Genomic DNA, 53026 nt, shown 5'->3' with positions numbered 1-53026 from the left:
GGAGTGCCTTGTTGGCGAGGCGCTCCCGGCGACACCTACGTCAATCGCCCGGCCGTGACGGGAAGGGGGAGCACCCACATCGATACAGCGTTCATGGGTCTCACCTCCTCGGGCGGTGTCACGATCAACTGCAAGCTACAAGCCCGAGCATCATCCCGTCCACTGCTTTCCCGGCCACGTGATCACGACTCCAAACGGGCCCGTGCGGTTGCAGGGCGAATCCGGCGTGGCGGCCCGGCTGGTCCCGGCCCTCCCCGCAGGTGCGCGGCGCCGCCTACCAGGCGCTGGCGACGCTGCCCGCGGTACGGGTCGAAGGCCGGACCACCGACCCGCAGGGGCGGCCCGGCGTCGCCGTGACCTTCCCGATCCAGGAGGGCCAACCCACCCAGGGCAGGCTGATCATCGACCCCGACACCTCCAAGGTGCTGACCTTCGAAGTCACCGGCATGCCGCAGAAGGGCGACCGGGTCAACGTGGTGCTGGAGTCCGGCTGGACCGATACCAAGCCATCCCCGCCCTCGACCGAGTGAAGGCCGCCGGGCCGGCCGACCCTGCTGGTAGGCACCCCGTCATGGGCGGCCAGCTGGTTCGGTGCCGTCTCGCCGTGACTTGGTCAGGTAGTAGAGGCCGATGCCCAGCCCGGTGGTCAGCAGAGCGAGCCCGAGAGCGATCATCGCGACAATCGTGGGCCATTGGAGATGCCCAGGCAGGTGCAGAGCCAGGAACCACGAGGGGGTGACCTCCCCGGTGGTCAGCATGAGTGCGGGCACGATGCCTTGGGCCACCAGGGGTACCCAGCACAGGGTCAGGCTCACGATGACGTAGGCGCGCCGGCCGGTCGGGGCCAGATCGAGGCCGAGCCTTTCCAGGCCGAGGTCGGGTTTCGGCAGGTGCGGTCTGCCCAGCTCCGGAGCCGGGAGCGGGCGCGTCCGTGTCCGTTTGGGCGGGAGACCGGTTCGCAGGTGGTGGAGCAGCTCGGGCGCGCTCGACTCGAGCCTGGCCGCGGCGAGGTGACCGAGCAGCCAGACGAACGCGGCGCCGCTGATCAGGCCCACGGCCGGTCCTGCCCAGGCCGGGGCCAGCCGTACCGCGAAGTAGGCGGGGGCGGCGGTCGCCGCGGTGAGGATCAGGACCAGGAGCACTTGGGCGAAGTCGGTGCCGTTTTCCAGGAGGTTGCCGCCTCTGCGGTGGGGGTCGGTCATGGGGACCGGGCGCAGGACCGACACCAGCACGGTCACGCCCGCGCCGCCGCCCAGCAGCGCGGGGACGAGCGCGGCGAGCCAGGGCCACAGGTCGTACTGGCCGGTGAGGGCGAGCATGGCGAGGGTGAGGGCGATGGTCGGCGGTGCGGTGATCAGGAGCCAGGCGAGTTGACGGCCGCGGATGTCGTGGCGGGCGGCGCCGGGGATCATCATCTTGCCCCAGAGCTCGGTGCCGTCCTCGCCGTACAGGTTGGCGGAGATGGCGGCGGTCCACAGGGCGAAGACCAGGCCGGTCCAGGGCAGGAAGACCGGTGCGCCGATGGCCAGCGGGAGCAGGCAGAACACCAGGGCGTAGCAGAGGGCGAAGCACAGGTAGTGGAAGCGCAGCAGGTCTCTGGACCAGGTGCGCAGCTCCCTGGCGGCGACCGCGGTCATCGGGCCTGTGGCCCACCCGCTGGAGGTGGTCCGGGCGGGGCGTCCGCTCGGACGCCGGGTGGTCAGGCGCCGCTTCAGCAGGACGGCCCAGCCGTACAGACACGCGAGGCTGAGTACGGCGAGCCCCGCCAGGGCGGCGGCCGTGGTGAGCCACTGGCCTTGTCCTGCCGCCCGCACGGCGACCAGGCCCCAGCCGGAGGGCAGTACCTGAACCCAGGTGGTGAAGGAGCTGGGGAAGCCGGTGCGCAGGGCGGCCTGCACGAGGGGTGAAAGCACCCAGAGCGAGTGCAGGGCGGCCAGGATGGCGGCGCTGACGAGGGCGGCCAGCGCGGCTCCCGCCTTGGACCGCATGACCTGGCCGAGCACCGCGGTGACCAGCCGCGAGGCCAGCACGCACACCACCAACTGCAGGGGTACGGCGAGCACGCCGACCGCTGTGGCCGCCACGCCGAGCCCGGCCTTGACGCTCACCACCACGAGAGCGGCGAAGGCCACGAGTGTGACGGCGGGGGCGACGCCGATGAAGGCGGCTCCCGCCAACCCGGCCGCGAGGCGGCGCGGCGTGAACGACAGCAGCGAGAAATGCTCGGGGCGCAGCGTCTCATCGCCGCCGCCGAAGAGCGCGGGGCCGAGCAGCCAGCCCGCGGTCCACAGGGCGAAGCCGGCGCCGAGCAGGTCGAACGGCAGCGACGCGACCGGATGGTCGCCTCCGGCGAGCATGATCAGACCCGCCGCGAGAGCCAGCCCTGCCAGAGCGCCGGTGAGCATCTGGCCGGCGCGCTGGCCGGTCATGGAGTGCCTGAGTACGGCCAGCTTCATTTTGATCAGGAGGACAACCATGCCAGCTCACCCACCTCGGGTGTCTGGCCGCCGACCAAGCTCACGAACCGCTCTTCCAAGCTCTGGCCGGATCGTACGGCCTGCAACGGCCCCGAGGCCACGACCCGGCCGGAGTCGATCACCGCCACGTGGTCGCACAACTGCTCGACCACGGCCATCACATGGCTGGAGAACACCACCGAGCCGCCGCCGCGTACGAACCGCCGCAGGATCACCTTGATGGTCGCCGCCGAGACGGGATCGACCGCCTCCAGTGGTTCATCCAGCACGAGCAGCCTCGGCGCGTGCAGCAGTGCCGTGGCCAGGCCGATCTTCTTACGCATGCCGGTGGAGTACTCCATCACCAAGGTGCGCTCGGCCGCGTCCAGCTCCAGAATCGCCAGCAGCTCATTGGTGCGGCGGTCGACGTCGGTGAGGTCCATGCCGCGCAGCAGGCCCGTGAAGCGCAGCAGCTCCCGGCCGGTCAATCGTTCGGGCATCGCCAGTCCGTCGGGCAGGACGCCGATCAGCGTCTTGGCGTGTGCCGCGTTGGCCCATATGTCGACGCCGAAGATTTCGGCGCGGCCCGCGTCGGGCCGCAGTAAGCCGGTCGCCATCGACAACGAGGTGGTCTTGCCCGCTCCGTTGGGACCGACCAGGCCGAAGAACGATCCGCTCGGCACCTCCAGGTCGACGTTGTCCACCGCGAGTTTGTGGCCGAACGTCTTGGACAGGGCGGTGAGCCGGAGCGCAGGATCGCGGGTTGGTGCTCTCAACATGTTCCTTCCCCGAATGCCGGCAGAATTGAAACGGCACGTGCCGTGCCATTTTCAGTTTGGTGGAGTGCCTCGGCGCGTGTCAACACGGCACGTGCCGTTCCATTACAGTGGCGGGATGACCGACCACCGCACCCCGCGAGCCGCCGAGCGGACCGAGGCCATCATGCGCACCACACTGGAACTGGCCCAGGAGGTCGGCTACACCAAACTGAGCATCGAGGCGGTCGCGGCCCGAGCCGGGGTCGGCAAGCACACCATTTATCGCCGCTGGCCCTCCAAGGGCGCCCTGTTCCTCGATTCGCTGCTGTCGTTGAACGAAACCGACTTCGACTATCCCGACACCGGTGATATCGCGGCCGACCTGCGTGAGCAGATCTACGCCGCCGTCGACCTGCTGGGGCAGCCGCCGGTGGGCCCGCTCTACCAGGCCCTGCTGGGCGAGGCCCAGCACAATCCCGCGGTCGCCGCCGACCTCAACGAGCGTTTCATCACCCCTCAGGCGGAAAAGACCGTCGCACGGCTGGAAAAAGCCCGCGACCAGGGGCAACTGTCACCCGACTTCGACCTGGGCATGGCCATGGACATCCTGTCGGGTCCGCTGTACTTCAGGGTCCTCATCACACATCAGCCTCTGACACACGACTACGTCGACCGCATGCTCGACGCCCTGTTCACCGGGATGGGACCAAGCCCTGAGACAGGCGCGGGGATGTAGCCGCCCGCCGCAGCCGACACCCGCTTCCCTGCAGATCTCTTGGAAGCCGGGCAGGGACGCGGTGAGCCGGTCGGGCACGGTAGGTGGTGGTCGATCCACTAGCCGGGCAGGGCCTCGGCGAAGAAGACCTTCTCGCGTGCGATCTCATCGCGGCTGACGTGGGTGCGGTGCGCCAGCGGATGGTCCGTGGGCACGGCAAGCATCGCCGGCTCGGACAGCAGCACCGGCCCGACGGCGAGGTCCGGTTCCTCGGCCGGCAAGGGCAGCACCGACAGGTCGACCTCTGCCCGGCGAAGGGGGCCGAAGAGGTCGGCGAGCGCGGTTTCGCGGATGGCCACCCGGCGGCCGGGCACGCGGTCCCGGAAGGTGTCGGCGAGCGGCAGGACGACTTGGGCCACCGCGGCCGACATGTAGCCCAGCTCCAGCGTGCCGGTGATGCCGTGCCCCGCCGCGGTCGCTCGTGCGATCGCGGCCTGGACTTGTGTGTGCGCGGGCTGCAAATCGTCCAGGAGCTGCCTGCCGAGCGAGGTCAACTCGACCCGGCGGGTGGTACGGCGGAACAGCGGCGCGCCGAACCGGCGCTCCAGTTTGGCGATGGTCTGGCTGATCGTTGCAGCCGAGACATGGAGGCGCTCGGCCGTGCGCGCGAAGTGCAGTTCCTCGGCGAGCACGAGGAACACCTCGATGTCCTGACGCTCCACCGCTCCCTCATTCTTCAGTATGTCTGAACAAGTGTTCCAAATCTTGTCATTGATGAGGCCCTAGGAGGCCCGCGATGGGTAAGCTGATCTACTCGATGATCACGTCACTCGACGGCTACGTGAGCGATTCGGACGGCAACTTCGGCTGGGGCCGCCCCGAGGAGGAGACGCACGAGTTCATCAACGAGCACGGGCGATTGATCGGCACGTACCTCTACGGCCGCCGGATGTACGACACGATGGTCTACTGGGAGACCGCGCACACGGTCCCGGACCAGCCGCCGTTCATCCTGGAATGGACGCGGATCTGGCAGGCCGCCGACAAGATCGTCTACTCCACAACGTTGAACGAGGTCCTCGGCGAACGAACCCGGATCGAGCGGACATTCGACCCGGGCGCGGTGCGGAAGCTGAAGGCCGAGGCCGACCTCGACATCGCCGTCGCCGGGCCGCACCTGGCGGCGCACGCGATCCGGGCCGGGCTGGTCGACGAGTACCACCGCTTCGTCGGACCGGCGATCGTCGGCGGCGGCAACCCGTTCTTCCCGGACGATGTGCGCGTCAACCTGGAACTGCTGGACGAGCGGCGCTTCAGTAACGGCGTGGTCTCTCTGCGTTACGGCGTCAAGGACATCGCGTAGGGGTAGAGCGCCTGTGCCAGGGCGCCACCCAGGCAATGCGGTTCCACGCCGCCAACCCGCCGGCCAAGTACATCCAGCGCTCAAAATCGAGGGAGCTGAGCCGCCCCTTCGGTTCGGGTAGCGCCTATGCCGGATGTGCCAGCGTGCCGGGTGAGAGCGCACCTGGTCGCGAGAGCCCTCTACCAGCTCACATAGCGTGGGGATGGTCATAGGCCGACACGGAAATCGATCAAGGAGAACGCCATGCGGTTGAGCGCGCGCAACAAGATTCCGGCCACGGTCACGGGCATCACGCACGGCGAGGCGACGGCCAACATCGAACTGGACGCCGACGGGGTGCGCCTGGTCGCCTCGATCACCCAAGAGGCCGCCAGTGAGCTGGGCCTGGCGCAGGGCAGCCACGTCATCGCCGTGATCAAGGCATCCGACCTGATCTTGGCCGTCGAGGACTGACCGTGGCGGGAGAAGTGAGCCGAAGCACAATCAGGTGCCACTTCAGCCCACCCCCAGCCACCTGCGTCAACGCGTGTCGGCGGCACCGTCCCCTGCGACCAGCACCCCGAGCACGATGCCGGCCACGGCGACCAGCACCGCCTCCACTGCCACCATCTGCAGGACCTGCTTGTGGGTCGACCCGATGAGCCGCTGGAGCATGAACTCCCGCCGTCGCTCGGCGGTGGAGAGGACCTGCGTGTTGACCAGGGCGATCGTCGCGTAGCCGACGACCATGCCAAGCAGCAGATACGACATCCAGGTCTGGGTCTCGTCCTGCTTCGCGTGTACGGCGGTGAGGGTTTCCAGGTCGGCCACCTGGAGTCCGGGCTGCTGCTGAGCCAGCGCGGACAGGGTGCGGGACAGTTCGGCGTCGTCCGTGCCGGGCTTGGCGCTCACCATGATCTGTGGCACGAGTCCTGACGTTGTGTGGTCCACGAGGAGCCAGGCCGGCAGCAGCGCGCTCTCGTAGCCGCGCTCCCCCTCCACTGTGGCGACCAGCTTCAGACTGACCCGGCTGCCGTCGCCCAGCCGCATCGGGACCATGTCGCCGAGCTTGTGCCCACCCTCGTCGGCGAACTCCGTCGGCAGTGCGACTGTGCTCCCGTTCAGCGCGTCGAGGCTGCCGGTGGATGCGTGGAAGGCGGTGGTCCGATCCGCGCCCTCGGCGGTGATGCCCTACAGCGGCACCTCCGTGGGCTCCGGCTCGTCGTTGTTCGAAGGCGCGGCCTTGGGCTCGATGTAGCCGAGGCTGGAGATCTGGGCGGATGCGGCCGCGACCCTGGGCTGCTCCCTGATGGTGTCCACCATCTCCAGCGGCAGACCGCCAGCGGTGGAGGTGACCACCAGATCGGCACGCAGGTTCTCCGTGAACGCCTGCTCCGAACCGCTGGACTGGGTGGTCTGCAGATAGATCAGCGAGGTGGCCAATCCGGTGGCGAGCATGACCGGCATCACCGCGGCGGCCAACCGGCCTGTCCGCGCCTTCGCGTTGAGGGTGGCGAGACGCCCGCCCAGCCCGGACACCGCGCGGATCGGTCCGCGCAGAACGGCCGTTATGACCTTGGCGAGGCCGGGGCCGAGTAGACCGAACCCGGCGGTCCACAGCATCGCCGCCGAAGTCGCCGTGCTAGCCGATTCGCCGTCGAGGCGAACCGGCGTCCGGTAATCTGACGGGGTCAGGTACCGCCGGGCGGGCGGGAACGGAGTCCTGCGGGATTCACAAGCCTGTGGAGACCCGATAAGACCACTTCGGTGGCGCAGGTCGGTGAAGCAGGAAGCTACAGAAGTGCCGTGAGAGCGGCACAGGCTGAATCTTCGGCGTTCACGCCGGAGAGCGCGTCAATGACGGACTTCGCCCTCGATCCGGGACAGAGTCGCGGCCAGCGGGGCGGCAGGCCCGGACAGGGCAGTCGCGTGCAGGAGCTCCACCCGGTGCACCACCCGCGGGGCCAGCAGCGGCACCCCGCGGCCGGCGCCCGCCGGCAGCAGGGTCAGCCCATGACCGGCGGCGACCAGATGCAGTACGGCCTGCACGTTATCGCCCTGGTAGGACAGCCCCGGCCGGAAACCGTCACCGGCCAGCTCGCGCAGCCGCTCCAGCGGGCACAGCGGCGTCCGCAGCCACACCGCGTCAGCCAGATCGGCCAGCCGCAGCCCCGTCCGCCCCATCAGCGGATGCCCCGGCGGCAGCACCACGACCAGCTCGCGCTCGGCCACCGCGCGGGCGCTGAGCGGGCCCACGTCCGGCATCCTGAGCGGGTCGTTGGGGGCGGCGATGCCGTCGGCCAGGCCCAGCTCGGCCTCCCCAGAGGCCACCTGGACGGCGACCTGTTCGCGGGCGGCCGAGCGCAGGCTCAGCCGTAGCCGGGGCTGCTCGCTCCTGGCCGCCGCCAGCCGTAGCGCGACCTCGGGGGTGAGCGCGAGCGGGGACAGCGCGAGTGTCAGCCGGTGGGCGGGGGTCGCGGCGCTGCGCAGGACGTCGGCGCGGGCCGCGCTGTGGCGCAGCAGCAGCGGCTCGGCGTGTTCCAGCAGCCGCCGCCCGGCATCGGTCGGCTCCACCGGCCGGCGCGACAGCAGTGCCAGCCCGAGGTCGGCCTCCAGGGCGGCGATCTGCTGGGAGACCGCCGACTGGGTGTAGCCGAGTTCCTCGGCCGCGGCGGAGAACGAGCGGCGGCGCACCACGGTGACGAAGGTGCGCAGCAGGTGCGGATCCACGCATCATCAGTATCACTTATGTGCTGTCCATGAATCATCGTTGGCGCTTAACGGTGTGCGTCGGGGAGCATCGAGGGCATGAGAATCGCCCTGGTCGGAGACCGCTCCCCCGGCGTACGCGCGCACACCCGCATCCCGCACCTGCTGCGGGCGCTGCGCGAGCGCGACGGCCTCGCCCTCGACGCCTACTGGATCCCCACGACCGACGCCGACGACCTGGCGGGCTTCGACGGCATCTGGATCCTGCCCGGCAGCCCCTACCGCAGCGAGGCCGGCGCGCTCAACGCCGCCCGCACCGCCCGCGAGCACGCCATCCCCTTCCTCGGCACATGCGGCGGCTTCCAGCACGCGTTGCTGGAGTACGCGCGCGGCGTGTGCGGGCTGCGGGTGGCCCACGCCGAGAACGACCCCTGCGCGGCGGACTTCCTGCTGACGCCGCTGCACTGCTCGCTCGCGGGCCACGAGGGCGTGGTACGGCTCGCGCCCGGCTCCCTGGTGGAGCAGATCATGGGGGTGGAGCAGACCGTGGAGGCCTACAACTGCTCCTACGGCCTCAACGGCGCCTACCGGCGGCACCTGGAAGAAGGCGGGCTGGTCTTCACCGGCCACGCCGACGACGGCATGGTACGGGTGGCCGAGATCCCCGGCCACCCGTTCTACCTGGCCACCCTCTTCCAGCCCGAACTCGCCGGCGACACCGGCCGCCCCCACCCGATCATCTCCGCCTTCGCCACCGCCGTGGCCGCCAGATCCCGGGCGGTCACAGAGGCGGGGCGAGGGTGAAATAGCGGTCGAGCACCTGCTGGTCGCCGTTCACCTCGAGCCGGTCGGCGGGGATCCGCTGCCACAGGAACAGCATCAGGTCCGACGCCGTACCGGCCAGTTCGACGTCGCAGGGTCCGGTGCCGTCGGTGAGATGGACGTCGTCGCCGTCGAAGCGCACCGTCCACTCGCCCGGGCCGTCGCTCTGCCGGAAGCGGAACCGCTCGCCTGATCCCGGCGGGGCCTGCGTGCGGGCTCGCCGAGCCGGGGCCATGACGGTGAAGTTCTGGGTGACGGCGTCTTCGGCGAGTTCGGCCTCGACCGGCCGGGCCGCGCCGATCGCGTTCTCGGCGTCCCAGCGGTGCCCGGCCGCCTCGATGGCCTGCATCCGCGACCAGAACCCGGTGGTCTGCTCGTGCGACCACGTCCACACCTTCTCGCCCGGATCGCGCTCCCGGAACAGCGACTCCAGCTGGGCGGCCCCCTCGGCGAACCAGTCGATCAAGCCCGGTGGCATCGGCCCCCGATTGGGCGCGTGCTCCGGCGCGGGCCAGCCCTGGAGGTCCTCCGGCAGCTCGAGGAAGGAGAAGTCGGCGAGGTCCGGCGGCTCCGTGAGCCGTTCCCTGAGGATGCGGACGACCATGCGGTGCGCCCCGCCCAGGTGCATGACCAGGTCGGCGACCGACCAGCCCGGGCAGGAGGGGACCATGGGCGCCTCGCCGGCCTCGGCCGCGCGCCGGGCCGCGGCCTCGAACGCCACGACCTCACGATGGAAATGTGGGACGAAATCCATGACCTCACTCTGCCTCACGGCCCTGCCGGACGCCACGCACCCACACCGGCCGGCGGCCTGCAACGCCGGACACTAACTCGGCTAGGAGCCCCTGTGACACACCGAGATCGCTTCGAAGCGGTCTATGACGCGTACTACCCGGCGATACACCAGTTCGCCGCGTGCCGCACCAGCTCCCCCGTCATCTCCGAGACCTTCCTCTCCGCCTGGCTGGCGTATGGACGAAGTGCCCGAGGGCGAGCGGGCCCTGCTCTGGCTGTACGGCATGGCCCGCCGCCTGCTGGCAACCAGCAACGCGGCGCCTCGCGCCGGGCCGTACTCGCCGAGCGGCTCCGCGACGAGCTGGCCGCGCACCGGCCGGTTCAAACTGGTCGATCTGGAGCATGTCCGCGGGGCCTTCGACGCACTGCCCGGACGGGACCGCGAGGTTCTGGCGCTGGCCTGCTGGGAGGGCCTGACCAGCGAGCAGATCGCCAAAATGCGCCGACCGCGCCGTTGTGGCCGAAGGCGTCCGCGCCCAGGAAGGGGTAGCGGACGGTCTGGGCGTCGAAGCCGAGCAGGAAGTGGTCGCACTCGCCGGTGACCAGGTCGACGCCCCTCGTGTGTGTGGTGGTGAACTGGGCGAGGGGGCAGGTTTTACGGCGAGCCGCCATCCGGGAGGGGCCGATCACCCGGTGCGGCTTGGCGCGCGTGGCTGAGACAGCCAGCTATGGCGGCTCGGCGACGACCTCGCCGTCCGGTTGCCCTGGGCGACGCAGTCTGCGGACGAGCTGCTGCGCAAGGAGCACACCTGGCTGCCCGCCCTCGCCCCACGCCTTCCGCTGCCGGTTCCCGTCCCGCAACGCCTCGGCGAGCCCTCCGCGCGGTTTCCGCGCCCCTGGATCGTCACCACCTGGGTGCCGGGCGAGCCCGCCGACCGCACCCCCGTCACGCGCGGCGCGGAGGCGGCCACCGCCCTGGCCGCCTTCCTGACCGCTCTTCACCAACCTGCCCCCGAACAGGCGGCCGTCCGCGCTGTCTGGGAAGACGCCGCCGCGCCCGACTGGGCCGGCCCGGCACTGTGGCTCCACGGCGACCTGCATCCGGCCAACGTCCTCACCGCAGACGGCACCATCTGTGGCGTGATCGACTTCGGCGACCTCTTCGCGGGCGACCCGGCCTACGACCTCGCCGCCGCTTGGATTCTGCTGCCGGACGACACCGCCGACCGCTTGCACGCCGGAACGCCCGGAGGGATAGGCCTCCCCTCCAAGCCGGTACCTGCACCTCGTGGGCCACCCCATGGGCAGGCCCGGTCCGTCACCGGGCCTGCCGTACCGCGGCTCAGCTGTTCGCGCGGATGGTCTTGTTGATCCAGTCGCTGTAGGCGGGCACGTTGGTGTAGAGGCCGGGACCCTGCTCGCAGGAGGGGCTCTTGGCGCCGGGGCCGGAGGTGACGCCGATGAGCTCCCAGCGGCCACTGCGGCCGCGCTGGATCTGGGGGCCGCCGGAGTCGCCGTTGCAGGCCATGGCCTTGGGCTTCTGGCTGACCGTGCACAGGCGGGTGTCGTCGGCGAAGCCGGGGCCGCACTCCGAGACCGCGCCGCGGCGGGTGTCGAGCTGGCGCAGCTTCTCGGCCATCTTCCAGTCGGCCGGGTTGGTGCTGAACTTGGTGATGCCGAAGCCGATGATCCGGGTCGGCGTGCCGGGCTTGCCCGCCTGGTCGGCGATCTTGATGGGCTTGATGCTGACCGGCCGGTCCAGGCGGACCAGCGCGATGTCGTTCTTGTTCGGCGAGTTCTGGGCGTAGTCCGGGTGCAGGAACGCCTGCGCGATCTTGCGGACGGTTCCGCCGGACTTGCGCTTGTCGCTGCCGATGCGCACCGTCCCCTTCGGGATCGAGCCGATCTCCATGTCGAGGCAGTGCGCAGCGGTCACGACCCACTGCGGGTTGATCAGGGCCGCGCCGCAGTTGCCGTCCGTCAGACCCATGAGCGGGGCCGTGGTCGGGATGGTCGCCATGAAGGGGTAGGACTCGGTGGGCTTGGAGCCGTTGATGATCGCTCCTGCGCTCCCCGCGGTCGCGGCGAGGCAGGCCGCGCCGGCCAGCGCGACGACGGCGGAGCGGGAGACGATGCGGTGGAACGAGGTGGTGCCAGACACGGGCGAAGCCCCTTCATCGGTTATTTGTGACGTTATGAAGCTATATGTCCGGCTTTGCCGGGGTGATCATGCCAGCAGGCCAACATGTGGTAGGGATAACCCCACCTGATCAGGGCGGATGCGCCCAACGATGCGCGACCCGCAGGGAGTCGGCCCCGCTCTCGCACCCGGCCAGGCCGGGCGGGTCTGCGGCAAAGCGTCCCGGAGCGGGCGGACCCGCCGGACTGTCGAGGTGCGGGGGGTTTGATCGGCAATGGAACGGTCACTGGCGTTGGCAGGCCGATGCGGGCGAAGTTGCCGCCATCCACCGTTCCGATATCGGTGGGTTCGATGTCCGTGCTGGGTGTCGAAGAATCGTCTGCCCCTGCCGAGCAGCGTGTCCAACCCCAGCGGGCCGGGATCGGACTTCAGCTCGGCCAGCACGTGCGGCCGGTCCAGCAGATCCTCCAGCCGAGCGCACACCGTCTATCCCAGCCGTGCCATCACCTGCTCGGCGAAGGCCTCCTCGAAACAGCGGCATGCGGAATTGACCACCCGTTCCACCTGGCCACTGGTCGGCGGTTCGATGCTCGTGCTGCGGCATCGCTCTCGCACCGCCTCCGCCAGCCGATCACGGTTCGTCTCGATCGGGCAGACCTCAAGAGAACTTCAAGATCAGAGCGAAACCGAGCCTGCCGGCACCCACCTTGTTGCCGACCAGGTCCCAGTCGCTCTCGACAGCTACAGGAGTTCCGGGCCGCTTACATCTTCGCCAGGCCGCGGGCGTTGCCCACACTGCCGGCCGAGGCCGGGCCCAGCGCGCGGACCGCCCGAGTGTTGGCGAACTCGGTCAGGTCGGTGGACGGGGCGGCGTTGAGGGTGAACGCGATCCGGCTTGTCGATAAGGCAGCTACCACCGCCGTCATCTGTGAGGCTTCCGCAGGTAGGACGGCACGGGCAGATGGAGTGTGGGTACAGATCAGGGCGTCCAGCGCCTTGTGGTGCTGAGTAGCCGTATTTCGCCGGGGCATCGGCCTGGCCTTGCGTTGGTGGCGTCAGAGGCTGGTTTCGCGGTGGTGGGCGCGGACGATCAGCTCTGCGGTTTCGTGGGCGATTTCGTGGCGTTCGGTGTCGGTGAGCGGTTGCGTGCCGTGCAGTGAGCGCACCCGGCCCTCGGTAGCCAGCAACAAGACAAACTGGCGTGCTGCGCGGGCGGGATCGGGAACGTTGAGGCGGCCGACGCGGCTGGCTTCGGCGAGGTAGCCGGCGAGGGCGTCCAGGGCCTCCTCGGGGGCGGTCTCACCCCAGGAACGCTGCAGCTCGGGGTGGTGGGTGAGTTCGGCGACCGTCAGCCGGTGCAGGGCAGCGACCGAGGGTTCCAGGACAGCCCGCAGGATACGATCGCCCACGGCTGCCAGGTCGGCCTGGGGATCGCCGGTGTCGGGGATCAGCCCAGCCAGGCCGTCCGGTCCAGCGCCCGCGGTGGCGCGCGCCCGGTCGACGACCGCGAGGAACAGGCGTTCTTTGTTGCCGAAGTGGCTGTAGACGGTCTGCTTGCCCACGCCCGCGCGGGCCGCGATCGCATCGACGCTCACCCTGGCATAGCCCTCGTTCAGGAAGAGTTCGGTAGCCGCCTCCAAGATGGTGCGGCGCTTGGCCGGAGAGCGGCGGTCCCCTGCGGTGTCGGGCGCTTGATCCATGCTCCAAGACTACAACTTGCTTAGACGGAACTGTTCCGTCTAGCCTGCAGTCGAGACTAGACCGACTAGTCTCGACTTGCTTGAGGAGACGTGATGACCAAGCCCCTGCACTCCGGCGAAGAGCAGCCGTGGATATTTGCCGGGCACAGTGACTTCGTGGCCGGACTGGCCGGCTACGACATGAAGGCGCCGCTGACGGGCGCCCCCGCGGGCGCGGTCCCCGGCGCGTCACTGGCCGCCGAGAGCGGCCTGGTGGGTGGCCTGTTCGAGGTGTTGGTACCGCCCATCACCCGGCTGCAGGTGACCAAAACCGCCGAAGGCATGGAGATCGAGTATCCGCCCCGGCTCGACCGCCCCTACGCGCTGGACCAGAACCTCGCGGGAATCGACGCGCTGCTCCGACTGAGACGCGAGTCCAAAGGCGTGCGGCTCGTCCGGTCGGTGCCTGAGATCCTGCAGGCCAAAGACGAGGACGCCTTCGCCGCCGTACTGCATCTGGCCGATGCCGACGCGATCGACACCGACCTGGGCGCCTTGTATGTCCTCCATGAAGCCGGTCTGCGCTCACTGGCGATCACCTGGAGCCGGCAGAACGCCTTCGGCTACGGCGTCCCCTTCCGTTCCCCAGGGACCCCGGACATCGGACCGGGACTGACCGAGGCCGGTGTCCGGCTCGTACAAGCCTGCAACGAGCTGGGCGTCCTGGTCGACCTCGCCCATCTCAACGCCGCCGGCTTCTGGGACGTCGCGGCCCGTTCCCAGGCGCCGTTGGTGGTCACCCACGGCGCCGCGCACACGCTGTCGCCCACCACCCGGGCGCTCACCGACGACCAGATCACCGCCATCGCCGACAGCGGCGGCGTGATCGGCGTCAGTCTCGAAGGCGTTGCTCCCTCACCGGCCGGCATCGTCAGCGACATGGTCGACCAGATTCGCTACCTGGTCGAGCGGGCGGGGCCGCAGAGCGTGGCACTCGGCTCCGACCTGTACCGCTGCCCCGACGCCGCCCATCCCGCCGGAACCGTGCTGCTGCCCGAGCTCCTGACCGCACTGCGGGAAGCAGGCTACGACCGCGCCACCATCACCGCGATCGCGCACGCCAACTGGCTGCGCGTCCTGCGCGCCACCTGGTGACGACCCGAACCACCGGACCTGAATGACCTTCGCCATGCTGCGGGCCCCAGCCCGCCGCGTGGCGGCCCGAAGGAGCAAGCATGCACATCACACACATCCCGACCACGCCTGACGATGTCGCCGCAGTACTCGGCGAGATCGAGGCCCTGCATTTCCGCCCGCACCTCCTCGACCCCACCGCCGACCTCACCCCTGTACTGCCACACACAGGCGGTGTCCCCGGCAACTGGATCAACGCGTCCTCCCGCCGGCCGGCGGCCGAGACCGGCGTGACGCTCTACGCACACGGAGGCGGTTTCTCGCGCAGCAACCCCCGGCTGGAGCAACTCATGGCCTACCGGTTCTCCCAGGCCACTGGCCGCCCCGTCCTCGCGGTGGACTACAAGCTCGCCCCCGCCTACCCCTACCCCGCGGCACTCAACGATGTGGTGACCGCCTATCGAAGCCTGCTCGACCAGGGGATACCTTCCTCACGGATCATCCTGGCGGGAGAATCCTCCGGTGCCACGCTGCTGCTGTCGGCACTGCTGCTGCTCAAACAGGCCGCCGATCCCCTTCCCGGCGCGGCAGTAGCGGTGTCCCCGATCACCGATCTCACTCTGGCCAGCCCGTCGATCAGCACCAACGACGGCAAGGACATCCTCAACCACGCCGTGCTCGACCGGATCCGCACTGACTACCTGGCCGGCGCCGACCCGGGCCAGGCACCCCAATCCCCTCTGCACGGCGACCTGCACGGACTGCCGCCACTCCAACTCTCGGTCGGCGCACAGGAGGTCCTGTTCGACGATGCGCACCGATTCGCTCAAGCCGCATCAGCCGCCGGGGTGAGCATCCGCCTCGACATCTACGACGGCATGCCCCACGCCTTCCACGCCACCACCCTCTCCGTCGCCGCCACTCTGCTCCGCCACACCACCGAGTGGATCAGCCAACTGCCTTCCAGGCCTTGCACCAGGTGATCGTTTGGGGATCGGTCAGGCGGCGAGGTGGGCCGCGCTGATGGCGCGGGCGAACTTCACCACGCGTTCGGCCTGGATGCGGGCGGCGGCGCGGGTGGTGTCGTCGACCGGGGCGGTGCCGCCCGCGTCGTGGTGGGAGGTGCCGTAGGGGTTGCCGTCGGTGAACTTGTCGGGGTGGGTGTAGCCGGGGGCCACGACGATGCCGCCGAAGTGGTGGAAGGTGTGGGACAGCGCGAGCAGGGTGGATTCGTGGCCGCCGTGCAGCGTGCCGGTGGAGGTGAAGCCGCTGTAGACCTTGTCGGCCAGCAGGCCCTGGTGCCAGAGGCCGCCCAGGGTGTCCAGGTACTGCTTGAGCTGCGAGGAGATGTTGCCGAAGCGGGTGGGTGAGCCCATGATGACCGCGTCCGCCCAGATCAGGTCGTCGGCGGTCGCCTCGGGGGTGCCGGTGGTCGCGGCGGCGTTGGCGGCCCAGGCGGGGTTGGCGTCGATGGCGCTCTGCGGGGCGAGTTCGGCGACCTTGCGCAGCCGCACCTCGGCGCCCGCCTTTTCGGCGCTCTCGGCCATCTCCTGGGCGATCTGCGCGATGTTGCCGGTGGCGGAGTAGTAGATGATCGCGAGCTTGACGCGGAATTCCATGACGGGTGCTCCTTGAGTGAAAGGGAAGGGGGTTACAGGTACGGCCCGGCCGGCGCGCCTTCTTCCGTGCTGACCAGTTCGTCGATGGCGGCGAAGAAGGCGGCGATGCCCGGCAGGTTGGCACCCTTGGCACGCGAGAGCGCGAAGTCCTCGGCCGAGCGCCACTCCACGACGTCCAGCCACTCGCCGTGCGGCAAGGCGACCAGGCGGGCGTCCAGGAAGCCGTCCCGGTCGGCGCGGAAGTCCGCCAGCATCGCCGGACGGGCCGCCAAGAGCGCCTCGGTCTTGTCCGCTGCCACCTTGAAACGGGTCAGCTCAATCGTTGTCGCCACGACCGTCTCCTTCTTCGCGCTCGGGTGACACCGACGATATAGTCACCTCTAGATATAGTCAATATAGGTGACCATCATGTTCGGTGACTAGATGGGTGTGCAGGAGAGCGCGTGCGCTGACCGAACCGTCGTGAACACTTCCCGGTCGATCGGCGAAGGAGAGGCGTGAACTCAAGGACCGAGAGGTGACCGCATTGACACGGGCGCTGCCTGCGCAAGCCGGGGACGCCGTGATCATCGAACAGTCCCGGCGGGAGCCCGAACGCTTCGCCGCCATCTTCGACCGCTACTACCCCGAGATCCACGGCTACGCCGAACGCAGGCTGGGCGGCGGCCTGGCCGACGACGTCGCCGCCGAGACGTTCCTGATCGCCTTCGACAAGCGCACCGGCTACGACGTCTCCCGCGCCGACGCGCGGCCCTGGCTGTACGGCATAGCCTCCAACCTGATCGCCCGGCACCGTCGCGCCGAGGTACGCCTATACCGGGCGCTGGCCAGGACGGGCCCGGACAAACCCGTAGAGGATCACGCCGACCAAGTCGCGGGCGAGGTGGACGAGGGCGCGCGCAGACCACGGCTCGCCCAAGCCCTGGCCGAGATCGCCGACGGCGACAGGGACGTGCTGCTCCTGGTCGCCTGGGCCGAGCTCACTTCAGAGGAGGTGGGCACCGCACTCGGCATTCCGGCGGGTACGGCACGCTCACGGCTACACAGGGCTCGCAAGAGGATCCAGGCCGCACTGAGAGAGGACGGGTCATGAACGACATGGAGACGCTGCGCGAGGCCTTCGACACCCCGAAGCCTCCCTCTCCCGCCGTACAGTCGGCGGCCAGGGCCGCCCTCCTGGCGCGAGCCGCCAGGCACCGCCCCAAGCGCAGATGGGCGATGCGGGCGCTGATGGTGGCGGCCTCGGCAGTGGTGATCGCGACAGGGGCGACTGTGGTGCAGGTCGTAGGCGGTGGCGAGCCGACGCTCCCCGCCGCCAATGCGCAGGTGGTGCTCGCCAGGATCGCGACAGCCGTACAGAAGAAGGACTTCGCGCCGCCGCGCGAAGATCAATGGATCTACACCGAGACGCGCATGCAGAGCTACGGCAAGGGATACGTGGGCAAGCGGCTCACTCCGCAGACGCCGTTGACGAGCACGGTCGAGGAATTCTGGACCCGAGCCGACGGCAAGCGGGTCGGCTACAAGGTGGACGGCAAGCTGATGACCTCCAACCCCGGAGACCAATCGCCGGAGAACAACTACGCCATGCTGACCGCGCTGCCCACCGATCCCGACGAACTGCTGGCCAGATTCCGCGAGATCCACCAGGTGAACGCCGCAGACCAGGAGGACTGGATCTTCGAGCGGTTCGAGGTGACCCTGCACCAGAACATCGTCCCCCCGGCCCAGGAGGCTGCCATCTTCCAGGCGATGGCCAAACTCCCCGACGTGAAGGTGGACGAGTCGGCGGTGGACATCGAGGGCCGTCCGGCGCTGTCGGTCTCCCGCGTCATCGACGGATGGCGCAACTTCGAGATCCTGCTGGACCCGACAACCTACGCCTACCGGGGCAGGCGCGAAACCGCGGTCGCGGATCACGAGGAGCGATATCCGCAGCAGGGCGTCGAGATGTTCACCCTCAAGGACGGCACGCCCGTTCCGTCTCCCCCTCGCGTGGAGTGGAGCATCGAGAAGGGGACGGTCTGGCAGTTGTTCACCCGCACAGCCGTGGGCGTCGTAGACCAGGCCGGGCAGCAGCCGTAACACCCCAGCCCCTGGCCGCCGTGCCGTCGGCGCCGGGGAGGCATGATCAGCTATCACTCCCTAATTTCCTCAAACTTCCTTATTTGTGCCCATTCATAGGGGAAGTTAGAGTAGTTTCGTGAAAGATCGCCTCTACTCAGTGGAACAAGTCGCCGAACGCCTGGGGCTGCACGTACGCACCGTCCGTAACTACGTGCGGGACGGGCGGCTCGCCGCGGTCCGCATCGGCAAGCAGTACCGGATCGCGCACGAGGATCTGGAAGCGTTCACCGGCCGCCCGGTGCCCGCGCCCCTGCGCGACACGGTCAGGCGGCAGCGGCATACCGAGGTGTCGAGCATCGTGGAGATCGACGCGATCAGCCCCGGGACTGCCGACCGCCTGACCAGCCTCCTGATGACCTCGGCCACCCACCACCGCCCGGACGGCGAGCCACTGCGGATCGAGACGGCCTACCACGAGGAGAGAGCACGAATGAAGATCATTATCCTGGGCGGCCTGGGCGACACCGCCCGCCTGTTCGACTACATCGAGGCGGTGCTCGAGTCGTGAGCACGATCTACAAGTCCGAGGCCGGCGCGAACGAGATCCAGCGGCGCTACCGCGAGGTGCTGCGCACCTGGCCGGTCCCCGCCGAGCAGGTACGGGTGCCGACCCGCGAGGGCGACACCTTCGTCGTCGTCTCCGGCCCGGAGGACGCGCCGCCCCTGCTGCTGCTGCACGGCTCCGGGGCGAACACGGCCATGTGGCAGGGCGACATCACCTCCTGGGCGCGGCATTTCCGCACCTACGCCCTCGACCTCATCGGCGAGCCGGGCCTGAGCGCGCCGTCCCGCCCGCCCCTGGCCTCCGACGCCTACGAACGGTGGCTGGACGATGTGCTGGAGGGTCTCGGGATCACGAGCACCTCGATCGTCGGGGCCTCCCTCGGCGGCTGGCTGGCGCTGGACTACGCCACCCGCCGGCCGGAGCGGGTGACGCGCCTGGCCCTGCTCTGCCCCGGCGGCGTGGGCAGGCAGAAGATGGGCTGGATGCTCAAAGCCCTGCTCCTGCGCCCGTTCGGCCGCTGGGGGGGTACGCCGGTCGGCACGAGCTGTCGCGGGCCTGGACGCGCCACAGCTCCAGCCCGTCCTCGACGCCATCGTGTTGACCTTCACGCAGTTCAAGCCGCGCACCGAGCAGCTGCCCGTGTGGCGTTCCTCCGCGGCTGACGATTTGACAAGTAGCATTGCCGTAATGGCAAATTGGTGTGGTGAACGACGACACGACTGTCATGGACGGCGTCCTCCAGGCCGTGGGCCCGCGGCTGCGGGCCCTGCGCCAGCAGCGCGGGGCGACGCTGGCGCAGCTTTCCAAGACCACCGGGATCTCGGTCAGCACCCTGTCCCGCCTGGAGGCCGGCCAGCGCCGGCCCACCCTGGAGTTGCTCCTGCTGCTGGCCAGGGCCCACCAGGTCCCGCTGGACGAACTCGTCGGCGCGCCGACGACCGGCGACCCGCGCATCCACCCCCGCCCGTACGAGCGCAACGGGATGACCATCATTCCGCTGACGCGCCGGCCCGGCGGGCTCCAGGCGTACAAGATGGTCATCCCGGCGCGCTGGCCCGCGGGCGAACCGCAACGGCAGGTCCACGAGGGCTACGAGTGGCTCTATGTCCTGTCCGGACGGCTGCGCCTGTTGCTCGGCGAGCACGACGTCATCCTGACGCCGGGCGAGGTGGCGGAGTTCGACACCCACGTCCCGCACGCGTTCTGCAACCCCAGCCCGGAGCCCGTCGAAATGCTCAGCCTGTTCGGCCCCCAGGGCGAACGCCTCCACGTGCGCGCCCAGCCGACGACCCGCAAGACCCAAAGGTCAGACGCGTGATCGACAAAGCGAAACGGTGGCACGGCACCGCCGGCAGGGGCGACGACCTGTCCGGTGCGAGCGGCCGGCAAAGCCGCCAGTCAGCCCCTCGCCTAGGGACGGACCCTTGATCCCCGTCATGGTCAAGTCCCTCCCCGTGCGATCGTGCGTGTAGGTCAACGTGAAAGCCACGGTCACCCGGTCTCCGGCCGCGAAGAGATCGTCGATGCGTACGCGGCAGTTCGACAATCCGAGAAGTTGACCCTTACGTAACGTCACGATCTAGCGTGAAGGGCATGGAGTGGTCGGGCCAGGAGACTGCGACGAGCCGTGCGCCAGGACGCCATCGTCGGATCGCCCCGCTGTGGACCACTCTCGACCGGACCGAGAGGAGAGGAACTCATGGCGGAAGAAGTCTTCGACCACACGCAGTACGAGGAGGAGGTCACCGAACGCTGGGGCCGTGAGGCGTACGAGAAGGGCGACCGCTGGTGGCGATCGCTGAGTGCGCAGGAGAAACAGGCGTTTCAGGACCGGCAGTCGCAGATCGGCCGTGATTTCGGGCAGGCCGTAGCGGACGGCCTCGCGCCGGACAGCGACGAGGTCCAGGCGATCGCACAGCGGCAGTACGAGTGGTTGTCCGGGACGGGCACCCTGACCAGGTCGTACACAAACGGGCTGGGTGAGATGTACGTCGCCGACCCGCGCTTCACGGCGAACTACGACGGGCACGGGGAGGGGACGGCGGTTTTCGTGCGCGACGCGATGAAGGTGTTCGCGGAGCGCAACCTCAGCGACGACTGAGGCGGCGATCCCTGGTGACGGTCGTCGGGCCGTTCGACGTCTCTTCCGCCCGAAAACTGGGTCAGCCGGGCCCGCGCAGGGCAGCGCCGCCGGGCTGCCACAGCTGGACGGCGTTGCCCTCCGGATCGCGCAGCCCGGCGAACCTGCCGTTCGGGTACTCCTCAGGGTCCACCTCGACGTCGATGCCCGCCTCGCGCAACTGGCGGACCATGGCGTCGAGGTCGGCCACCCGGAAGTTGATCGACCAGGATCGCTCGGGGCCTCCGAAGTGTTCGGAGTCGGCCGGCATGGCGGCGAACACGGTCGGTCCGGCCTGCTGCCACCACGAGGGCACGTCATACGACTCCGGCACCGGGTCCACGCCGAGATGCGTGGCGTACCAGCGGCTGAGCCGGTCAGGATCCTGGGCGCGGAAGAACACGCCACCGATGCCTGTCACCCGTTCCACGGTGCCTCCTTCGGCAGGCCCCCATCCTGGTCCATCGGCACCCGCCTTGTCGCGCCGTCGGAAAGGCCCGACCGGTAGGCCGAATCGCTGGCCCGGCTCAGGTGGGAGAGGCTGCTGTTCAGCCGGGGCTGAGCCGGCCCATCGCGGTCCGGCCGTGTCTGAGTGCGCTCCTCGCCACCAATGCGGACATCCAGACGCTGACCAGCGCGCCGGCCGACACCGCCGCCACGAACGTCCACGACGCCTTCGGCAGGCCCAGCACCAGCAGGACCAGGACGGGCAGCCAGGCCAGCGCGTTGCAGATGGCCGCCACCGCGAGCGTGTTGCCGCTGCTGCGCACGCCGGGTGCCAGAGAGGGAGCGGCCATCGCGATCGTGGGCAGCGGCAGCACCAGCGCCAGGATGATCGGGACCAGGAAGCCGCCCGTCATCGCGTCCCCCAGCGGCCCGACGGGAAAGCCCTGGTGGGCGAAGGCCAGGCCGTAGAAGAAGCAGCCGAACAGCACGACGGGGACGGCCAGCAGCAGTCCCGTCGTGACCACCCGCCGCGCCGTCATCCGGGTGACCTGCCCCTGCGCGGAGTGCTTCATGGCGGCGTGCGAGGTGATCAGCAGTGGCACCACCGAGAGCACCCCCGAGGCGCCCGAGAGGACGAACAGCGACGTCGCCATCCCGCGCAGCCGACCGGCGAGCGGTCCGGCGCCCGCCGCCTCGGCCCACGCGCCGTAGAGGCTGGCCGCATCGCGTACGCCCGGATTCCACAGGAGGAGCAGGACCGTCCCCGCGATGGTCAGGACGGCCGCGAGCGGGATCCTGCCGGGTCCGGCGGCCGGGATGCGCCGGTGGTGGATCCACGCGTCGGCCGCCCCCGCGAGCAGGTCGAGCACCGTGCGCAGGTGAGCAGGCCGCGACGCGACCAGATCGGCGACCTCCTCGCCGTAGCGATCACGCCACGCCTTCGGATACAGGCGGAGCATCGCCGCCGCCACCGCGCGCATCATGACAGCCCCCAAGCGACTCCCGTGCGCCTGGTGCCCGCCTGCTCGACGCGGCGCAGCGTGGCGAGCTGCTCGCGCAGCGCGCCACGCCCGCCCTCGGTGATCCGGTACGGCTTGCGCCGCTCGGCCGTCTCGACCGGCTCGATCCACCCCCGCTCCTCCAGCCGCATCAGCGCCCCGTAGAGCGTGCCGGGCTCGAGCGAGGTCCCCGAGAACTCCTCGATGTCATGAATCATCCGATAGCCGTGCTTCTGGCCCTCGGCCAGGCTGATGAGCACCAGCAGCGCCACGTCCGTGAAGCGGCCGAGCTCCCGCGTCTTTCCTGCCATGTATTCAGTAAAACTTAGTAAGTCACACTGAGCAAGCCCTATCCCATACGCCGATCCCTGGGGTGCAGGACCTCTGCCGAATGTGGTCAGGGCTTTTGCCATACGCCCCTGGCCGCGGCTTCCTGCGCGTAGGTGCTGAAGTCTTTTCCGGGGCGTTGCAGGATCTCCTCCACGATCCCGGTGGGTTTGGCGTCACCCTGCGCCGCGACCGACGAGAAGTTTTCGATCAAGGTGTCGATCACCTCGTCCGGCACGCCCTCGGCGCGCAGGACCTCGCGGTACGCACCGGGGGTGCCGTCGAAGTGAACCGTGAGTCCAGTCGCGTCCTGGATGTGGTCGAGGGCTTCCGGAAACGACAACGCCCTCGGACCGGTCAGAGGCAGAACCCGCCCGATGTGCTCTCTTCGGAGCAGAGCCTGCGCCGCAACGGCGGCGATGTCGTCGGCGTCCACGAAGCCCTGCCGCGTCGAGCCGATGGGCACGCACAGGCGCCCATCGAGGACGGACTGGCGGAAGAAGGTCTCGAAGTCCTGGTTGAACCAGTCGGGGCGGACAATCGTCCACTCGCAGCCGGACTCGCGTACCTGCCGTTCCGCCTCTTGGAGGTGGGCGACGTTCATGACGTCGACGCCGCGGTCCGAATGAAGGACCACCCTCCGCACACCGGTTCGGTACGCCTCCCGCATGAACGACTCCGGCATGCTGGTCTGGTCCGGCAGGAGGACATACATGGTGTGCACGCCGTTGAGGGCCGGCCTCCAGGTCTCCGGAATCGACCAGTCGAAGCGGCACTCGGCGCGCCTGGTGGCGACCCGCACGCTGTGACCGGCCCCGCGTAGCTGGTTGGCGACCCGGCTCCCGACTGTGCCGGTGCCGCCCAGGACGAGGATGGGGATGCTCTTGGTCATGCTGACACGCTATAGACGGTTGCGGACAGTTCCTGTCCTCATTTCGGGGTGAGATGGAGCAGAGCTCATTCGACAGAACGCCTGTTCTCGCTGCTCTCCTGTCTGCAATCAGGTCGTTCGATGCCCGGCCGCGAACTGGCCGCCCGGCTGGACGTCGACCTCGTGGGTTCGCCCAGCACCACCTCACCCCCGGCAGAGAAACGGAGGAGATCGAGCGCCTCTTGCCCGACCGGCGGATCCAGGTACGCATCAGGTTCGAGGCTGACTCCGCCGCTGTCATCGACCGCTTCCGCAACGAAGAGCCTTAAGTCATCCAGGATGCGCTGCCACACCCTCGCCCAGCGCCTCACCAACGCCTGACCTGAAGGGGCCCCAGTCACTGTGCCGTCGCGCTGGCCAGCGCAGTGCGGTGGTCGCCGCTCATGGGCATGGTGGCCGTTGGCTGTGCCGCGTCGCTCTGCCGCTCTACCTGTCTGTCGTGCGGCGGACGTGGATCTGCCGCCGCCAGTGGTTGGCTGAGTGGACGATGTCGTGGTTGACGTGTCCGAGGAACTGGCTCACGTCCTGCAGGCGGGCGCCGCCGGGCGTGGTGGCGCCAAGGACCTTGGCTCCCTGCTCGGCTATGTCGGCCAGTTCGGCGTTCACGCGGGCGCTGTCCATCACCGCCTGATACCAGACTTCCTCGTCGATGAAGTAGCGGTCGCGCCGTCGTCGAGGGTCGCGTTCGCGCCGTATCAGTTCCTGTTTTTCGAGGTAGCCGATGGCCTTGGAGATCGAGGCTGGACTGACCCGCAGTTGCTGGACCAACTCGGCTGAGGTGAGGCTGCCGGTGTCGGTGGCGTACAGACAGGCCAGCACTCTGCCCACCATCGACGGGAGCCCTGCCCTGCCCAGCACGGCGGCGAGGCGCTCCCGGAAATCTTGCACGGCTTCGGCGGCCCGTCCATGCATGACGGCTGGTGGCGCCGGGGACGGTGTCGGCGGGGCTGATATACGCCGCCGGGCACGCCGCTTGGTGCTCTGATGGGCCTGGTCTGCCCGGTAGCCGGCGGGCCCTCCGTTGCGCATGATCTCGCGGGTGACGGTCGAGGCCGGGCGTTGCAGGCCCCTGGCGATCACGGAGTAGGTGAGTCCTGCGGCCAAGCCGGCGGCGATGTCCCGGCGATCCTGGTAGGTCAGCCTGTCTCCCGGCATACCTGTGGCTCCCTTCGCTGCCGCGGTGTCGCCGCACAGTATGCATTAACTCGCACCTCATTGCAAAGATGCCAAAGTTGTGCATTAACTGCAACTCCATTGCAAAGAATTATGTGCTTTCACCTGCCATTTCATTCAAAATGAGGAGTTTTCGCATTGAATGAATAACGAACGCGATATAACGTGTCCGTCATCCCGCAAGGCGAGAACTCGCGTGCTCGCCCATACAAGGAGTTGAGATGACCACCATTGGTCCCAAGACGTCCCGCTCACGCACGACCCGGGCGAGCGTCGGCCTGCTCGCCGCCGCCGCGGTTGCGGGCGCCGCCATGGCCGCCCCCGCAACCGCGGCCAGCTCAGGCTCCACCCCCGGCCGCCCCAGAGTGCAGCAGGTGCTCGATCGGGCCGTGACCGAAACCGGCCTTCCCGGAATCCTCGCGAAGGTCCGCGAGGGCGATGACCAGTGGTTCGGCACGGCGGGCGTGGCCGATACCCGAACCGGTCGCAAGCGCCAGCCACAGGAGCGCTTCCGCGTCGGCAGCATCACCAAGACCTTCACCGCCACCGTGGTGCTGCAACTGGTGGCCGAAGGCAAGCTCAGCCTGGACGACACGGTGGAAGAGTGGCTGCCCGGCCTGGTGCGCGGCAACGGCAACGACGGCCGCCGCATCACCATCAAGCAGCTGCTCAACATGACCAGCGGCCTGTTCAACTACCTCAACGACAAGGAGATGCTGGCCCGCCTCGCCGGCCCGGGCTTCCTCAAACACCGCTATGACCGTTACCAGCCCCGGCAACTGGTGAAGATCGGCATGGCCAACGCGCCCGACTTCAAGCCGGGCCAGGGCTGGACCTACACCAACACCGGCTACGTCCTCGCCGCCATGATCGTCGAAAAGGCGACCGGCAAGACCTACGCCGAACAGGTCTCACAACGGATCATCCGCCCACTCCGCCTGACCGGCACCCACGTACCCGGAGGCGAGGAAGTGCGGATCCGCGGCCCCCATGCCCGGCACTACTCCACCCTGTTCTCCCAGGAGCCGAAGCCCACGATCTACGACGTGACCGAGCTGAACCCCTCCGCCGGCTGGGCGGTCGGCAACATGGTCTCCACCGCGGCCGACCTCGACCGGTTCTTCACCGCGCTACTCAAGGGCCGGCTCCTGCCCCAAGCCCAGCAGCGCCAGATGTTCGCCACCAACCCGGTCCCCGAGGGAAAGTGGACGCCCAACACCACCTACGGCCTCGGCGTGTCGTCGGTGAAGCTGTCATGCGGCGCGACAGTCTGGGGCATGGGCGGCGCACTCCAGGGTTCGTGGTCATACGCGTACGGCACCCGCGACGCCACGCGCATGCTCGTCCAGAACGTCAACGGCGACTGGAACAACCCCATCGGCACCGTCTTCACCCCTGTCCTCGAAGCCGAATTCTGCGCCCCCGGATCCCGCTGACACCCTCCGAGCCAGAGGTGTAACCCTGCGCGAACGTCCCCTTCTGGCGTCGCAGATCATGCCTTGCGCCCCAACTGAGAGCCCAAGGGTTTGATTGAAGGCACCGCGGAACAGCCACATCCTGCTGCGATTCGCCGACAATATCAGCATTGACTTATATAAGCTGCACGTGCAATAGTGGGTCTCGTGCACGCGTTCGACGTTCTCGGTGACCCGGTCAGGCGCCGCATCCTGGAGTTGCTCGCCGACGGCGAGCAGACCTCGGGTGCGCTCACCGGGGTCATCCAGCAGGAGTTCGGGATCTCACAACCCGCCGTGTCGCAGCACCTGCGGGTGCTGCGCGAGAACGGCTTCGCCCTGGTCAGACCCGAGGGCACCCGCCGCCTCTACGCCGTGGACTCCGCAGGTCTGCAGGAGGTCGACATGTGGCTGGAACGCTTCCGCGGATTCTGGAACCGCCACCTGGACGCTCTGGCCACCGAGCTGGCCAGGGGCAGGCACGAGCGCCGCCAGGCCGAGGCCGAAGAAGAGAAGAGGGAAGACGAATGATCGACATCGTCAGCGAGATCAAGGCCGTCCACCGCGAGGTGGCCACCAGGCCCGCGACCGACCGGGGCGACCTCGTCGCGGTGGCACTGCGCCGGACGTACCGCGCCGCCGTGGAGGACGTCTGGGAGGCGCTGACCGATCCGGACAGGGTCAAGCGCTGGTTCGTGCCGCTCTCGGGCGACCTGCGCGAAGGCGGCGAGTACGCCCTGGAGAACACCGGTGGCGGCCAGATCCTCCGCTGCGACCGGCCCAAGCTGCTGCGGCTGACCTTCGGCGACGAGAGCAGCATCGTGGAGGTGCGCCTGACAGCCGAGGGCGAGTCCACCGTCCTGGAGTTCGACCACACCGTGCCGCTGGCGATGGCCGGCAACGTCGCGGGGGCGCTGCACGTCGGGCCGGGCTGGGACGGTGGGCTCCTCGCCCTGGGGATGTACCTGCGCGGCGAGGAGATCCCCGACCCGGTGGCGATGGCCAACACGGTCGAGGCGCAGGAGTTCTTCAAGGCGGCCGTCCTGGAGTGGGGCGCGCTGGTCGAGGCGGCCGGCGACCTGGCGCCCGAGGAGGTCGCCGAGGCGGTGAAGGCGACTGTGTCGCACTTCGCGCCCGACCTGTAGGCCGGGCTTGACCGCTTCGCCGTACCCGCCTAGCCTGCAACCAGTTGGTTGCAGTTTGGGAGGGGCGATGGATCGGATCGAACGGGAGATCGTGGTGGCCGCGCCGGTGGCGAAGGTGTGGCGGCTGGTCAGCACGTCCGACCAGCTCGCCCGCTGGTTCCCCGGCGCGGCCATCGTGGCGCGTGAGGGGGCGGCGGCGACGTTCGACTGCGGGGCCGAGGAGCTCTTTCACGGGGTCGTCGAGCGGGTCGAGCCGCCGCACGTGCTGGCCTGGCGCTGGTGCCTGGCACCCGGCGTGCCGGTCGAGCTGGGGCCGTCGACCACGGTCACGGTGACGCTGGCCGCCGATGGCGCGGGCACGCGGATCCGGCTGGTCGAGTCCGGCTTCGCCGCGCTGGAGGAGGAGATCAGGAAGCTCCACCAGCCGGGCAACGCGAGCGGCTGGGAGCTGATGCTCAAGGCCCTGGCCGAGCACGCGGGGCGATGAGCGGCATCGACGCCGTCTTCGCCGCGCTGGCCGACCCGACCAGGCGCACCATCATGGGCGTGGTGGCCCGGCAGGGCGGCGCCAGCGCCAGCGCGCTGGCCAGGCACCTGCCGATCTCCCGGCAGGGCGTCGCCAAGCACCTGCTCGTGCTGGAGGAGGCCGGGCTGCTGTCGCGGCTGCGGCACGGACGCGAGGTGCGCTACCGGACGCGTACCGAGCCGATCGACGAGGCGATGGCCTACCTCGCGGGGGTCGCCGCCGAATGGGACGACAGGCTGGCCGCGCTCGCGGCCCTGGCAGCGGAGGACGACGATGAGTGAGCACAAGCCCGTCGGCACGATCATGGGCCTGGACCTGACCGTTCCCGACGCGGAGAAGGTCCGCGACTTCTACACCTCCGTCGTCGGCTGGGAGGTGGAGATGCTGGGCGACGACTACGTGATGAAGTCGCCCTCCGGCGAGTGGGTCGGCGGCGTCTGCCACCGGCGCGGCGAGAACGCCGACCTGCCGCCGGTCTGGCTGGCCTACATCGCGGTCGCCGACCTCGACAGCAGCCTCGCGGCCTGTACGGCCGGCGGCGGCCGGGCGCTGACGCCGATCAAGGGCGGCGAGGGCGAGGCCCGCTACTGCGTGATCGAGGACCCGGCCGGCGCGATCATCGCCCTCTTGCAGCAGGGCCCTGCCTAGGCGCTGAATAGGGTAAGGGCTCATGAGCGACGTGATCGATGTGGTCCTGGAGCAGTGGCGGCGTGAGGGGCCCGACCTGGACCTGTCCCCGATGGAGGTCTTCGGGCGCCTGGCGCGGCTGACGCGCGTGGTGGAGTCGGCGGTCGATCAGGTGTTCGCCCGGCACGGGCTGCGACAGGGCGAGTTCGACGTGCTGAGCGCGCTGCGCCGCTCGGGCCCGCCGTACACGCTGATTCCCTCGGAGTTGTCGGCGGTGCTGATGATGTCGCGGGCCGGCATGACCAACCGGCTGGACCGGCTGGAGGCGGCGGGGCTGGTGGTCCGGAGCATGGATCCGGCCGACCGGCGCAGCTTCCGCATCTCGCTGACCGAGCGGGGGCTTGAGGTGATCGACGCGACGCTCACCGAGCACGCGGCGAATCTGCACCGCCTGGCTTCCGGCCTCAGCGCGGAGGACACGGCGACGTTGAGCCGGATCCTGCGCGGCATGCTGGAGGCCCACGCCTGAACTCGGCGCGGGCCTCGGCGAAGCGGAGTCTCAGCGGCGGACGCCGCGGCGCCAGATACCGGCGATGGCGCTGGTGGCGGTGATGTCGGTGGTCGGGTCGCCGTCCACCAGCAGCAGGTCCGCGCGCAGGCCGGGCGCGATCCGCCCGCGGTCGGCCAGCCCGAAGTGCCGGGCCGGCAGGCTGGTGGCCGCGGCCAGCGCCTCCTCGGCGCTCAGCCCGGCCTCGGTCAGCAGCCGCAGCTCGCGGTGCAGGCTCTCCCCGTGCGCCGGGGCGAACGGCGTCGCGTCGGTCCCGGCCAGCAGCGGCACCCCGGCCTGGTGCAGCGTCCGGGCGGCGTGCAGCGCGTTGATCACGCCTTGGGGGTGCACGGGGATGGCGCCCCGCTCCTCCTGGGAGATCACTTCGATGTAGGCGAGCGTGCTGACCACGTACGCGCCGTGCGCGGCGACCTTGGCGGCCAGGTCCTCGGCCAGGGAGTCGTCGGGGCCCGCGTCGGTGTAGAGGTGGGCCAGGCCGTCGATGCCCGCGTCCAGCGCGATCGCGGCGTCCTTCGCGCCGATCACGTGCGCGATGGCGCGCAGGCCGGCGGCGTGCGCGGCCTCGACGAGGGCGGCCACGACGTCGGGGCCGATGACCGGCAGCCGCATCCCGGCCGTCGAGCCGTCGTCGATGACGATCTTCAGGTAGTCGGCGCCCTCGGCCACCCGGGCCTCGACGAACGCCTTGGCCTGGTCGGCGCGGCTGATCGGGTCGAAGGGGCCTACGGCGTCGCCGAACTCGCCCAGATCCGCGCTCATGAGCTGGGTGGGGTGCCCGCCGGGGGCGGTGGCCAGGACACCGGAGCTGCGCAGGTCGGCGACGTCGTCGCGCTCGGCGGCCAGGCGGCGCTGGCGAGCGGCTGCGGCGCTGGGAGGAGGAGCACGCCAGGCTCCGGCGGCTGGCGCACACCCTGCGCCAGCGGGCCACCCACAACGACGCGCTGGCCACCTCCTACCAGGCCGCGCTCACCCGGCTGTCCAGGTTCGAGCAGGCGGGCCCGCCGCAGCGGGCGCCGAAGGAGCAGAACGTGCGCATGCGGCTGCGCGGCGGCCGTACCGGCAAGCGGGCGCTGACCTTCGAGGACCTGGAGCTGACCGGCCTGCTTGGCCCGCTGCGGACGGAGATCTGGTACGGCGAGCGCGTCGCGGTCCTCGGCGCCAACGGCACCGGCAAGTCCCACCTGCTGCGCATGCTGTCCGGCGAGCCGATCCCGCACACCGGCACCGCCAGGCTCGGCGCCCGCGTCGTACCCGGTCACTTCGCCCAGACCCACACCCGCCCCGACCTGTACGGCCGGACCCCCGCCGACATCGTGATGACCGGCCACGCCCTGATCCGCAACGACGCCATGGCCGCGCTGGCCCGCTACGAGCTGGCCCCGGCCGGCTCCCAGGTGTTCGAGACGCTCTCGGGCGGCCAGCAGGCCAGGCTGCAGATCCTGTTGCTGGAACTGTCCGGCGCCACCCTGCTCCTGCTGGACGAGCCGACCGACAACCTGGATCTGGCCAGCGCCGAGGCCCTGCAGCAGGGCCTGGCCGGCTTCGCGGGCACGGTGCTGGCCGTCACCCACGACCGCTGGTTCGCCGCCGACTTCGACCGCCACCTCATCTGCACCGCGGGCGGGCGGGTGCTGGAGAGCGCCGAGCCGCGCTGGGATCTCTAGGACTCCAGGAAGCGCATCACGGCCAGCACGCGGCGGCTGTAGCCGCTCACGTGGGACAGCCGCAGCTTGTCGAAGACCGCGTTGACGTGCTTTTCCACCGCGCTCTGCGAGACGTGCAGCGCCTGGGCGATCGAGGCGTTGGTGTAGCCCTGCGCCATGTGCTCCAGCACCTCCCGCTCGCGCGGGGTGAGCCTGGCCAGCGGGTCGGTCTGGCTGGTGCGGGCCAGGAGCTGGCGGACCACTTCGGGGTCGAAGGCCGCGCCGCCCGCGCCGACCCGCTCGAGCGCGTCGAGGAAGTCCGAGACCTGCGCCACGCGGTCCTTGAGCAGGTAGCCGACGCCGTCGACGTCGCCGCTCATCAGCTCGGTGGCGTACTTCTTCTCCACGTACTGCGACAGCACCAGCACCTTGACGGCGGGCCGGTCGCGCCTGATCTCCAGGACGGCGCGCAGCCCCTCGTCGGTGTGGGTGGGGGGCATGCGCACGTCGGCGACGACGATGTCGGGGTCGTGCCGTTCGACGGCGGCCAGCAGCGCGCTCGCGTCGCCGACCGCGGCGAGCACCTCGTGGCCCTCCTCGGCCAGCAGCCGTACCAGGCCCTCGCGCAGCAGCGTGGAGTCCTCGGCCAGGATCACCCGCATGGCAGCTCCGCCCGGATGACGGTGGGCCCGCCGGGCGGGCTGGTCACCGTGAAGCGGCCGTCCTGCGCCGCCACCCTGCGGGCCAGGCCGGACAGGCCGCCGCCGGCCGGGTCGGCGCCGCCGCCGCCGTCGTCCTCGATTCGCACGTCGATCATTGTGCCGTGTTCGGCGACGTCCACGGTGATCAGGGTGGCCGCGGTGTGCTTGGCGGCGTTGGTGACGGCCTCGCAGACCACGAAGTAGGCGGCCGTCTCCACCGCCATCGGCGGGCGGGCGGCCAGCTCGCAGCGCACCCGTACGGGCACGCCGGAGCGCTCGGCGACCCCGGCCAGCGCCTCGCCGAGCCCGAGGGAGTCCAGCCCGCTCGGGTACACCCGCCAGGCCACCTCGCGCAGCTCGGCGAGCGCCCGCTGGGCCTCCTCGTGCGCCTGGTCGAGCAGTTCGGGCGCGCGGCCGCGGCGCGCCCTGCCGATCAGCATGCCCATCGCGACCAGGCGCTGCTGCAGGCCGTCGTGCAGGTCGCGCTCGATCCTGCGGCGTTCGGAGTCGACGGCGGCGACGATGCCGGCCCTGGTCTCGGCCAGCTCGGCGATGCGGTGCCGCAGCGCCTCGGTCGGGTCGGGGCCGAGCGCGCGCGCGGCCAGGGACCGTTCCAGGGAGTGCACGCCGGCCACACCGGACAGGATCAGGAAGAGCAGCACGCCGCCCCCCACCACGGCGTAGAGCACGAGCGGGACGCTCGGCGTCATGCCGTCGAAGGGGCGTCCGCCTGCCCAGGCCCAGGCGAGTTGTGTGCCGGCGCCCATGCCGAGCGCCAGCAGCGCCACCACCAGCAGGCCGAGCAGACCGAACGGCACCCGCTGGGCCAGGTAGCGCTGGGCGGTGGCGCCGTCGTAGCCTCTCACCTCGACGCCGAGCCGCCTGGCCTCCAGCGTGGCCAGCCGGGCGGCGGCCGCGCGCACCCGGGGACGGGACCGCAGCGGCAGCGCCACCAGCAGGAAGACCAGGTCGGCGACGGCGGTGAGGGCGCCGAGGAGGACCGCGCTCAGCAGGTGCAGGCCGTTAGCGGCGAGCCGCATGCTTGGCCTTGCTTCGCTCGCCGAGACGGCGCCCGATGAAGATCAGGACGGCCAGCACGACCGTGCCGAGCACGACCTTCGAGCCGATGCCGACGTACCCCTCGACCAGTTCCCAGTTCTCCCCCAGCAGGTATCCGGCCATCACGAAGATGGTGTTCCACAGCAGGCTGCCAAGCGTGGTGAACAGCAGGAACGTGCCCACCGGCATGCGCTCCACCCCGGCCGGTACGGAGATCAGGCTGCGGAAGATGGGGATCATCCGCCCGAAGAACACCGTCTTGACGCCGTGCTTGGCGAACCAGGCTTCGGTCTTCTCGATATCGGAGACCTTCACCAGCGGGAGTCTCGAGGCCAGCGCGATGAGCCGCTCCCGGCCCAGCATCGCCCCGATCCAGTACAACGCCAGCGCACCGATCACCGAGCCCAGCGTGGTCCACACCAGTGCGTCTAACAGGCCCATCTGCCCCCTGCTGGCGGTGAAACCGGCCAGCGGGAGGATCACCTCACTCGGCAGCGGGGGGAAGAGGTTCTCCAGCGCGATGGCCAGCCCCGCCCCCGGTGCCCCCAGCGTGTCCATCAGGCCGGTGGCCCAACCGGCGATGCCGTCCTCAGTCGAAGTCATGTCCCAAAGCCTATGGAATAGCAAGGATGCCCGGAATGAGGATGACTACCGCCGGCACGGTGGGGTAAACCACAGTCCCACAGACCGTACACTGTACGGTCTGTGGTCAAGCGAAGGGTGAAGCATGCAGCAGCTCGTACGGCACGCGGTGATCTTCGAGCCGGACGACCCACCACGCCAGGGCAGGCTGACCTTCCTTGACCCCGGCGGCACCGAGACGGTCACCATCGCCGAGCCCGGCGGCACCCGCGAGGTGCCCGCCACCCGGGTGCCGGTCGCCGAGGCGGTGGCCGCCCTCAGCAGGGCACGCAACGACGAGACCGCCCACCCCTCCGCCCGGTTCTGGGGGGCGGCCGCCCTGGTCGCGCTGCAGTTCGTCGCCCGGGGGCGGATCCTGCCCGGGCTGAGCGCGGGAGACTTCGACGCCTGGCGGGCCGGGCCGTTCGACGCCGACGACGTGCGGCGGGTCAGGGAACTGGCCGACGCCATGCCCGCCTCCGCCCGTGCCGTACCGGCAGGCGGGTTGCTGCCTGACGCCGAGCGGCTGGTGCGGGACTTCCTCGACGCGGTCGCCGACGCGATGCCGCGCTCGCCCGGCGCGGTCAGGGCCACCGGCACCTCCGTCTTCGCCTCCGTCAAACCGGTCAAGGCGCCCCGCCTGCGCCTCTGGGCCGAGGAGGTCGCCGCCGGCCTGGACGCCGGTCTGCGGCTGTCGCTGCGCGTGGAGACCAGCGGCCCCGAGCACGCCGCCTTCCGCGCCGTCGCCCAGTTGCACAGCCTGGCCGACCCCACCCTCGTCGCCGACGCCGCCGACCTGTGGGCCGGGCGCGCCCCCGGGCTCGGCGCCCGCGGCCGCATCGACGCCGTCATCGCGGTGCGCAAGGCCGCGCGCGTGTGGGCGCCGCTGGAGGCACTGCTGGACAGCGCCGTACCGGACGAGATCGTCCTGTCCGACGGCGACGTGAACGACCTGCTGTCGGGCGCGGCCACCCGGCTCGCGGCGGCCGGCGTGGACGTGCACTGGCCCAGGTCGCTGATGCGCGGCCTGAGCGCGCGGGCCGTCATCGACGACGACGGCGGCCACGACACCCCGTCCTTCCTCGGCGGCGGACGACTGCTCGGCTTCAACTGGCGGCTCGCCCTCGGCGGCCGACCGCTCACCCAGGCCGAGATGGACCAGCTCGCCGAGGCGCACCGGCCCGTGGTCCGGCTGCGCGACCAGTGGGTGCTCATCGACCCCGACCTGGCCCGCAAGGCCCGCGAGCGCGAGCTGAAGCCGCTGACCGGCATCGACGCGCTCGGCGCCGCGCTGACCGGCAGCGTCGAGGTCGACGGCGAGGAGGTGGAGGTCGAGCCGGGCGCCTGGCTGGAGGAACTGCGCGCCAGGATCACCGACCCCGAGCCGGTGGCGCAGCCCGCGGCGCTCGCCGCCACCCTGCGCGACTACCAGCTTCGCGGCCTCGGCTGGCTGGACCGGATGACCTCGCTCGGCCTGGGCGGCTGCCTGGCCGACGACATGGGCCTCGGCAAGACGATCACGCTGATCGCCCTGCACCTGCACCGCGCCTCGGGCCCGACCCTGGTCGTCTGCCCCGCCTCACTACTGGGCAACTGGGAGCGGGAGATCACCAAGTTCGCCCCCGGCACCCCCGTACGCCGTTTCCACGGCCCCGCCCGCACCCTCGACGGCGCCGACGACGGGTTCGTCCTGACCACCTACGGCACCATGCGCCTGGACGCCGCCCGCCTGGCCGCCCACCCGTGGGGGCTGCTGGTCGCCGACGAGGCCCAGCACGTCAAGAACCACCGCTCGGGCACCGCGCAGGCGCTGCGCGAGATCCCCGCCGCCGCCCGCGTCGCCCTCACCGGCACCCCGGTGGAGAACAACCTGTCGGAGCTGTGGGCGATCCTCGACTGGACCACCCCCGGCCTGCTCGGCTCGCACACCAGGTTCCGCTCGCGCTGGGCCAGACCGGTCGAGTCCGGGCAGGGCGCCGACAAGTTCGCCCGCCTGGTCGGCCCGTTCCTGCTGCGCAGGCGCAAGTCCGACCCCGGCATCGCGCCGGAGCTGCCGCCGAAGACCGAGACCGACCGGCCCGTCTCCCTCACCCAGGAGCAGGCGGGACTGTACGAGGCGGTGGTCCGCGAGATCATGCAGCAGATCGCCCAGGCCGACGACATGGCCCGGCGCGGCCTGATCGTCAAGCTGCTCACCGGCCTCAAGCAGATCTGCAACCACCCCGCCCAGTACCTGCACGAGAGCCAGCCGCGGCTGAGCGGCAGGTCCGGCAAGCTGGAACTGCTCGACGAACTGCTGGACACCATCCTCGCCGAGGACGGCGCCGTCCTCGTCTTCACCCAGTACGTCGCCATGGCCCGCCTGCTGGAGCGGCACCTGACCGAGCGCGGCGTCGCCACCCAGCTCCTGCACGGCGGCACCCCCGTACCCCGGCGCGAGGAGATGGTCCGCCGCTTCCAGGACGGCCAGGCGCCTGTCTTCCTGCTCTCGCTCAAGGCCGCGGGCACCGGACTCAACCTCACCCGCGCCGACCACGTCATCCACTTCGACCGCTGGTGGAACCCCGCCGTGGAGGACCAGGCCACCGACCGCGCCTACCGCATCGGCCAGACCAAGCCCGTCCAGGTCCACCGGCTGATCGCCGAGGGCACCGTCGAGGACCGCATCGCCGAGATGCTCGCCGCCAAGCGCTCCCTGGCCGACTCCATCCTGGCCGCGGGACCCGCCGCGCTCACCGAACTGACCGACGCCGAACTCGCCAACCTGGTGGAGCTGAGATGAACGACCGCGTCAGGGGCTTCCCCGCCTTCCCGCCCCAGCGGGCCGGCGCCCGCTTCGCCTCCTCCTGGTGGGGCCGCGCCTGGATCAAGGCCATGGAGGACACCTCCCTGGACCACAACCTGCTGCGCAAGGGGCGCGCGCACGCCAGGACCGGCACGCTCGGCCCCATCACCGTCTCCCCCGGCCGGCTCGCCGCCACCGCCGGCGAGCTGTCCACCGTCGTGCACGTCGAACAGCTCAGCGACGCCGAATGGGACCGCTTCCTCGACCAGGTGGCGGCCAAGGCCGGTCACATCGCCGCGCTGCTCGACGGCGACATGCCGCACGAGCTCGTCGAGGCGGCCGAGGAGGCGGCCATCGCGCTGCTGCCCGCCGTGGGCGACCTGGAGCCCTCGTGCGACTGCCCCGACTGGGGGCACCCCTGCCAGCACGCCGCCGCCCTGTGCTACCAGGCCTCCTGGCTGCTCGACGACGACCCGTTCGTGCTGCTGCTGCTTCGCGGGCGCGACAGCCAGGACCTGCTCGGCGAACTGCAGGCCCGACACCCCGCGACGGCCGAGCCCGCCCCCGGCACCCCCGTCGACGAGGCCTACGCCCACGGCGTGCCGCCGCTGCCCGCCCCACCCTCCGGCCTGCCCGAACACACGCCCCTGCTGGTGGAGCCCGCCCCCGGCGTGCCCCCGGACGCCCTGCGGGTGCTGGCCGCCGACGCGGCCCTGCGCGCCCGCGACCTGCTGTCGGGCGCGCAGCCCGCCGCCCTCACCGAGTTCCAGGACCAAATCCGGCTGACCGCCACCCACCACCTGGCCGACGGCCCCGACGTGCGGGCCTGGCGGTACGGCGGCGCGCCCGGCCTGGACGTCCAGCAGCGCGCGTGGAACCCGCCCAAGCAGGACCTGGCCAGAGCACGCACCGCCTGGGCGGCCGAGAACCTGCCGGAGGTCACCGCCACGCGCAACCAGTGGACGGTCGGCGGTCTACAGCTTCGCTACGGCCGCGACGGGCTGTGGTATCCGTTCGTGGACCGCTCAGGCGAGTGGTGGCCCGCCGCGCCGCCAGAACGCGACCCGGTCACCGCCATGTCGGAAGCCCAGAACGCCGCACCGTCGGTCTAGCCTCGTTGGCGTGAACAGGATGCCGTGGCAGACCGTGGGGCTGGTCTCGGCCGGGGGCGCGCTGGGGGCGCTGGCCAGGTACGGGGTGAATGTGGCGGTGCCGTACCAGCCGGGAGGCTTCGCGTGGGCGACGTTCCTGGTGAACGTGTCCGGATGCCTGCTGATCGGCGTGCTCGCGGTGCTGAGCACGGAGACGTGGCAGGCGCCGGGCTGGGTGCGGCCGTTCCTCGGCGTGGGCGTGCTGGGCGGGTACACCACCTTCTCTACCTATGTCGTCGACTTCACCAGCTCGCTCACCGCGCCCATCACCGCGCTGGCCTACCTGTTCGGGACCCTGGCCGCGGCGATGGCCGCCGCCTGGGGCGGCGCCACTCTCGCCCGGGTCCTCACGCGGGAGAAGAGCAGGCGTTGACTCATCCGAAGATGGCCTGGCCGAACGCCAGGCCGAGGAACACCGCCCCCACGCAGGCGAGTATCGAGGCGACGACGTTGGCGGCGGCGAGAAAGGAGGCGCCGGTCTCGGCCAGTCGCAGCGTCTCGTAGGAGAACGTCGAGTACGTGGTCAGCGCCCCGCAGAAACCGGTTCCCACCAGCAGTTGCACGCCGGTGCCCGCCACTCCCGCCAGCGCCGCCCCGGCCAGCACGCCCAGGGTCAACGAGCCGATCACGTTGACGACTAAAGTGCCCCAGGGGAAGACGGTGTCGTGGCGGGCCTGGACGGCCCGGTCGGTCAGATAGCGCAACGGCGCGCCGACCGCGCCGCCTAGCATCACCAGCAGCCAGTTCACGGCGCCGCCTGCCGACCGCGGTGGTGCACGATCTCGACCTCGTCCAGGACCGCCAGGCCCTCGATGGACAGGTCGTCCAGGTCGGGCAGGAAGGCGCGGACCCGCTCTTCGGTGTCGACGATGACCACGGCCACCGGCAGGTCGTCGGCCATCGACAGCAGCCGGGTGGTGTGCACGACGGAGGTGGCCCCGAACCCCTCCACCCCACGGAAGACCGACGCCCCTGCCAGGCCGGCGGCATGGGCGCGGTGCACGATCTCGGTGTACATCGGACGGTGATGCCAGACATCGGTGTCGTCGACGAAAACCGTCAGCCGCAGAGCCCGACTCATCACGCTCTCCTTGCCATGCTCGCCCCCTCGCTCGCCGCCTTGCTCACCGGCGGCCTGCTGGCGGCCCCCACGCCGACCGCCGCCACTGTCGCTGCCTGGCAGCCCAGGGTCCCGATCCGGACGCATGCCCCTCCCCACACGTGGCGTGTCTCCGCGCCCCCCGTGAACGCGGGCACGAGGTGTCACGAGCAGGGACCGTTGGCGGCAGCGAAAGCACCACGGTTCGGGTACGGCGGGCCCCACCGCCGCGGACACCCACCTGGGCAGGCGCCCCTCACACCCCTTCAGCGTAACGTCACATCACCCGAAAGATCCTTAACGGGGGACGATGTCGGCACCTCGTTAACGAAGCTGTCACCAGGTGTTGGTCCTGGTCAACGCATGTAGTGTGCCCGGGTTGGTCTGCGAGTCGCGCTGATCTGTTCCGCCCGTCGCGCGCGGGCTCGGGCAGTTTGGGAACCGTCGCCCTGTGCGGTCGGTCAGCGTCGATGGTCAACCTGACCAGCGCTTATGCCTACTTCGCCCCTGGTGCGTCGATCCTTGACGACACCCCGTCGAGCGCGCTTTGAGGGTGCGGGCCGATGCTCAGCTCAGGCGGGCTCGTAGAGGGATTATCAGTTCGGAAATGCGACGAGCCATGATCGGCACCCTACCGGGCATCAACCGCACGCAGCCAATCCCTTAAACGGCCAGGGCCGCGACGCAGTGGGCACCCGGGAGCCGCGGGCCGGCCCGGTCCGCGGCGGGCTGGATGCCGGCGTCCTCGTACTTCCTGATCGTCTGGGTGGACAGGCCGTGCTCGTGCGCCAGGTCCCTCACGGATGCATCACCGATTGAAGGTTCATCGCGATGAAGGGGGGATTTCCACGGAAAAGTTTACACCGAAAGTTCAACGATACCGTTGAAGGTATGGATATCAAGGACACAGCCCGTCCGCTCGACGGCGCGGGCGTCTCGGCCTTCCTCCGGTCGCTTCCCGCCAAGCCCCTGCTGCTCGGCCTGGGCGAGCCCAGGCACTTCGTGGAGGAACTGGGCGAGTTGCGCAACGAGATCTTCCGGCATCTGGTCGAGGAGGAGGGCTACCGGTCGTTCGCCATCGAGAGCGACTGCCTCATGGGCCTCGTGGTGGACGACTACGTCAAGACGGGCGCGGGCACGCTCGACGACGTCATGGAACGCGGCTTCAGCCACAACTTCGGCACGTCCCCGGCCAACCGCGAGCTCGTGCGCTGGATGCGCGCGTACAACGAGGAGCATGACGAAAAGCTCCGGTTCTACGGCTTCGACGGGCCGCTGGAGTATTGGGCCGCGAGCCCGCGCCAGGCGCTCACCGGCCTCCACGGTCTCCTCGACGGCCCGCTCCCGTGCACGAAGGAAACCCTCGACACGCTGTTCGGCCCGGACGACCGGTGGACGAACGAAGCCACGGTCATGGACCCGTCCCAGTCGATCGGCCAGTCCGCCGAAGCCCAGCGGCTGCGACTGATCGCCGACGACCTGGTGGCGCTGCTCGACACGCAGGCGCCGCGGCTGAGCGCGGAGGACAGAGAGAGGGCGGCACTGTACGGGCGCACCGCCGTCGGCCTGCTCCGCTACCACCACTGGATGGCCGACACATCCCCGGCCCGGATAGCCAGGCTGTCGGGCCTGCGGGACGCGATGATGGCCGCCAACCTGCGTGCCGTCGCCGAGCACGGTCCGGCCCTGGTCTTCGCCCACAACATCCACCTGCAGCGGAACAAGAGCTTCATGTCGCTCGGCGACCAGCAGCTGGAGTGGTGGAGTGCGGGGGCGATCACCGAAGCGCACCTGGGCGACCGGTACGCCTTCCTGGCCTCAGCCCTCGGCACGGTGGGCGACAACACCCCGCCCCCGGACACCGTCGAGGGCCTCCTGTCCACGCTCCCGTGGGACCACTCCCTCATCGACGCCCGCCGCCTGGCCGAGGCCGTCACGGAGCCCGCCCCGCGCATCTCCCACGATTTCCGCTATTTCCCGCTGGACCCAGCCCAGCTCGACATGATCGATGGCGTCGTCTTCCTCAAGCAGGCTGTCAGGCTGGGTTGACAGGCGCGTGCGTGTCAGGCCGTGCTGACACGCACGCACATCGAGACCATGATCCTGATCGGCTCGGCCTACCCTCCACTCGCCTACCCCCACGACGGGCCGAGCGCCTCACCGGGATCACGCTGACGGTGACGAACCCTGGCCTCGAAGATCAGGTGAGTGGCCTGTCCCCCTGGATGCGGGCGTGTAGTGCATGTCGTGCCGGCCGTCGCCGTGGACGGCGGCGCTGCGCTTGGTGCCCTCCAGGAGGAAGCCGGCTTTAGCGGCCACCCGGCAGGAGGCATGGTTACGGGTCGAGTGGTCCAGCTCCAGGCGGTGAAATCCGATCTCCTCCAGGGCCCAAGCACTCACGGCGGTGAGCGCGCGGGAGGCCACACCGGTGCCGCGGGCGGCCGGGAGCACCCAGTACGCGCAGGCGGCGATGCCGTCGTCGAAGTCCATGTCCCAGGGCCGCAGCAGCAGGCCACCGGCGGCTGGGAGCACGGGCTGCGGAGCGGCGGCGAGGGCGCCGGCCGGACTGGCAGGCGGCGTGGAGAGGGCCTGGGTCACGGGCCCATCCTCCTCCGATGAGGATCACGTGCGTCAAGCTCTCTTCAGATGCCCGATCAACACGACGTCGCCGCGGGCACCGCTCCTTCGCCGGAGAACTTACGGCTCGGCCGCGTTTCATCAGCGGTCAGAATGTTGCCGTTTGTAGCAGATGGGTTCGTTCGTGAGGTATGGACCTTGCCCTTGGGTGAAGGCGCAACATCGTGGTGCCGGTCGTCCTGACCGGTGCGAGGAGGGGTGGGTGTGGGGCTGCTGACGATCGGGGTGTTCTCCCGGGCTGCGCGACTGTCGCCGAAGGCGTTACGGCTGTACGACGAGCTCGGGCTGCTCCGGCCGGCTGCGGTGGACGGGGAGTCGGGGTATCGCTTCTACGATCCGACGCAGCTGGAGCGCGCCCGGTTGATCGCGTGGTTGCGGCGGTTGGGCATGCCGCTGGCTCGTATCCGCCAGGTATGCGACCTGGAGCCGCAGGCTGCGGCCGAGCAGGTCGCCGACTACTGGGCGCAGGTCATGGCCGACACCGCCGTACGCGAACAACTAGCCACCTTCCTCGTCGATTACCTGTCAGGGAGGGGTAGCGCTGTGGAAGACGCAGAAACCATGATCGGGATTCGTTACGCGGCGCGGTCGGAGTCGGGGCTGGTTCGCACGAGCAACGAGGACACCGCCTATGCGGGTTCTCGGTTGCTGGCGGTGGCCGATGGGGTGCGCGGGCCGGGCGGGAATCTCGCGAGCATGGCGGCCATCGATGCGCTCAAGCCGTTGGAGACGCAGGCCGTACCTGCCGGCGACCTTCTCGGCGCGCTCGCCGACGCGGTCGGTCAAGCCGACCGGGCGATTCGGGGCATCGCCGAGTCGGCACAGTCCGGTGAGGCGGTCACGACTCTGACCGCGATGCTGTGGTCGGGCTCCCAGCTGGCGCTGGTGCACATCGGTGACACGCGGGCGTATCTGCTGCGCGACGGCGAGATCTTCCAGATCACCCACGACCACACCTACGTGCAGTCGCTGGTCGACGAAGGCCGGCTCAGCCCGGAGGAGGCCGCCTCGCATCCGCGACGCTCATTGCTGGTCCGTGCACTCATGGGCACGGGCGGGTCCCGGCCTGACCTGTCGCTGCATACGGCCGTGGCCGGCGACCGCTACCTGCTGTGCTCCGACGGACTGTCCACCGTCGTCGCGGCAGAGTCACTGCACGGCATACTGAGCGGCACGGGGGATCCTGAGCAGGTCCTCGACGAGCTGGTCAGGCTGGCATACGAGGCGGGCGCCCCGGACAACATCGCTTGCGTGGTGGCTGATGTGGTGACGCTGTGACCGACTGGGCCCGCCGCCGCAACGCAGGTGGTGGAAGGTGAGCGCGTCGACTGTACGCTCCTTGGGCTCGTACACGCTCGACCGGCGTCCCCTGACGATCCCCGCCTACCGGCGGTTGTGGGTCGCCTCGGCCACCTGCGCGGTCGGTGGCTCGTTCAGCGTGGTCACGGTGCCGACGCAACTGTTCACGTTGACCGGCTCGTCCGCGGCCGTCGGCGTCGCGGCCGCGGTGTCATTCGGCGCTTTGGTGATCGCGTCGCTGTGGGTCGGAGCCCTCGCCGACATCGTGGACCGGCGACGGCTGCTGCTGCTCGCTCACTGCGGCCTCGCGCTGACCTACGCGGCGCTTGTGGGCTCAGGCGGCCCTGGGAAACCGTTCTGTCGCCGTCCTGCTGGCGTTGGTGGCATGCCAAGGACTGACCTTCGGGGCGATCATGGTGACGATGGGCGCAGCGGTGCCCCGCCTCGTCCCCGTCGATCTGCTGCCCGCGGCGAACGGTCTCAGTTCGCTCGTCCGCTACACCGGGTCGATCATGGGCCCGTTACTGGCAGGCATGCTGATTCCGGTGGTCGGGCTCGGCACGCTCTACCTGTTCGACGCCGTCGCGCTGCTGGCCGTCGTGTGGGCGGTGGCCAAGTTGCCGCCGATGTTGCCCAGCCCTCACCCGGTGCCGCGCGAGGGGATATCAAAGGCATCAACGGACGACCGGCATCGGTCCACGCTCGGACAGGTGTTCGCCGGGTTCCGCTACCTGCTCGCCAGCCGGGTGCTCGTAGCCGTGCTGGCGGTGGACCTCGCTGCGATGGTCTTCGCGATGCCGACAGCGCTTCTTCCGGAACTGGCGCAGCGCACCTACGGCGGGCCTGCGGGAGGAGGCCTGGAACTGGGCTTGCTCTACGCCGCCTACCCGGCAGGTGTCTTCGCGGCCGGGTTGTTGTCGGGGACGTTCACGCGCGCGCGTCGCCACGGCGCCCTGATGGCATCGGCCGCAGCCGCCTGGGGAGTAACCGTCGTGGTCCTTGGCTTGGCTCCGCGACTCTGGCTCGCGCTGGCGGCACTCCTGTTCGGCGGTGCGGTGAACTTCGTGCTCAGCACCTTCCGCAGCGCCATCTCACAGGCGTATACCGACGACGCCATGCGTGGCCGGATCCAGGGAACACTCACCGTCGTCCTCATCGGGGGCCCGCAGATCGCCAACCTGCTGCACGGGACCGCCGCGGCGGCATACGGCCCCCAGGTGACGATCTACGTTGGCGGACTACTCACCGTGGCAACCGTCGCCGTGATCGTGTGGATGGCGCCTCAGCTATGGCACTACACAGCCCCAAGAACAGATCGCCAATGAGAACCGGCCCAGATGTTGTCAGTGGGTGAGCACCGGGCCGACCATCTCGGTCACCGATGCCCTCGCCCGGGTGGTCGACGCGGGTCAGCGATATCTGTTGGTACGCGAACTCACCCCGTCTGTTTGTTCTTCACGTCAGATCGGCGAGAGCGATCTCCGGAGAGGGCAGAGAGGCGCCGCCGCGGGCGCGGCGAAGGCGGTGGTGATCGGGCGCTGCCCGGTCATGCCGCTGAGCTCACCGAACGGCTGGGCCACCTTGAGCAGGACGGTGTCGTCGGTGTCGACCAGGTCGAGCAGCCCGCCGAGCTGGGCGGCGCGCATGACGAACTGGTCGGCGCTCAGTCCGCTCTGCCGCCCATGGGTGCACTCTTTACCGTTGGCGGTATTTCGCTCTTGATCGGGCCGGGTAGGCGATCTGTAGCGATGGAGCATCGCTTGAGGGGGCGGGCGCCGTCACGACGGACGGACATCCCGTTTCGGCGGTCCTTGTCGTCGCTGCCAAGGGCCGATGTCCGCCCAGCGCGCGTGCGGCGGCGGCACTCGCGGCGCTGGGCGGCCCCAAAAGTACGCAACCTTCTGTCAGTCGGAGCTACCGGGGCGCGGCCGACTGGATCAAGCTCTTTCGGAGATCAGCGGTCAGGTTGGCGCGCCGGGCGGCGAGATCGTCGCCCAGCTCTCGCAGCAGGTCACCGATCTGGGCCGCGCCGGTGAAGGCGGCCCCCACGTCAGCGGTCGCGGTGATCACCGTCATCGCGTCGGCATAGGCGCGGGCCAGCGCCTGCAACGCAGTGTCCAGTCCTTGGTTCTCCTGCGTGCCGGGCGTAGCCGCCATCACCATGCACCCTTCTCCCCGTCCCGACGATCGGAGGGCGACACCCACTCTTCTACCCCCTGCCGGTCTCTGCCATCCTGAAAGAGATCCCCCTGGTGAGGGGGTATGGCCATGGGCACGACGCCGGGTGAGATCCAGATCGGCGGCCAGCGCTACCGAGTCCAAGCCGCGCCCCGCACCCAGGAGTTCGCCGACGCGGTGGCGGCGGTTCGCGCGCCGAACACCAAAGACAGACACCGGATGGCGGCCTCCATGGTGGTCCTGGAAGGCATCCTCAGCGCCGAAGAGTTCATCGCGCTGCTCGATCGCCTGGACGACACGGAAGACCCGCTGGATACACAGACGTTGCTGACCGCCGCCATCGAACTCGCCCAGAGGGCACACACCTGACGCACCAGTCAGTGCGGGGGTTGGCCTGCGGCAAGCGCCTGCTGGACGATGGGCGGGTGCCCGGGGTCGTTGAAGCCGGTCCCGGGGGCACGCACTTCCGCTCCGCGTGATCGGAGTGCGGACGGTCATCGTGCGCGGCCGCCCTTCGGTATTTCTTTCACGGCTCCGAGCGTCTTCAAGATCATCTCGACCTCATCGAGGAACATCGGCCGTCTGCTCGCCAGCGCGGCGAAGAAGTCCGGGATCTGCGTGAAAGCCGCGTACGCCTCCCAGGTCACCTTCACGGCCAGGGACTCGCCGAACGATCCGTCGGACTCATCGGCGATCGTGAACTGCCAGGCGTGGCTGCCGTCCGGGCGTGTGGCCATGACATGCACCATGTTGGGGACGCGACGCCGGTAGGCCAGGTGCGTGCCTGCGGGAAGAGCGCTCATGTCAGGTTCTGTTCTTTCTCGCCCATGCGCGGCGGCCCCGCGGTCGCCGTAGTGGTAGCGCTCGGCCGGGTCGCCGAGTGCCCACATCGCGTTGAGCCGGGTCACGGTGCGCTGGTAGGCGTCCTGCTGCCCGGCGGTCAGGACGACGTCGTCGGCCGGGCCGGCGGCGGCCAGGCGCCCACACAGCAGCTTGCTGTCATCGGTGGCGGCCAAGCCGAGCAGTGCGGCGAGTTGGGCGGCCCGCAGGACGAGCCCGGCGCCGCTCATGTCCGCCCGCCCCTCCTCCAGGCCCTCACGCACGACGTCACCGGCATCCGGGTCGCCGAGCACCCGGGCGGCCGCGGCCAAGGTGTCGACGTCGGCCTGGGCCACGTCGACCAGGCGCAACGGCACGAGTTCGTAGCGGCCGTCAGCGGCGAGCAGGCGACCGCCCCGGCCGACGACCGGGGCGCGCCGCCCCTGAGTGACGGCAATCATCGAACTGACGCGCTGAAGCGCCTCCAGCGCGACACGGCCTTCCAGCGGCGCGGGCAGCTCGCCAACCTCGACGTCGCCCTCGCTCTCCCAGATCGCGTAGGTGAGCAGTAGCTTCTCCAGCTCGTTCAGCACGTGGACCAGGTCGTCGCCGAGATCGGGCAACAGGACGGTGGTCATCTCGTCTCCGTCTCGTTGTGGCGTCGGTGGAGGCGCTGTTCTTGCGGACTATTCGTCGGTCGCAGCGCGGCCCCTCCGCCGCCCCCTACCCCCACGACGAAGGTTGGACGCCGCACCAGTCTCCGCCGCAGCGCGCTCACCCACCTGGCCGCCGGCGCGGCCCGGATCGGTGACCTGCTGCGCGAACTGGAGCAGGCGGCGCAGGATGCTGGTTCGGGCTTCGGTAATAACGTGATCTGATCGGCGGTCGAGACCGGCGCGTAGTGGGACGCGCTCCTCACAGTAGTCGCCGGTGACCGGCATGAAGCGCCGCAGCAGGCGGATCGAGCGCATGGAGGAGATGTCGACCTCCTGCTGTTTGCCGCGCAGCGCGTCCTTGAGGATCTTCCATGCGGTGACGATCAAGATCGCGCCGAACAGCAGGAACGCCCACGTACCGCTCTGCAGCGCGGCCGCGCCCAGGGCGATGAAGACCGTGCGCAGCGCCATCAGCGCCGCTGCGCTCTGGGTTCCGCCGCCGCGATCCCACCACTGGCCGCCGCCACGCCGTCTCCCGCACACAACCCGCTGAGACCGGCCGGGAAAGCGCAGCTGACCAGAATGCCGAGCTGCCCGAGACACCCGCGCCTACGCTCAATACCGCCCTGGAGCGCTGGCCCGCGCCTTTGCAGGAAGCTGAAGTCCGCCGCGCCAAAGTTCCGTCGATGTGAGTCGTGGTGGCATCACAGACTTCGATAAGTCACGGCCGGCGATCCGTCGGGCGGCTGCCGCGACCCCGGCGCCGAGCGCGATCCCGCCCGCCAGAGCGGGCACCCAGTCGCCCAGCCGCACGTACGGCGTCTCCTCGACGGACAGCGGCACGTCCACCACGAACGCGCCGCGATACTCGGGCGGGAACCAGGCCAGCCGCCCGCCGCGCGCGTCGAACGCAGCCGAGGTGCCGTCCAGCTCGACCAGCACCGCCGGCCGGCCCGACTCGACCGCCCGCAGCGCCTCGAAGCTCGCCTGCTGCGCGTGCGCCCAGCTCCCGTGGAACGTCGTGAGCGACCCCTGCGTGATCGTCACGTCCACGCCCCTGCGGGCCAGGCCGCGCCGCAGATCCGGAAAGGTCGACTCGTACGAGATCAGCGGCCCCACCCGGCGTCCGGCAACCTCGAACACGGCCAGCCCGGCACCGGTGATCCGGTCCTTCTCGGCCGCCTCGGTATGCCCCGCGATCCAGCCGAACACCGGCCGCAGCGGGATGTACTCGCCGAACGGGGCCAGCCGCTGCTTGACGTACGTGTCCACGACCCCGTTCGGCGTGTATTGGTAGGTCGACTTGGCGATCCGGCCGGAGGAATCCGTGGCGTCCACGTTCACCAGCAGGTCGGCGCCCGCCTCGGCGGCTGCCCGCCGCAGCAGGCGGTCCACGTCCGGGCGCCGGGCGGGGTCGAGGGCGACGCTGCTCTGGCCCCAGACCACCACGTCGGGGTCACGGCCGGCGAGCTCGCCGGTCAGCCGGAGGTGCGCGGCCACACGCCGCTCCGGGCCGGGTACGGGGCCCGGCTGCACGCCCGCCACCCGCATGACACCCGTCACGACGGGCTCGGGCCGTACCAGCCCGGAGGACGCGGCGAGCGCGGCCAGCGCGACAGCGGCTCCCCCGCCGGCCAGCCGGGCCCGCCGTCCCGCGTCCGGCAGCACGGCGATCGCGAGCCCGGCGTTGACCGCGACCAGGATGAAACTGAGCAGCCACACCCCGCCGAGCGCGGCCAGCCCCAGCACCGGCCGCACCTGCCACTGGCTCGACCCGAGCAGCCCCCACGCCCCGCCGAGGTGCTGCCACGAACGCAGCGCCTCGACGGCCACCCACACCGAGGGCAGCACCAGCAGCGCCACCCCCGCCTTGGCCGGGGAGACGCGCCGCAAAAGCCCGTAGGCGACCAACCCGAACGGCACCCACACAAGCCCGATGACCAGCACCGCCAGCGGCCAGAACACGCCCAGGAACGGCAGCACCCAGTGGTGCAGCGTCCCGAAGAAACCCGCCGACGCCCACCAACTCCGCCACCCCGCCTCACGGAACGTCCCCGCACCGGCCACCAGGAGCAGGAACGGCACAAGGCCGAACCACGCCCACCACCAGGCGTTCACGGCGGGGAAGGCGAGGGCCAGGCACGCGCCGGTCACGGCGGCCAGCACGCGCGGGGCCCAGCGGCGCGCCACGCTGGCGCGCTCGGCCGTGACGGTGACGGACGCGGTCGGCACACCACCTTGCTACCCCCACCCGGCGCCCGTCACCGCCCGCCCGCTACGCAGACCAGGAACCGCACAATTACGCTGAACTGGGTTGACGGCGGGCCCCAGCGGTATGCGGCTTTCACAAACAGCCGGCAGCGCTCAGCTCTGTGAGCGACGGGGAACGCGTTTCCCTCATCACGACAGCCAAGCCTCTGCAGCCCCTGTGTTCAGCCATCATGGTTGACCTGCGGGAATGGGGTTAACGTACGTTTTCGTTCCGCTGCAATTCGCCCCCTTCTCGGTGGGCGTCCTCCCAGCCAGGGTCGGCAGGACCCGGGTCCGGTCGCGGGCCGGTGAGGCCGTGCAGGAGCAGGGCGGTGAGGGTGTCGATGATCTCGTCGTCGTTCGCCTTGGGGCGGTGCTCGCCGGCGGTCAGGACCGCGTAGCCGAACATCGACATCATGGCGCCCATGGCCGCGGCCACCAGCGCGGGGTCGCCCGGCAGGTCGTGGCCGCGCTCGCGCAGGTACTCCAGGTGGTCGCGCAGGGTGGCGGTGTCGTCGGCGAGCTGCCGCCAGGCCCGCCCGTCGCCCAGGTCGCCGGCCATCGCCGACTGGAACAGGGCGATCACCACCGGCAGGTGGTCGCGGAAGACGGTCCAGGTCACGGCCAGGTGATCGCGCAACTGCCGCCGGTCGGTCAGGTCGTGGTCGCGCGGGTGCTCGGCCGCGGCGATCTCGCGGTCGGCGTGGGCGTGCAGGTCGGCGAGGAGGGCCTGCAGCAGGTCCTCTTTGCCGGCGAAGTGATCGTAGAACGAGCCGGTGGCGCGCCCGGCAGCGGCGGTGATGTCGCCGATCTTGGTGTTCAGGTAGCCGCGCTCGACGAACAGCCGTCTGGCCGCGTCCTTGAGTGCGGCCTCGGTCTCGGCCGCCCTCGCCTTGCGCACGCCCATCGCCAGCTCCCTTGACGTCGATCTCTCCCGCTCATCATACTGAGCCAGCATTCGCCGAATTCACATTCACCGAAAGTAGGTTCACTCATGGAGGTCATAGTCGCCGGCGGCGGTGTCGCCGGGGCGGCCGGCGCGGTCGCGTTGCGGCGGATCGGCGCGCGGGTCACCGTCTACGAGGCCCATGACGACCCCGCCGGGCAGGTCGGGTCCTTCCTCAGCCTGGCCAGCAACGGGCTGCGGGCGCTGGACGCGCTCGGCTGCCTCGGGCAGGTGCAGGAGGCGGGCTTCGCCGTACCGAGGCAGAAGATATGGTCGAGTTCCGGCAGGCTGCTCGGGGACGTGCCGCGCGGGCGGCTGTCGGGTGATGATCTGCACAGCGTCACGCTGATGCGCGGGCGCCTCGTCGAGACCCTGCGCGAGCGGGCGCTGGCGGCCGGCGCCCGCATCGTCACCGGGCAGCGCCTGACCGGCGCGGTCACCGGCCCCGCCCATGTGAACGCCACCTTCTCCGGCGGCGGTACGGCACGCGCGGACCTGCTGGTCGGCGCCGACGGGATCTGGTCGGCCACCCGTACCCTCCTGGACCCGGCCGCCCCCACCCCCGCCTACGCGGGCATGTACCAACTGTCAGGCGTCTCCGAAGGGCTCGACCTGGAACCGGGCAGCTTCAACATGGTCTTCGCCAGAGGCGGCGCCTTCCTCTACCTCCCCGCCCCCGACGGAACCGTCTGGTGGTCCGCCCAGGTCGCCGCCCCCCAGCCGCCCGACCTGGCCGAGATCGGCCTGGAGCGGGTCGCCGAGGTGTACCGCTCCGAGCGGGTCCCCTCCGCTGTCCTGGCCGCCGCCACCCAGGTCCACCGCCCCACCCTCGATCACGTCCTGGGCCAGGTGCCCCGCTGGCACGACGAGCGGATCGCGCTCGTCGGCGACGCCGCCCACCCGGTCGGCGCCGGGCAGGGCGCCTCCATGGCCATCGAGGACGCCGTCGTCCTGGCCCGCTGCCTGGAGGCGGGCGAGTCGATCCCCGCCGCGCTGGCCGACTACGACCGGGTGCGCCGGGCCAGAGTCGCCAGAATGGTCAAGGTCGCGGGCGGCAACCGCGACACCAAGACCGCGGGACCGCTCGGCCGCACGCTCAACAACCTGGTCATGTCGATCTTCTTCCGCCACTTCCACGAGAAGGCCACCGCCTGGCTGTACGCCGATTCGGCGGCCGCGTGAGGTCTTTCCTGCGGGCTCGTGCAACCTGCGGGCGGGGCGGGCGCATCGTGCGGGTGTGAAGCTATTTCCCTGGGAGACCGATGAGCCACGATGAGGAGTACACCTCCTACGTCAGCGGGCGGCTGCCGTGGCTGCGACGGGTCGCCTACCTGCTGTGCCAGGACTGGCACCGCGCCGACGACCTGGTACAGACGGCGATCACGCGGCTCTACGTCAAGTGGCGCCAGGCCCGCGCCGCCGACAACCTCGACGCCTACGTCAGGACGATCCTGGTCCGGGTGTTCCTGGCCGAGCAGCGCGGCGGCTGGTTCTCGCGGGTAAGGCCGATGGCGGCGCCACCCGACACCGCGCTCGACTGTGGTGACCGCGACCTGGCCATGGACACCCGCCGGGCGCTGGCCACGGTGCCGCCGCGCCAGCGCGCCACGCTGGTCCTGCGTTACTACTGCGACCTGAGCGTGGAACAGACCGCGCACGCGCTCGGCTGCTCGGCCGGGACAGTCAAGAGCCAGACCGCCCGCGGCCTGGCCGCCCTGCGGGTGGCCCTCGGCACCCCGGACTCCCACCTGTCGCCTGCGGAGGAGCGCTGATGGACGTCAAGAACCTGCTCGACACGATCGCCGGCGAGGAGCAGCCGCACAGCTCGGTGGATGTGGGCCGGGCCCTGGCCGCCGGCCGCCGGATCCGCGGGCGGCGCAGGGCGGCCCTGGCCGCGGGCACGATGGCGGCATGCCTGGCCGCCGCCACGCTGACCTGGGCCGGTCTCGGCCCGACGAAGGACGGGGGCGCGGTAGCCGTCGCCGTACAGGCTGACACACTGCCCGCCTCCGGGGTCGGCCCGCTGAGCTACGCCTATTACGACTGGTGCGGGCAGAAGTGGAGCCCGAGCGAGAACACCGGCGCCTTCGCCGGCAAGGAGTGCGCGCAGTGGAAGGTGGTGACGCGGGAGGGCCAGAGCTTTCGGATGCCGGAGGCGCTGAGCGTCTACACCGAGCAGAGCGCGGAGAACTACATGAACACCTCCGCCCCGCTGGCCATCACCCCCGACGGGCGGCGCGTCGCGTACTACAGCGAGAAGGACGAGAAGTTCGCCGTCCGAGACCTGGAAGGCGGCCAGGTCTGGCTGACCCCGCAGACCGTGACCAGGGCGGAGATGGTGGCCAAGGGCGCAGTGGTGAGCCTGTCGCCGGACGGCCGCCACCTCGGACTGTCCGGGGTGACCGGGAACGTCGTCGAGGTGGAGACCGCGCAGACCACCGAGATCCCGGCGGGCTGGCAACTACTGCGCGTCTTTCGGGACGGCACTCCCCTGGTCGTCGACGATCGCGCCCGGGTCGGCCTGCTCACCGGAGGCGAGGTACGCGTGCTCGGCGCTGCCCGAGCCGACCGGCTCAGCGTCAGCGACGTGGCAGCCGACGGGCGGACGATGGTCTACCTGACCGGCGGCGGGTCCTCCGGGATGAACTCCCGGCCGGACGACACGATCGTCACCCTGGACATCACGACCGGCAGGACGTTGAGCACGGTCAAGTTCCGCGACACGCCCAAGGGGTTCAGCCCCTGGCGGGTGGGGGGCTGGCACAGTCCCACCGAGGTACTGGTCACCGATACGGTCGTTGACGGCTCCTGGCAGCGCGGGAAGGCGCCCCTCCTGGGTGAGATGGCGTACACCGTGGACGTCACCACGGGCCGGGTCCGCGAGCTGAAGGCCTACACCTTCCGGGCCTGGGCCGGTGATCTGGTGGTCCCCGGCTTCTGACGGGCGCTCACAGGTAGCAGGGCGATCGTGACCAGGGTGGCCAGCGGGCCGTACCTGGTGAACTGCCAGAAGCTGATCGGGGTGCGGTTGCGCGCCGCTATGCCCAGCATGACGACGTTGGCGGCGGCGCCGACCGCTGCGCCCTCTGGTTCTGACGGCTGGATCTCCATAAAGAGGGCGGCTTGACACCAGGCCCCGGACACGATACTTAACTAGTAGGTTAATTAACCGAATGGTTTGGTAGGCATGTCAACGGATCCCCTGAGCGTCACCTTCGCCGCCCTCGCCGACCCGACCCGCCGGGCGATCCTCGCCCGGCTGGCCTCGGGCCCGGCGACCGTCAAGGAGCTCTCGGCGCCGTTCGAGATGAGCGGTCCCGCCATCTCCAAGCACCTGCGGGTGCTGGAGCGGGCGGGCCTGATCACGAGGGGCAGGGAGGCGCAGTGGCGTCCCTGCCGTCTTGAGGCGGGCCCGCTGAAGGACGTCACCGAGTGGGCGGAGAACTACCGCCGCTTCTGGGACGAGAGCTACGAACGACTGGACGACTACCTCAGGCACCTCAAGCAACGGGAGAACACGCATGGACCTGGTGAGTAGAGTCGGAGCCACCACGTTCACCACGCCGTCGGCGCGCGAGATCGTCGTCACCCGGGACTTCGACGCGCCGCGCGCGCTGGTCTTCGACGCCTGGACCAACCCCGAGCACCTTCCGCACTGGATGGGGCCCAGGGAGTGGACGATGACGGCGTGCGAGATCGACCTGCGGCCCGGCGGCGCCTTCCGCTTCGCCTGGGACGGCCCCGGCGGCGCCCAGATGGGCATCAGCGGCCTCTACCGGGAGATCGTCCCGCCCGAGCGGCTGGTCACCACCGAAGCGTGGGCCGGTTGGGGCGAGACGCTCAACACGTTGGTGCTCGCCGAGGACTCCGGCAGGACCGCCATGACCTGCACCGTCCTGTTCCCCAGCAGTGAAGCCCTGTCCAGCGCGCTCGCCACGCCCATGCGCGACGGCATGTCCGCCGGATTCGACCGCCTCGACGCGCGACTGCGCACGATGGCCTGAAAGGAGCACACCATGGACTGGAAGCTCGAAGTCGTTCCCGTGCCCGTCTCCGACGTGGCGAAAGCCAAGCACTTCTACGCCGACCAGGTCGGCTTCGTGGTCGACCACGACACCCGGGTCAG

Annotated in this window: 65 protein-coding genes and 3 pseudogenes (1 of these 68 only partly in view); 36 read left to right on the top strand and 32 right to left on the bottom strand. The window is 70.2% G+C overall.

From position 1 onward, the window contains the following. Positions 1 to 260 precede the first annotated feature (260 nt). Entirely contained in the window at positions 261 to 530 is a 270-nt protein-coding gene (locus ABZ911_RS30185) for a hypothetical protein (protein WP_358063285.1), read from the top strand. A 39-nt stretch (positions 531 to 569) separates the two neighbouring features. On the opposite strand, the gene ABZ911_RS30180 is transcribed toward ABZ911_RS30185, so the two are convergent. Both ABZ911_RS30180 and ABZ911_RS30175 read right to left on the bottom strand, forming a co-directional pair. Beyond that, positions 570 to 2477, bottom strand: coding sequence for a hypothetical protein (locus ABZ911_RS30180; RefSeq protein ID WP_358063282.1), 1908 nt, complete (start codon positions 2475 to 2477; stop codon positions 570 to 572). Continuing rightward, the gene (locus tag ABZ911_RS30175) at positions 2462 to 3235 is read right to left on the bottom strand and encodes an ABC transporter ATP-binding protein (protein ID WP_358063279.1); all 774 of its coding nucleotides are present in this window, start codon (positions 3233 to 3235) and stop codon (positions 2462 to 2464) included. The genes ABZ911_RS30180 and ABZ911_RS30175 overlap by 16 nt, the downstream gene beginning before the upstream one ends. A 115-nt stretch (positions 3236 to 3350) precedes the next feature. On the opposite strand from ABZ911_RS30175, the gene ABZ911_RS30170 reads away from it, so the two are divergent. After that, positions 3351 to 3950: a TetR/AcrR family transcriptional regulator gene (locus ABZ911_RS30170; RefSeq protein WP_358063276.1), complete on the top strand. Its 600-nt coding sequence runs from the start codon at positions 3351 to 3353 to the stop codon at positions 3948 to 3950. Between the two features lie 98 nt (positions 3951 to 4048). Here the strand turns inward: ABZ911_RS30170 and ABZ911_RS30165 are convergent, their stop codons facing one another. Further along, positions 4049 to 4651: a LysR family transcriptional regulator gene (locus tag ABZ911_RS30165; protein WP_358063273.1), complete on the bottom strand. Its 603-nt coding sequence runs from the start codon at positions 4649 to 4651 to the stop codon at positions 4049 to 4051. A 74-nt stretch (positions 4652 to 4725) separates the two neighbouring features. On the opposite strand from ABZ911_RS30165, the gene ABZ911_RS30160 reads away from it, so the two are divergent. Both ABZ911_RS30160 and ABZ911_RS30155 read left to right on the top strand, forming a co-directional pair. Continuing rightward, positions 4726 to 5292, top strand: coding sequence for a dihydrofolate reductase family protein (locus ABZ911_RS30160; RefSeq protein ID WP_358063270.1), 567 nt, complete (start codon positions 4726 to 4728; stop codon positions 5290 to 5292). Between the two features lie 243 nt (positions 5293 to 5535). Then, entirely contained in the window at positions 5536 to 5745 is a 210-nt protein-coding gene (locus tag ABZ911_RS30155) for a TOBE domain-containing protein (protein WP_358063267.1), read from the top strand. Between the two features lie 66 nt (positions 5746 to 5811). Here ABZ911_RS30155 and ABZ911_RS30150 read toward each other — a convergent pair whose 3' ends face one another. From ABZ911_RS30150 to ABZ911_RS30140, 3 genes are all read right to left on the bottom strand, one after another. Further along, complete coding sequence (locus ABZ911_RS30150) at positions 5812 to 6330, bottom strand: FtsX-like permease family protein (RefSeq protein ID WP_358063264.1); 519 nt, start codon at positions 6328 to 6330, stop codon at positions 5812 to 5814. A gap of 132 nt (positions 6331 to 6462) precedes the next feature. Next, positions 6463 to 6894, bottom strand: coding sequence for a hypothetical protein (locus tag ABZ911_RS30145; RefSeq protein ID WP_358063261.1), 432 nt, complete (start codon positions 6892 to 6894; stop codon positions 6463 to 6465). A 231-nt stretch (positions 6895 to 7125) separates the two neighbouring features. Then, on the bottom strand, positions 7126 to 8001 hold the full coding sequence (locus tag ABZ911_RS30140; protein ID WP_358063258.1) for a LysR family transcriptional regulator: 876 nt from the start codon (positions 7999 to 8001) through the stop codon (positions 7126 to 7128). A 78-nt stretch (positions 8002 to 8079) separates the two neighbouring features. Here ABZ911_RS30140 and ABZ911_RS30135 point away from each other — a divergent pair, with 78 nt between their 5' ends. Next, the gene (locus ABZ911_RS30135; protein ID WP_358063255.1) at positions 8080 to 8784 is read left to right on the top strand and encodes a hypothetical protein; all 705 of its coding nucleotides are present in this window, start codon (positions 8080 to 8082) and stop codon (positions 8782 to 8784) included. On the opposite strand, the gene ABZ911_RS30130 is transcribed toward ABZ911_RS30135, so the two are convergent. Then, entirely contained in the window at positions 8762 to 9556 is a 795-nt protein-coding gene (locus tag ABZ911_RS30130; RefSeq protein ID WP_358063252.1) for a maleylpyruvate isomerase family mycothiol-dependent enzyme, read from the bottom strand. The genes ABZ911_RS30135 and ABZ911_RS30130 overlap by 23 nt on opposite strands. Before the next feature lie 602 nt (positions 9557 to 10158). On the opposite strand from ABZ911_RS30130, the pseudogene ABZ911_RS30125 reads away from it, so the two are divergent. Beyond that, positions 10159 to 10749 (top strand): annotated as a pseudogene (locus tag ABZ911_RS30125) (phosphotransferase); the annotation flags it as partial. A 130-nt stretch (positions 10750 to 10879) separates the two neighbouring features. Here the strand turns inward: ABZ911_RS30125 and ABZ911_RS30120 are convergent. The 3 genes from ABZ911_RS30120 to ABZ911_RS30110 all read right to left on the bottom strand — a co-directional run bounded on the left by ABZ911_RS30120 (position 10880) and on the right by ABZ911_RS30110 (position 13377). Further along, complete coding sequence (locus ABZ911_RS30120; RefSeq protein WP_358063251.1) at positions 10880 to 11698, bottom strand: serine protease; 819 nt, start codon at positions 11696 to 11698, stop codon at positions 10880 to 10882. A gap of 740 nt (positions 11699 to 12438) precedes the next feature. After that, on the bottom strand, positions 12439 to 12594 hold the full coding sequence (locus tag ABZ911_RS30115) for a hypothetical protein (protein ID WP_358063248.1): 156 nt from the start codon (positions 12592 to 12594) through the stop codon (positions 12439 to 12441). 138 nt (positions 12595 to 12732) lie between these two features. Next, the gene (locus tag ABZ911_RS30110) at positions 12733 to 13377 is read right to left on the bottom strand and encodes a TetR/AcrR family transcriptional regulator (RefSeq protein ID WP_358063246.1); all 645 of its coding nucleotides are present in this window, start codon (positions 13375 to 13377) and stop codon (positions 12733 to 12735) included. A 93-nt stretch (positions 13378 to 13470) separates the two neighbouring features. On the opposite strand from ABZ911_RS30110, the gene ABZ911_RS30105 reads away from it, so the two are divergent. Both ABZ911_RS30105 and ABZ911_RS30100 read left to right on the top strand, forming a co-directional pair. Further along, entirely contained in the window at positions 13471 to 14511 is a 1041-nt protein-coding gene (locus ABZ911_RS30105) for a membrane dipeptidase (protein WP_358063243.1), read from the top strand. Positions 14512 to 14591: 80 nt separating this feature from the next. After that, positions 14592 to 15473 (top strand): alpha/beta hydrolase, encoded by an 882-nt coding sequence (locus tag ABZ911_RS30100; RefSeq protein WP_358063240.1) that lies wholly within the window; start codon positions 14592 to 14594, stop codon positions 15471 to 15473. Positions 15474 to 15488: 15 nt separating this feature from the next. Here the strand turns inward: ABZ911_RS30100 and wrbA are convergent, their stop codons facing one another. Together wrbA and ABZ911_RS30090 are read right to left on the bottom strand one after the other, a co-directional pair. Next, on the bottom strand, positions 15489 to 16109 hold the full coding sequence (gene wrbA, locus ABZ911_RS30095; protein WP_358063237.1) for an NAD(P)H:quinone oxidoreductase: 621 nt from the start codon (positions 16107 to 16109) through the stop codon (positions 15489 to 15491). 32 nt (positions 16110 to 16141) lie between these two features. After that, positions 16142 to 16441: an antibiotic biosynthesis monooxygenase gene (locus tag ABZ911_RS30090; protein ID WP_358063234.1), complete on the bottom strand. Its 300-nt coding sequence runs from the start codon at positions 16439 to 16441 to the stop codon at positions 16142 to 16144. A gap of 185 nt (positions 16442 to 16626) precedes the next feature. Between ABZ911_RS30090 and ABZ911_RS30085 the strand changes: the two genes are divergently transcribed. The 6 genes from ABZ911_RS30085 (at position 16627) to ABZ911_RS30060 (ending at position 20842) form a co-directional block, all read left to right on the top strand. After that, a complete protein-coding gene (locus ABZ911_RS30085; protein WP_358063231.1) occupies positions 16627 to 17202 on the top strand; it encodes an RNA polymerase sigma factor in 576 nt (191 codons plus the stop codon). Further along, positions 17199 to 18194, top strand: a complete 996-nt coding sequence (locus ABZ911_RS30080) for a CU044_5270 family protein (protein ID WP_358063228.1) — start codon at positions 17199 to 17201, stop codon at positions 18192 to 18194. The genes ABZ911_RS30085 and ABZ911_RS30080 overlap by 4 nt, the downstream gene beginning before the upstream one ends. Before the next feature lie 118 nt (positions 18195 to 18312). After that, entirely contained in the window at positions 18313 to 18744 is a 432-nt protein-coding gene (locus ABZ911_RS30075; RefSeq protein WP_358063225.1) for a helix-turn-helix domain-containing protein, read from the top strand. After that, positions 18741 to 19403: an alpha/beta fold hydrolase gene (locus ABZ911_RS30070; protein WP_358063222.1), complete on the top strand. Its 663-nt coding sequence runs from the start codon at positions 18741 to 18743 to the stop codon at positions 19401 to 19403. Before ABZ911_RS30075 ends, ABZ911_RS30070 begins: the two co-directional genes overlap by 4 nt. 62 nt (positions 19404 to 19465) lie before the next feature. Next, entirely contained in the window at positions 19466 to 20059 is a 594-nt protein-coding gene (locus tag ABZ911_RS30065; protein WP_358063382.1) for a helix-turn-helix transcriptional regulator, read from the top strand. Between the two features lie 381 nt (positions 20060 to 20440). Beyond that, positions 20441 to 20842, top strand: coding sequence for a TipAS antibiotic-recognition domain-containing protein (locus ABZ911_RS30060; protein ID WP_358063219.1), 402 nt, complete (start codon positions 20441 to 20443; stop codon positions 20840 to 20842). A gap of 61 nt (positions 20843 to 20903) precedes the next feature. Here ABZ911_RS30060 and ABZ911_RS30055 read toward each other — a convergent pair whose 3' ends face one another. The 5 genes from ABZ911_RS30055 to ABZ911_RS30035 form a co-directional block, all read right to left on the bottom strand. Continuing rightward, complete coding sequence (locus ABZ911_RS30055) at positions 20904 to 21290, bottom strand: VOC family protein (protein WP_358063216.1); 387 nt, start codon at positions 21288 to 21290, stop codon at positions 20904 to 20906. Positions 21291 to 21408: 118 nt separating this feature from the next. After that, the gene (locus tag ABZ911_RS30050) at positions 21409 to 22290 is read right to left on the bottom strand and encodes a hypothetical protein (RefSeq protein WP_358063214.1); all 882 of its coding nucleotides are present in this window, start codon (positions 22288 to 22290) and stop codon (positions 21409 to 21411) included. Then, positions 22287 to 22616 (bottom strand): helix-turn-helix transcriptional regulator, encoded by a 330-nt coding sequence (locus ABZ911_RS30045; protein ID WP_358063211.1) that lies wholly within the window; start codon positions 22614 to 22616, stop codon positions 22287 to 22289. Before ABZ911_RS30045 ends, ABZ911_RS30050 begins: the two co-directional genes overlap by 4 nt. A gap of 86 nt (positions 22617 to 22702) precedes the next feature. Continuing rightward, on the bottom strand, positions 22703 to 23524 hold the full coding sequence (locus ABZ911_RS30040; RefSeq protein ID WP_358063209.1) for an NAD(P)H-binding protein: 822 nt from the start codon (positions 23522 to 23524) through the stop codon (positions 22703 to 22705). 465 nt (positions 23525 to 23989) lie between these two features. Continuing rightward, positions 23990 to 24718 carry a MarR family transcriptional regulator gene (locus ABZ911_RS30035; RefSeq protein ID WP_358063206.1) on the bottom strand — a complete coding sequence of 243 codons (729 nt, stop codon included), beginning with the start codon at positions 24716 to 24718 and terminating at the stop codon, positions 23990 to 23992. Positions 24719 to 24957: 239 nt separating this feature from the next. Between ABZ911_RS30035 and ABZ911_RS30030 the strand changes: the two genes are divergently transcribed. The 7 genes from ABZ911_RS30030 (at position 24958) to ABZ911_RS30000 (ending at position 29017) form a co-directional block, all read left to right on the top strand. Then, the gene (locus ABZ911_RS30030) at positions 24958 to 26172 is read left to right on the top strand and encodes a serine hydrolase domain-containing protein (RefSeq protein ID WP_358063203.1); all 1215 of its coding nucleotides are present in this window, start codon (positions 24958 to 24960) and stop codon (positions 26170 to 26172) included. Positions 26173 to 26358: 186 nt separating this feature from the next. After that, positions 26359 to 26721: a metalloregulator ArsR/SmtB family transcription factor gene (locus ABZ911_RS30025; protein ID WP_358063200.1), complete on the top strand. Its 363-nt coding sequence runs from the start codon at positions 26359 to 26361 to the stop codon at positions 26719 to 26721. After that, entirely contained in the window at positions 26718 to 27335 is a 618-nt protein-coding gene (locus tag ABZ911_RS30020; RefSeq protein ID WP_358063197.1) for an SRPBCC family protein, read from the top strand. Before ABZ911_RS30025 ends, ABZ911_RS30020 begins: the two co-directional genes overlap by 4 nt. 67 nt (positions 27336 to 27402) lie before the next feature. Beyond that, positions 27403 to 27822, top strand: a complete 420-nt coding sequence (locus ABZ911_RS30015) for an SRPBCC domain-containing protein (RefSeq protein ID WP_358063194.1) — start codon at positions 27403 to 27405, stop codon at positions 27820 to 27822. Further along, on the top strand, positions 27819 to 28142 hold the full coding sequence (locus ABZ911_RS30010) for a metalloregulator ArsR/SmtB family transcription factor (RefSeq protein ID WP_358063191.1): 324 nt from the start codon (positions 27819 to 27821) through the stop codon (positions 28140 to 28142). Before ABZ911_RS30015 ends, ABZ911_RS30010 begins: the two co-directional genes overlap by 4 nt. Further along, positions 28135 to 28509, top strand: a complete 375-nt coding sequence (locus ABZ911_RS30005; RefSeq protein ID WP_358063188.1) for a VOC family protein — start codon at positions 28135 to 28137, stop codon at positions 28507 to 28509. The genes ABZ911_RS30010 and ABZ911_RS30005 overlap by 8 nt, the downstream gene beginning before the upstream one ends. A 22-nt stretch (positions 28510 to 28531) precedes the next feature. Then, complete coding sequence (locus ABZ911_RS30000) at positions 28532 to 29017, top strand: MarR family transcriptional regulator (RefSeq protein WP_358063185.1); 486 nt, start codon at positions 28532 to 28534, stop codon at positions 29015 to 29017. A gap of 30 nt (positions 29018 to 29047) precedes the next feature. Here ABZ911_RS30000 and ABZ911_RS29995 read toward each other — a convergent pair whose 3' ends face one another. Continuing rightward, positions 29048 to 29815 carry an amidohydrolase family protein gene (locus ABZ911_RS29995; protein WP_358063182.1) on the bottom strand — a complete coding sequence of 256 codons (768 nt, stop codon included), beginning with the start codon at positions 29813 to 29815 and terminating at the stop codon, positions 29048 to 29050. 104 nt (positions 29816 to 29919) lie between these two features. On the opposite strand from ABZ911_RS29995, the pseudogene ABZ911_RS29990 reads away from it, so the two are divergent. Further along, positions 29920 to 30720 (top strand): annotated as a pseudogene (locus ABZ911_RS29990) (ATP-binding cassette domain-containing protein); the annotation flags it as partial. Here the strand turns inward: ABZ911_RS29990 and ABZ911_RS29985 are convergent. From ABZ911_RS29985 to ABZ911_RS29975, 3 genes are read right to left on the bottom strand one after another with little or no spacing between them, the layout of a single operon-like run. Beyond that, complete coding sequence (locus tag ABZ911_RS29985) at positions 30717 to 31361, bottom strand: response regulator transcription factor (RefSeq protein ID WP_358063180.1); 645 nt, start codon at positions 31359 to 31361, stop codon at positions 30717 to 30719. The pseudogene ABZ911_RS29990 and the gene ABZ911_RS29985 sit on opposite strands and share 4 nt — an antisense overlap. After that, positions 31352 to 32440: a histidine kinase gene (locus ABZ911_RS29980; protein ID WP_358063177.1), complete on the bottom strand. Its 1089-nt coding sequence runs from the start codon at positions 32438 to 32440 to the stop codon at positions 31352 to 31354. Before ABZ911_RS29980 ends, ABZ911_RS29985 begins: the two co-directional genes overlap by 10 nt. After that, the gene (locus ABZ911_RS29975) at positions 32424 to 33062 is read right to left on the bottom strand and encodes a DedA family protein (RefSeq protein ID WP_358063174.1); all 639 of its coding nucleotides are present in this window, start codon (positions 33060 to 33062) and stop codon (positions 32424 to 32426) included. Before ABZ911_RS29975 ends, ABZ911_RS29980 begins: the two co-directional genes overlap by 17 nt. A 124-nt stretch (positions 33063 to 33186) precedes the next feature. Here ABZ911_RS29975 and ABZ911_RS29970 point away from each other — a divergent pair, with 124 nt between their 5' ends. Genes ABZ911_RS29970 through ABZ911_RS29960 form a run of 3 tightly spaced genes read left to right on the top strand, consistent with a single transcriptional unit; the run spans position 33187 to position 37389 of the window. Continuing rightward, complete coding sequence (locus ABZ911_RS29970) at positions 33187 to 35862, top strand: DEAD/DEAH box helicase (protein ID WP_358063171.1); 2676 nt, start codon at positions 33187 to 33189, stop codon at positions 35860 to 35862. Continuing rightward, positions 35859 to 36977 (top strand): SWIM zinc finger family protein, encoded by a 1119-nt coding sequence (locus ABZ911_RS29965; RefSeq protein WP_358063168.1) that lies wholly within the window; start codon positions 35859 to 35861, stop codon positions 36975 to 36977. Before ABZ911_RS29970 ends, ABZ911_RS29965 begins: the two co-directional genes overlap by 4 nt. 19 nt (positions 36978 to 36996) lie before the next feature. Further along, positions 36997 to 37389 (top strand): CrcB family protein, encoded by a 393-nt coding sequence (locus ABZ911_RS29960; protein ID WP_358063379.1) that lies wholly within the window; start codon positions 36997 to 36999, stop codon positions 37387 to 37389. A gap of 1 nt (position 37390) precedes the next feature. Here the strand turns inward: ABZ911_RS29960 and crcB are convergent, their stop codons facing one another. The 3 genes from crcB to ABZ911_RS29945 all read right to left on the bottom strand — a co-directional run bounded on the left by crcB (position 37391) and on the right by ABZ911_RS29945 (position 38916). Then, positions 37391 to 37765, bottom strand: a complete 375-nt coding sequence (gene crcB / locus ABZ911_RS29955) for a fluoride efflux transporter CrcB (RefSeq protein WP_358063165.1) — start codon at positions 37763 to 37765, stop codon at positions 37391 to 37393. After that, entirely contained in the window at positions 37762 to 38097 is a 336-nt protein-coding gene (locus ABZ911_RS29950) for a DUF190 domain-containing protein (RefSeq protein WP_358063163.1), read from the bottom strand. Before ABZ911_RS29950 ends, crcB begins: the two co-directional genes overlap by 4 nt. Positions 38098 to 38778: 681 nt before the next feature. After that, positions 38779 to 38916: a MerR family DNA-binding transcriptional regulator gene (locus tag ABZ911_RS29945; protein WP_358063160.1), complete on the bottom strand. Its 138-nt coding sequence runs from the start codon at positions 38914 to 38916 to the stop codon at positions 38779 to 38781. A gap of 90 nt (positions 38917 to 39006) precedes the next feature. On the opposite strand from ABZ911_RS29945, the gene ABZ911_RS29940 reads away from it, so the two are divergent. After that, a complete protein-coding gene (locus ABZ911_RS29940) occupies positions 39007 to 40164 on the top strand; it encodes an erythromycin esterase family protein (RefSeq protein ID WP_358063157.1) in 1158 nt (385 codons plus the stop codon). Positions 40165 to 40281: 117 nt separating this feature from the next. Here ABZ911_RS29940 and ABZ911_RS29935 read toward each other — a convergent pair whose 3' ends face one another. Beyond that, the gene (locus ABZ911_RS29935; RefSeq protein WP_358063155.1) at positions 40282 to 40713 is read right to left on the bottom strand and encodes a GNAT family protein; all 432 of its coding nucleotides are present in this window, start codon (positions 40711 to 40713) and stop codon (positions 40282 to 40284) included. Positions 40714 to 40956: 243 nt separating this feature from the next. Between ABZ911_RS29935 and ABZ911_RS29930 the strand changes: the two genes are divergently transcribed. The 3 genes and pseudogenes from ABZ911_RS29930 to ABZ911_RS29920 all read left to right on the top strand — a co-directional run bounded on the left by ABZ911_RS29930 (position 40957) and on the right by ABZ911_RS29920 (position 43376). Beyond that, positions 40957 to 42030, top strand: coding sequence for a MerR family transcriptional regulator (locus ABZ911_RS29930; protein WP_358063152.1), 1074 nt, complete (start codon positions 40957 to 40959; stop codon positions 42028 to 42030). Positions 42031 to 42067: 37 nt separating this feature from the next. Beyond that, positions 42068 to 42319: pseudogene (locus ABZ911_RS29925) on the top strand (MFS transporter); the annotation flags it as partial. Between the two features lie 58 nt (positions 42320 to 42377). Further along, positions 42378 to 43376 carry an MFS transporter gene (locus ABZ911_RS29920; RefSeq protein WP_358063149.1) on the top strand — a complete coding sequence of 333 codons (999 nt, stop codon included), beginning with the start codon at positions 42378 to 42380 and terminating at the stop codon, positions 43374 to 43376. Positions 43377 to 43511: 135 nt separating this feature from the next. Here ABZ911_RS29920 and ABZ911_RS29915 read toward each other — a convergent pair whose 3' ends face one another. Next, a complete protein-coding gene (locus ABZ911_RS29915) occupies positions 43512 to 43697 on the bottom strand; it encodes a hypothetical protein (RefSeq protein ID WP_358063146.1) in 186 nt (61 codons plus the stop codon). 268 nt (positions 43698 to 43965) lie between these two features. After that, on the bottom strand, positions 43966 to 44214 hold the full coding sequence (locus tag ABZ911_RS29910; RefSeq protein WP_358063143.1) for a hypothetical protein: 249 nt from the start codon (positions 44212 to 44214) through the stop codon (positions 43966 to 43968). 105 nt (positions 44215 to 44319) lie between these two features. Between ABZ911_RS29910 and ABZ911_RS29905 the strand changes: the two genes are divergently transcribed. After that, the gene (locus ABZ911_RS29905) at positions 44320 to 44598 is read left to right on the top strand and encodes a hypothetical protein (protein ID WP_358063141.1); all 279 of its coding nucleotides are present in this window, start codon (positions 44320 to 44322) and stop codon (positions 44596 to 44598) included. A gap of 125 nt (positions 44599 to 44723) precedes the next feature. On the opposite strand, the gene ABZ911_RS29900 is transcribed toward ABZ911_RS29905, so the two are convergent. From ABZ911_RS29900 to ABZ911_RS29885, 4 genes are all read right to left on the bottom strand, one after another. Then, complete coding sequence (locus ABZ911_RS29900) at positions 44724 to 45686, bottom strand: hypothetical protein (RefSeq protein WP_358063138.1); 963 nt, start codon at positions 45684 to 45686, stop codon at positions 44724 to 44726. Positions 45687 to 45734: 48 nt separating this feature from the next. Beyond that, positions 45735 to 46175: a hypothetical protein gene (locus tag ABZ911_RS29895; RefSeq protein ID WP_358063135.1), complete on the bottom strand. Its 441-nt coding sequence runs from the start codon at positions 46173 to 46175 to the stop codon at positions 45735 to 45737. A gap of 144 nt (positions 46176 to 46319) precedes the next feature. Further along, on the bottom strand, positions 46320 to 47936 hold the full coding sequence (lnt, locus tag ABZ911_RS29890; RefSeq protein WP_358063132.1) for an apolipoprotein N-acyltransferase: 1617 nt from the start codon (positions 47934 to 47936) through the stop codon (positions 46320 to 46322). A gap of 232 nt (positions 47937 to 48168) precedes the next feature. Next, complete coding sequence (locus tag ABZ911_RS29885; protein ID WP_358063129.1) at positions 48169 to 48861, bottom strand: TetR/AcrR family transcriptional regulator; 693 nt, start codon at positions 48859 to 48861, stop codon at positions 48169 to 48171. A gap of 87 nt (positions 48862 to 48948) precedes the next feature. On the opposite strand from ABZ911_RS29885, the gene ABZ911_RS29880 reads away from it, so the two are divergent. The 3 genes from ABZ911_RS29880 (at position 48949) to ABZ911_RS29870 (ending at position 51841) form a co-directional block, all read left to right on the top strand. Beyond that, complete coding sequence (locus ABZ911_RS29880) at positions 48949 to 50082, top strand: FAD-dependent monooxygenase (protein ID WP_358063126.1); 1134 nt, start codon at positions 48949 to 48951, stop codon at positions 50080 to 50082. 80 nt (positions 50083 to 50162) lie between these two features. Beyond that, complete coding sequence (locus ABZ911_RS29875; RefSeq protein ID WP_358063123.1) at positions 50163 to 50672, top strand: SigE family RNA polymerase sigma factor; 510 nt, start codon at positions 50163 to 50165, stop codon at positions 50670 to 50672. Then, positions 50672 to 51841 carry a hypothetical protein gene (locus tag ABZ911_RS29870; protein WP_358063120.1) on the top strand — a complete coding sequence of 390 codons (1170 nt, stop codon included), beginning with the start codon at positions 50672 to 50674 and terminating at the stop codon, positions 51839 to 51841. Before ABZ911_RS29875 ends, ABZ911_RS29870 begins: the two co-directional genes overlap by 1 nt. On the opposite strand, the gene ABZ911_RS29865 is transcribed toward ABZ911_RS29870, so the two are convergent. After that, positions 51793 to 52011 (bottom strand): hypothetical protein, encoded by a 219-nt coding sequence (locus ABZ911_RS29865; protein ID WP_358063117.1) that lies wholly within the window; start codon positions 52009 to 52011, stop codon positions 51793 to 51795. The genes ABZ911_RS29870 and ABZ911_RS29865 overlap by 49 nt on opposite strands. A gap of 76 nt (positions 52012 to 52087) precedes the next feature. Between ABZ911_RS29865 and ABZ911_RS29860 the strand changes: the two genes are divergently transcribed. The 3 genes in view from ABZ911_RS29860 to ABZ911_RS29850 are tightly spaced (at most 12 nt apart) and all read left to right on the top strand, a layout consistent with a single transcriptional unit that may run on beyond the window. After that, the gene (locus ABZ911_RS29860) at positions 52088 to 52438 is read left to right on the top strand and encodes a metalloregulator ArsR/SmtB family transcription factor (RefSeq protein ID WP_358063114.1); all 351 of its coding nucleotides are present in this window, start codon (positions 52088 to 52090) and stop codon (positions 52436 to 52438) included. Then, complete coding sequence (locus ABZ911_RS29855) at positions 52431 to 52904, top strand: SRPBCC family protein (RefSeq protein ID WP_358063111.1); 474 nt, start codon at positions 52431 to 52433, stop codon at positions 52902 to 52904. Before ABZ911_RS29860 ends, ABZ911_RS29855 begins: the two co-directional genes overlap by 8 nt. 12 nt (positions 52905 to 52916) lie before the next feature. Next, on the top strand, positions 52917 to 53026 hold the 5' end (the start) of the coding sequence (locus ABZ911_RS29850; protein ID WP_358063108.1) for a TIGR03086 family metal-binding protein. It continues 868 nt past the right edge of the window; the window shows 110 of its 978 coding nt (coding positions 1–110); the start codon lies at positions 52917 to 52919; its stop codon lies off the right edge, out of view.

Source organism: Nonomuraea sp. NPDC046570, from assembly GCF_040645915.1.
GTDB lineage: Bacteria > Actinomycetota > Actinomycetes > Streptosporangiales > Streptosporangiaceae > Nonomuraea.
Note: the sequence above shows the minus strand (reverse complement) of the source record. Positions and strands in the feature narration are given on the sequence as shown.

Coding starts and splice junctions, on each gene's coding strand:
- ABZ911_RS30180 (WP_358063282.1), bottom strand. CDS start 2,477: ATGGTTGTCCTCCTGATCAAAATGAAGCTGGCCGTACTCAGGCACTCC.
- ABZ911_RS30175 (WP_358063279.1), bottom strand. CDS start 3,235: ATGTTGAGAGCACCAACCCGCGATCCTGCGCTCCGGCTCACCGCCCTG.
- ABZ911_RS30170 (WP_358063276.1), top strand. CDS start 3,351: ATGACCGACCACCGCACCCCGCGAGCCGCCGAGCGGACCGAGGCCATC.
- ABZ911_RS30160 (WP_358063270.1), top strand. CDS start 4,726: ATGGGTAAGCTGATCTACTCGATGATCACGTCACTCGACGGCTACGTG.
- ABZ911_RS30155 (WP_358063267.1), top strand. CDS start 5,536: ATGCGGTTGAGCGCGCGCAACAAGATTCCGGCCACGGTCACGGGCATC.
- ABZ911_RS30150 (WP_358063264.1), bottom strand. CDS start 6,330: ATGGTCCCGATGCGGCTGGGCGACGGCAGCCGGGTCAGTCTGAAGCTG.
- ABZ911_RS30145 (WP_358063261.1), bottom strand. CDS start 6,894: ATGCTGTGGACCGCCGGGTTCGGTCTACTCGGCCCCGGCCTCGCCAAG.
- ABZ911_RS30135 (WP_358063255.1), top strand. CDS start 8,080: ATGAGAATCGCCCTGGTCGGAGACCGCTCCCCCGGCGTACGCGCGCAC.
- ABZ911_RS30130 (WP_358063252.1), bottom strand. CDS start 9,556: ATGGATTTCGTCCCACATTTCCATCGTGAGGTCGTGGCGTTCGAGGCC.
- ABZ911_RS30110 (WP_358063246.1), bottom strand. CDS start 13,377: ATGGATCAAGCGCCCGACACCGCAGGGGACCGCCGCTCTCCGGCCAAG.
- ABZ911_RS30105 (WP_358063243.1), top strand. CDS start 13,471: ATGACCAAGCCCCTGCACTCCGGCGAAGAGCAGCCGTGGATATTTGCC.
- ABZ911_RS30100 (WP_358063240.1), top strand. CDS start 14,592: ATGCACATCACACACATCCCGACCACGCCTGACGATGTCGCCGCAGTA.
- wrbA (WP_358063237.1), bottom strand. CDS start 16,109: ATGGAATTCCGCGTCAAGCTCGCGATCATCTACTACTCCGCCACCGGC.
- ABZ911_RS30080 (WP_358063228.1), top strand. CDS start 17,199: ATGAACGACATGGAGACGCTGCGCGAGGCCTTCGACACCCCGAAGCCT.
- ABZ911_RS30065 (WP_358063382.1), top strand. CDS start 19,466: ATGGACGGCGTCCTCCAGGCCGTGGGCCCGCGGCTGCGGGCCCTGCGC.
- ABZ911_RS30060 (WP_358063219.1), top strand. CDS start 20,441: ATGGCGGAAGAAGTCTTCGACCACACGCAGTACGAGGAGGAGGTCACC.
- ABZ911_RS30050 (WP_358063214.1), bottom strand. CDS start 22,290: ATGATGCGCGCGGTGGCGGCGGCGATGCTCCGCCTGTATCCGAAGGCG.
- ABZ911_RS30045 (WP_358063211.1), bottom strand. CDS start 22,616: ATGGCAGGAAAGACGCGGGAGCTCGGCCGCTTCACGGACGTGGCGCTG.
- ABZ911_RS30040 (WP_358063209.1), bottom strand. CDS start 23,524: ATGACCAAGAGCATCCCCATCCTCGTCCTGGGCGGCACCGGCACAGTC.
- ABZ911_RS30035 (WP_358063206.1), bottom strand. CDS start 24,718: ATGCCGGGAGACAGGCTGACCTACCAGGATCGCCGGGACATCGCCGCC.
- ABZ911_RS30030 (WP_358063203.1), top strand. CDS start 24,958: ATGACCACCATTGGTCCCAAGACGTCCCGCTCACGCACGACCCGGGCG.
- ABZ911_RS30020 (WP_358063197.1), top strand. CDS start 26,718: ATGATCGACATCGTCAGCGAGATCAAGGCCGTCCACCGCGAGGTGGCC.
- ABZ911_RS30015 (WP_358063194.1), top strand. CDS start 27,403: ATGGATCGGATCGAACGGGAGATCGTGGTGGCCGCGCCGGTGGCGAAG.
- ABZ911_RS30010 (WP_358063191.1), top strand. CDS start 27,819: ATGAGCGGCATCGACGCCGTCTTCGCCGCGCTGGCCGACCCGACCAGG.
- ABZ911_RS30005 (WP_358063188.1), top strand. CDS start 28,135: ATGAGTGAGCACAAGCCCGTCGGCACGATCATGGGCCTGGACCTGACC.
- ABZ911_RS30000 (WP_358063185.1), top strand. CDS start 28,532: ATGAGCGACGTGATCGATGTGGTCCTGGAGCAGTGGCGGCGTGAGGGG.
- ABZ911_RS29995 (WP_358063182.1), bottom strand. CDS start 29,815: ATGAGCGCGGATCTGGGCGAGTTCGGCGACGCCGTAGGCCCCTTCGAC.
- ABZ911_RS29985 (WP_358063180.1), bottom strand. CDS start 31,361: ATGCGGGTGATCCTGGCCGAGGACTCCACGCTGCTGCGCGAGGGCCTG.
- ABZ911_RS29980 (WP_358063177.1), bottom strand. CDS start 32,440: ATGCGGCTCGCCGCTAACGGCCTGCACCTGCTGAGCGCGGTCCTCCTC.
- ABZ911_RS29975 (WP_358063174.1), bottom strand. CDS start 33,062: ATGACTTCGACTGAGGACGGCATCGCCGGTTGGGCCACCGGCCTGATG.
- ABZ911_RS29970 (WP_358063171.1), top strand. CDS start 33,187: ATGCAGCAGCTCGTACGGCACGCGGTGATCTTCGAGCCGGACGACCCA.
- ABZ911_RS29965 (WP_358063168.1), top strand. CDS start 35,859: ATGAACGACCGCGTCAGGGGCTTCCCCGCCTTCCCGCCCCAGCGGGCC.
- ABZ911_RS29960 (WP_358063379.1), top strand. CDS start 36,997: ATGCCGTGGCAGACCGTGGGGCTGGTCTCGGCCGGGGGCGCGCTGGGG.
- ABZ911_RS29950 (WP_358063163.1), bottom strand. CDS start 38,097: ATGAGTCGGGCTCTGCGGCTGACGGTTTTCGTCGACGACACCGATGTC.
- ABZ911_RS29940 (WP_358063157.1), top strand. CDS start 39,007: ATGGATATCAAGGACACAGCCCGTCCGCTCGACGGCGCGGGCGTCTCG.
- ABZ911_RS29915 (WP_358063146.1), bottom strand. CDS start 43,697: ATGCGCGCCGCCCAGCTCGGCGGGCTGCTCGACCTGGTCGACACCGAC.
- ABZ911_RS29910 (WP_358063143.1), bottom strand. CDS start 44,214: ATGGTGATGGCGGCTACGCCCGGCACGCAGGAGAACCAAGGACTGGAC.
- ABZ911_RS29905 (WP_358063141.1), top strand. CDS start 44,320: ATGGGCACGACGCCGGGTGAGATCCAGATCGGCGGCCAGCGCTACCGA.
- ABZ911_RS29900 (WP_358063138.1), bottom strand. CDS start 45,686: ATGACCACCGTCCTGTTGCCCGATCTCGGCGACGACCTGGTCCACGTG.
- ABZ911_RS29895 (WP_358063135.1), bottom strand. CDS start 46,175: ATGGCGCTGCGCACGGTCTTCATCGCCCTGGGCGCGGCCGCGCTGCAG.
- ABZ911_RS29885 (WP_358063129.1), bottom strand. CDS start 48,861: ATGGGCGTGCGCAAGGCGAGGGCGGCCGAGACCGAGGCCGCACTCAAG.
- ABZ911_RS29880 (WP_358063126.1), top strand. CDS start 48,949: ATGGAGGTCATAGTCGCCGGCGGCGGTGTCGCCGGGGCGGCCGGCGCG.
- ABZ911_RS29875 (WP_358063123.1), top strand. CDS start 50,163: ATGAGCCACGATGAGGAGTACACCTCCTACGTCAGCGGGCGGCTGCCG.
- ABZ911_RS29870 (WP_358063120.1), top strand. CDS start 50,672: ATGGACGTCAAGAACCTGCTCGACACGATCGCCGGCGAGGAGCAGCCG.
- ABZ911_RS29865 (WP_358063117.1), bottom strand. CDS start 52,011: ATGGAGATCCAGCCGTCAGAACCAGAGGGCGCAGCGGTCGGCGCCGCC.
- ABZ911_RS29860 (WP_358063114.1), top strand. CDS start 52,088: ATGTCAACGGATCCCCTGAGCGTCACCTTCGCCGCCCTCGCCGACCCG.